General features: G+C 71.5%; 42 protein-coding genes (2 of these 42 only partly in view). 16 read left to right on the top strand and 26 right to left on the bottom strand.

Features of this window, described 5'->3' with window-relative positions; genetic code table 11:
* On the bottom strand, positions 1–2,119 hold the 5' portion of the coding sequence (locus tag ASD90_RS00725; RefSeq protein WP_056750280.1) for a transglycosylase domain-containing protein. The gene continues 113 nt to the left of window position 1, outside the view; 2,119 of the gene's 2,232 nt are visible here — the first part of the coding sequence; the start codon lies at positions 2,117–2,119; the stop codon falls past the left edge of the window.
* 261 nt (positions 2,120–2,380) lie between these two features.
* Here ASD90_RS00725 and ASD90_RS24100 point away from each other — a divergent pair, with 261 nt between their 5' ends.
* From ASD90_RS24100 to ASD90_RS00710, 3 genes are read left to right on the top strand one after another with little or no spacing between them, the layout of a single operon-like run.
* A complete protein-coding gene (locus ASD90_RS24100) occupies positions 2,381–2,728 on the top strand; it encodes a sigma factor (RefSeq protein ID WP_235506335.1) in 348 nt (115 codons plus the stop codon).
* A 57-nt stretch (positions 2,729–2,785) separates the two neighbouring features.
* A complete protein-coding gene (locus ASD90_RS00715) occupies positions 2,786–3,430 on the top strand; it encodes a PadR family transcriptional regulator (RefSeq protein WP_056754149.1) in 645 nt (214 codons plus the stop codon).
* A 3-nt stretch (positions 3,431–3,433) separates the two neighbouring features.
* Positions 3,434–4,525: an inositol-3-phosphate synthase gene (locus ASD90_RS00710; protein WP_056750268.1), complete on the top strand. Its 1,092-nt coding sequence runs from the start codon at positions 3,434–3,436 to the stop codon at positions 4,523–4,525.
* Between the two features lie 82 nt (positions 4,526–4,607).
* On the opposite strand, the gene ASD90_RS00705 is transcribed toward ASD90_RS00710, so the two are convergent.
* Positions 4,608–5,474, bottom strand: a complete 867-nt coding sequence (locus tag ASD90_RS00705) for a DUF4190 domain-containing protein (protein WP_157622908.1) — start codon at positions 5,472–5,474, stop codon at positions 4,608–4,610.
* 124 nt (positions 5,475–5,598) lie between these two features.
* Complete coding sequence (locus ASD90_RS00700) at positions 5,599–6,282, bottom strand: DedA family protein (protein WP_200958511.1); 684 nt, start codon at positions 6,280–6,282, stop codon at positions 5,599–5,601.
* A gap of 175 nt (positions 6,283–6,457) precedes the next feature.
* Here ASD90_RS00700 and ASD90_RS00695 point away from each other — a divergent pair, with 175 nt between their 5' ends.
* Positions 6,458–7,096 (top strand): peroxiredoxin, encoded by a 639-nt coding sequence (locus ASD90_RS00695; protein ID WP_056750262.1) that lies wholly within the window; start codon positions 6,458–6,460, stop codon positions 7,094–7,096.
* A gap of 75 nt (positions 7,097–7,171) precedes the next feature.
* Here ASD90_RS00695 and ASD90_RS00690 read toward each other — a convergent pair whose 3' ends face one another.
* A complete protein-coding gene (locus ASD90_RS00690) occupies positions 7,172–8,557 on the bottom strand; it encodes a S8/S53 family peptidase (protein ID WP_056750260.1) in 1,386 nt (461 codons plus the stop codon).
* Positions 8,558–8,766: 209 nt separating this feature from the next.
* Positions 8,767–10,020, bottom strand: coding sequence for a S8/S53 family peptidase (locus tag ASD90_RS00685; RefSeq protein WP_162260158.1), 1,254 nt, complete (start codon positions 10,018–10,020; stop codon positions 8,767–8,769).
* A 73-nt stretch (positions 10,021–10,093) separates the two neighbouring features.
* Between ASD90_RS00685 and ASD90_RS00680 the strand changes: the two genes are divergently transcribed.
* Complete coding sequence (locus ASD90_RS00680; protein ID WP_235506334.1) at positions 10,094–12,847, top strand: CHAT domain-containing protein; 2,754 nt, start codon at positions 10,094–10,096, stop codon at positions 12,845–12,847.
* Between the two features lie 9 nt (positions 12,848–12,856).
* Here the strand turns inward: ASD90_RS00680 and ASD90_RS00675 are convergent, their stop codons facing one another.
* From ASD90_RS00675 to ASD90_RS00605, 15 genes are all read right to left on the bottom strand, one after another.
* Positions 12,857–13,339: a hypothetical protein gene (locus tag ASD90_RS00675; RefSeq protein ID WP_056750255.1), complete on the bottom strand. Its 483-nt coding sequence runs from the start codon at positions 13,337–13,339 to the stop codon at positions 12,857–12,859.
* Positions 13,339–13,923: an RNA polymerase sigma factor gene (locus ASD90_RS00670; RefSeq protein WP_056750252.1), complete on the bottom strand. Its 585-nt coding sequence runs from the start codon at positions 13,921–13,923 to the stop codon at positions 13,339–13,341. The genes ASD90_RS00675 and ASD90_RS00670 overlap by 1 nt, the downstream gene beginning before the upstream one ends.
* A gap of 177 nt (positions 13,924–14,100) precedes the next feature.
* On the bottom strand, positions 14,101–14,376 hold the full coding sequence (locus ASD90_RS00665) for a WXG100 family type VII secretion target (RefSeq protein ID WP_157611030.1): 276 nt from the start codon (positions 14,374–14,376) through the stop codon (positions 14,101–14,103).
* 54 nt (positions 14,377–14,430) lie between these two features.
* Positions 14,431–14,706, bottom strand: a complete 276-nt coding sequence (locus tag ASD90_RS23720) for a WXG100 family type VII secretion target (RefSeq protein WP_081633740.1) — start codon at positions 14,704–14,706, stop codon at positions 14,431–14,433.
* A gap of 373 nt (positions 14,707–15,079) precedes the next feature.
* Positions 15,080–19,492 (bottom strand): FtsK/SpoIIIE domain-containing protein, encoded by a 4,413-nt coding sequence (locus ASD90_RS00655; protein ID WP_056750246.1) that lies wholly within the window; start codon positions 19,490–19,492, stop codon positions 15,080–15,082.
* Positions 19,489–22,212: a transglutaminase domain-containing protein gene (locus ASD90_RS00650; RefSeq protein WP_082588386.1), complete on the bottom strand. Its 2,724-nt coding sequence runs from the start codon at positions 22,210–22,212 to the stop codon at positions 19,489–19,491. Before ASD90_RS00650 ends, ASD90_RS00655 begins: the two co-directional genes overlap by 4 nt.
* Positions 22,209–23,669 carry a DUF58 domain-containing protein gene (locus ASD90_RS00645; protein ID WP_056750241.1) on the bottom strand — a complete coding sequence of 487 codons (1,461 nt, stop codon included), beginning with the start codon at positions 23,667–23,669 and terminating at the stop codon, positions 22,209–22,211. The genes ASD90_RS00650 and ASD90_RS00645 overlap by 4 nt, the downstream gene beginning before the upstream one ends.
* A gap of 31 nt (positions 23,670–23,700) precedes the next feature.
* Entirely contained in the window at positions 23,701–24,693 is a 993-nt protein-coding gene (locus ASD90_RS00640) for a MoxR family ATPase (RefSeq protein ID WP_056750238.1), read from the bottom strand.
* 93 nt (positions 24,694–24,786) lie between these two features.
* Positions 24,787–31,110, bottom strand: a complete 6,324-nt coding sequence (locus tag ASD90_RS00635; RefSeq protein ID WP_056750235.1) for an Ig-like domain-containing protein — start codon at positions 31,108–31,110, stop codon at positions 24,787–24,789.
* A complete protein-coding gene (locus tag ASD90_RS00630) occupies positions 31,107–31,892 on the bottom strand; it encodes a hypothetical protein (protein ID WP_056750232.1) in 786 nt (261 codons plus the stop codon). Before ASD90_RS00630 ends, ASD90_RS00635 begins: the two co-directional genes overlap by 4 nt.
* 178 nt (positions 31,893–32,070) lie before the next feature.
* Positions 32,071–33,765 carry a serine/threonine-protein kinase gene (locus tag ASD90_RS00625; protein ID WP_056750230.1) on the bottom strand — a complete coding sequence of 565 codons (1,695 nt, stop codon included), beginning with the start codon at positions 33,763–33,765 and terminating at the stop codon, positions 32,071–32,073.
* Between the two features lie 43 nt (positions 33,766–33,808).
* Positions 33,809–36,268 carry an FHA domain-containing protein gene (locus tag ASD90_RS00620; protein ID WP_157622906.1) on the bottom strand — a complete coding sequence of 820 codons (2,460 nt, stop codon included), beginning with the start codon at positions 36,266–36,268 and terminating at the stop codon, positions 33,809–33,811.
* Positions 36,269–36,270: 2 nt separating this feature from the next.
* Complete coding sequence (locus tag ASD90_RS00615; RefSeq protein ID WP_056750226.1) at positions 36,271–37,083, bottom strand: PP2C family serine/threonine-protein phosphatase; 813 nt, start codon at positions 37,081–37,083, stop codon at positions 36,271–36,273.
* A complete protein-coding gene (locus tag ASD90_RS00610) occupies positions 37,080–37,616 on the bottom strand; it encodes a hypothetical protein (protein WP_056750223.1) in 537 nt (178 codons plus the stop codon). The genes ASD90_RS00615 and ASD90_RS00610 overlap by 4 nt, the downstream gene beginning before the upstream one ends.
* 188 nt (positions 37,617–37,804) lie before the next feature.
* Positions 37,805–39,304, bottom strand: coding sequence for a CCA tRNA nucleotidyltransferase (locus ASD90_RS00605; RefSeq protein ID WP_056750221.1), 1,500 nt, complete (start codon positions 39,302–39,304; stop codon positions 37,805–37,807).
* Between the two features lie 189 nt (positions 39,305–39,493).
* Here ASD90_RS00605 and ASD90_RS00600 point away from each other — a divergent pair, with 189 nt between their 5' ends.
* From ASD90_RS00600 to ASD90_RS00565, 8 genes are all read left to right on the top strand, one after another.
* Positions 39,494–39,979, top strand: a complete 486-nt coding sequence (locus ASD90_RS00600; RefSeq protein ID WP_020141640.1) for an NUDIX hydrolase — start codon at positions 39,494–39,496, stop codon at positions 39,977–39,979.
* On the top strand, positions 39,976–42,402 hold the full coding sequence (locus ASD90_RS00595; RefSeq protein WP_235506333.1) for a DUF6049 family protein: 2,427 nt from the start codon (positions 39,976–39,978) through the stop codon (positions 42,400–42,402). Before ASD90_RS00600 ends, ASD90_RS00595 begins: the two co-directional genes overlap by 4 nt.
* A 64-nt stretch (positions 42,403–42,466) precedes the next feature.
* The gene (locus ASD90_RS00590; protein ID WP_162260157.1) at positions 42,467–44,407 is read left to right on the top strand and encodes a hypothetical protein; all 1,941 of its coding nucleotides are present in this window, start codon (positions 42,467–42,469) and stop codon (positions 44,405–44,407) included.
* Positions 44,408–44,409: 2 nt separating this feature from the next.
* Complete coding sequence (gene sigM / locus ASD90_RS00585) at positions 44,410–44,982, top strand: RNA polymerase sigma factor SigM (RefSeq protein WP_056750216.1); 573 nt, start codon at positions 44,410–44,412, stop codon at positions 44,980–44,982.
* A 206-nt stretch (positions 44,983–45,188) separates the two neighbouring features.
* Entirely contained in the window at positions 45,189–46,076 is an 888-nt protein-coding gene (locus ASD90_RS00580) for a hypothetical protein (RefSeq protein ID WP_056750213.1), read from the top strand.
* Positions 46,077–46,271: 195 nt separating this feature from the next.
* Positions 46,272–47,327, top strand: a complete 1,056-nt coding sequence (gene trxB / locus ASD90_RS00575) for a thioredoxin-disulfide reductase (RefSeq protein ID WP_056750210.1) — start codon at positions 46,272–46,274, stop codon at positions 47,325–47,327.
* Positions 47,328–47,387: 60 nt separating this feature from the next.
* Positions 47,388–47,717: a thioredoxin gene (trxA, locus tag ASD90_RS00570; protein ID WP_026865341.1), complete on the top strand. Its 330-nt coding sequence runs from the start codon at positions 47,388–47,390 to the stop codon at positions 47,715–47,717.
* A 141-nt stretch (positions 47,718–47,858) separates the two neighbouring features.
* Positions 47,859–49,076: an N-acetylmuramoyl-L-alanine amidase gene (locus tag ASD90_RS00565; protein ID WP_056750208.1), complete on the top strand. Its 1,218-nt coding sequence runs from the start codon at positions 47,859–47,861 to the stop codon at positions 49,074–49,076.
* A 53-nt stretch (positions 49,077–49,129) separates the two neighbouring features.
* On the opposite strand, the gene ASD90_RS00560 is transcribed toward ASD90_RS00565, so the two are convergent.
* The gene (locus tag ASD90_RS00560; RefSeq protein WP_056750205.1) at positions 49,130–49,786 is read right to left on the bottom strand and encodes a GNAT family N-acetyltransferase; all 657 of its coding nucleotides are present in this window, start codon (positions 49,784–49,786) and stop codon (positions 49,130–49,132) included.
* A 174-nt stretch (positions 49,787–49,960) separates the two neighbouring features.
* Between ASD90_RS00560 and ASD90_RS00555 the strand changes: the two genes are divergently transcribed.
* Positions 49,961–50,983 (top strand): glutathione S-transferase family protein, encoded by a 1,023-nt coding sequence (locus ASD90_RS00555; protein WP_056750202.1) that lies wholly within the window; start codon positions 49,961–49,963, stop codon positions 50,981–50,983.
* 64 nt (positions 50,984–51,047) lie between these two features.
* On the opposite strand, the gene ASD90_RS00550 is transcribed toward ASD90_RS00555, so the two are convergent.
* Together ASD90_RS00550 and ASD90_RS00545 are read right to left on the bottom strand one after the other, a co-directional pair.
* A complete protein-coding gene (locus ASD90_RS00550) occupies positions 51,048–51,851 on the bottom strand; it encodes an alpha/beta fold hydrolase (protein ID WP_056750199.1) in 804 nt (267 codons plus the stop codon).
* 101 nt (positions 51,852–51,952) lie between these two features.
* A complete protein-coding gene (locus ASD90_RS00545) occupies positions 51,953–52,846 on the bottom strand; it encodes a metallophosphoesterase (protein ID WP_056750196.1) in 894 nt (297 codons plus the stop codon).
* 131 nt (positions 52,847–52,977) lie between these two features.
* On the opposite strand from ASD90_RS00545, the gene ASD90_RS00540 reads away from it, so the two are divergent.
* Positions 52,978–53,379, top strand: coding sequence for a hypothetical protein (locus tag ASD90_RS00540; protein ID WP_056754136.1), 402 nt, complete (start codon positions 52,978–52,980; stop codon positions 53,377–53,379).
* 23 nt (positions 53,380–53,402) lie between these two features.
* On the opposite strand, the gene ASD90_RS00535 is transcribed toward ASD90_RS00540, so the two are convergent.
* Complete coding sequence (locus ASD90_RS00535) at positions 53,403–54,263, bottom strand: Fpg/Nei family DNA glycosylase (protein WP_056750193.1); 861 nt, start codon at positions 54,261–54,263, stop codon at positions 53,403–53,405.
* 177 nt (positions 54,264–54,440) lie between these two features.
* Here ASD90_RS00535 and ASD90_RS00530 point away from each other — a divergent pair, with 177 nt between their 5' ends.
* Positions 54,441–55,880, top strand: a complete 1,440-nt coding sequence (locus tag ASD90_RS00530; RefSeq protein WP_056750190.1) for a hypothetical protein — start codon at positions 54,441–54,443, stop codon at positions 55,878–55,880.
* A 28-nt stretch (positions 55,881–55,908) separates the two neighbouring features.
* On the opposite strand, the gene ASD90_RS00525 is transcribed toward ASD90_RS00530, so the two are convergent.
* Together ASD90_RS00525 and ASD90_RS00520 are read right to left on the bottom strand one after the other, a co-directional pair.
* The gene (locus ASD90_RS00525; RefSeq protein ID WP_056750187.1) at positions 55,909–57,012 is read right to left on the bottom strand and encodes a ParB/RepB/Spo0J family partition protein; all 1,104 of its coding nucleotides are present in this window, start codon (positions 57,010–57,012) and stop codon (positions 55,909–55,911) included.
* A gap of 450 nt (positions 57,013–57,462) precedes the next feature.
* A protein-coding gene (locus ASD90_RS00520; RefSeq protein ID WP_369793543.1) for a ParA family protein crosses the window boundary here: on the bottom strand, positions 57,463–57,671 show its 3' end. It continues 748 nt past the right edge of the window; only the last 209 of its 957 coding nucleotides appear in the window; its start codon lies off the right edge, out of view — the gene reads right to left on this strand; the stop codon is at positions 57,463–57,465.

Raw genomic sequence — 57,671 nt, 5'->3', positions numbered from 1 at the left:
TCGTCGGCTGCGTCGTCGTCGGGGCCGTGGTCGTCGGCTCCTGCGTCGTCGTCGGCGGCGCCTGCGTCGTCGTCTCCGGCGGCGGAGTGAACGTCGTCGTCGGGGTCGGGATCTTGTCGTCGCCGACACCCGCACGCTCCGGGAACTCCTGGACCTCCATGTTCTCCGTCACGACCTTCATGAAGTCGTAGAAGACGTCGGCCGGGATCGTGCCACCTGTGAGGTTGGTGTCCTCGGCGTCGGTGAGGGTCAGCGGGTTGCCGTTGTCGTCCGGCTTGTACATCCCGATCGACACAGCGAGCTGCGGCACGAACCCGGAGAACCAGATCGACTTCGCCTCCGAGGAGGTGCCGGTCTTGCCGGCCACAGGGCGGCCCAGCCGCTGGAGCTTCGTCGCGGTGCCGCCGTCCTTGACGGTGTAGGTCATGGCGTCCGTGACGTCGGCGGTCACGTCCTTGTCGAAGGCGCGCTTGGTCTGCGGCTTGGCCACGTAGCTGAAGTCACCCGTCGTCGAGGTGACCTTCTTGACGAAGTACGGCTTGGACCGCACGCCCTGCGACGCGATGGTCGAGTAGGCGGAGGCCATGTCGATGACGTGCGGCGAGGCGGTGCCGAGGACGTTCGTGAGGTCGGTGCCGAGGCCGCGGGTCTTCTCCGGCATGCCGGCGTCGATGGCGGCCTGGCGCGTCAGCTCCGGCGTGATCTCGTTGTTGAGGTTGACGAAGGCCGTGTTGATCGAGCGACCGATCATCCGGCGCATGTCGACCATGCCGTAGGACCGCTCGCCGAAGTTGGTGATCTTCGTGCCGTCGATCTCCTGGGGCTGGTCGCCGTCGAACTTCGTCTTCGTCGAGATGCCGTCGCGGACAGCCGCGAGCACGGCGAACGGCTTGAAGTTGGAGGCGCCCTGCATCGTCGCCTGGGTCGCGGAGTTGTACTGCGTCTTCGCGTAGTCGGCGCCGCCGTACATCGCCACGACCGCGCCGTCACCGGGCTTCATCGCGATGAGGCCGCCCTGGACCTTCTTCGGCAGGTTGTCCTTCATCGCCGCGATCGCAGCCGTCTGGGCCTTCTTGTCGATCGTCGTGACGATGCGCAGGCCGCCGTTGTCGATGTCCTGCTCCGAGAGGCCCGTCGAGACGAGCTCGCGCTTGACCTGGGCGGTGATGTAGCCGTTGGGGCCCGACGAGAACTTGTTGCCCTTGTAGGCCTGGATCTTCGGCAGCTCGGTGTACTTGGCCCGCTCGGCCGCGCTGAGCCAGCCCTCCTGCACCATGCCGTCGAGGACGTACGCGTAGCGCTTGGTGAGGTTGGCCTCGGCCGTGTCGCCGTTGGCGGGGTCGTAGAGCGACGGGGCGTTGATGACCGACGCGAGGACGGCGGCCTCGCCGACGTTGAGCTTGGAGACGTCCTTGTTGAAGTACGCCTTGGACGCGCTCTGGATGCCGTAGGCGCCGCGGCCGTAGTAGATGGTGTTGAGGTACTTCTCGAGGATCTCGGACTTGGAGAGCTGGCCGTCGATCTTGACGGCGATGAGGATCTCCTTGGCCTTGCGGGAGATCGTCCGGTCCTGCGTCAGGAAGTAGTTCTTGACGTACTGCTGGGTGATCGTGGAGCCACCGACCTGGGTCTCACCGGTGACGCTCGTCTTGACGGCGCGCAGGATGCCGCCGACCGAGATGCCGTTGTTCTGGTAGAAGGTGCGGTCCTCGGCGGCGATGTGCGCGTCCTGGACGAACTTCGGCACCTGCGCCAGCTTGACGGACTCGCGGTTGCCGTCCTGGACGGCGATGCGGTCGAGCTCGGTCTTGCCGTCGCTGTAGTAGACGATCGAGACCTGCTTGTTGGCGAGCTGGTTCGGCTGCGGGATGGCGGTCTGGTTGTAGGCGACGATGACCCCGACGACGCCGAGCACGAGCAGCACCGCTGCCGCGATCGAGCCCCACTTGAGCGTGCCGATGGCCCACTTCTTCCAGCCGGTGCGGCCCTCGCCCTCACCGTCGGAGAAGCCGGCGGTCCCTGCGGACCGGCCGTTGCCGTTGCCATTCCCTGCGCGCTGGGGCCGGCCCTTGTCGGCCGCCAGCTGGGCAGCGCGGATGTCGCGCCTGCTCTGCGTCACAACCTGCTCCATTCACTGATCAGGCCCGAGAAACCGTCCCGGGCCGCCACTCAGTATGACCTGACCGGCCCCGTGACGACGAAACGAAGGAGGCGGCTCACACGACTGACACAAGCGGCCCACAGACTCGGTTCACATACCCGGGGGTGCCGTGCAACCTTTCTCCGGGGTCAGCCGGTCCTGCAGGGTGTGACGACATCGACGGGCACCGACGCCGGGGCGAGATGCCTCTCGACCGGGCCGCTGACAGGGGGACGAGCCGTGGACCGGGGGTCCTTCGACGACTTCGTGGCGACGCGCTCCACCCGTCTGCTGCGAACGGCATACCTGCTGACCCACGACCGCGCGCTCGCCGAGGACCTCGTGCAGACGTCGCTCGCGAAGGCGTGGTTCGCGTGGGGTCGCATCGACGGCCAACCCGACGCGTACGTCCGTCGGGTCATGGTCAACACGTACTCCAGCTGGTGGCGGCGGCGCTGGGCGCTGGCCTCCGAGCGGGGTCCCGGGGTCGATCGGCCGGAACGAACCACCGAACGGACGCCAGGCGTCGAAACCGGGCTTCGCTCCGGCCGATCGGCCCAGCGGCGCGACAGCGGCGGCGGTCCGTGACGCGCTATGCGTCGGCGTGATGTATCGCAGCGATATATCTGGGTGTACCGTGGTCACGTGCCGAAGTCCGAACGCCCCCAGAGCCGCCGCGCCGCGCTGCTCGAGTTCGCGGTCCTCGGCCTGCTCCACGACGGACCGCTGCACGGCTACGAGCTGCGCAAGCGCCTCACCACCGCGCTCGGCATCTTCCGGGCGCTTTCGTACGGCTCGCTCTACCCGGCGCTGCGCCACCTCGTCGACTCCGGCTGGATCCACGAGACCACCGAGGCCGCCTCGGCCAGCAGCAAGCGCCCCCGCATCACCTACGAGCTGACCGCCGACGGCAAGGAGCACTTCCAGGACCTCGTCGCGGCCAGCGGCCCCGACGCCTGGGACGACGACGACTTCGACGTCCGCTTCGCCTTCTTCTCCCGCACCGAGGCGCAGGTGCGCCTGCGCATCCTCGAGGGCCGGCGCTCGCGCCTCGAGGAGCGTCTCGCCAACATCCGCGACGCCTCCCAGGCCCGCCGCGAGCGGATGGACGGCTACACCCTCGCCCTCCAGCAGCACGGCGAGGAGCGCGCCGAGCGCGAGGTCCGCTGGCTCGAGGAGCTCATCGTCGCCGAGCGCCGCGCGGCGCTCGACCCGGGCCCGGCGGCATACGACGAGCCCACCACAGACATCTCCACCCCCCAGAGCACGACCACCAACAACAAGGAGTGATCCATGGGATCCGTACGCGTCGCCATCGTCGGCGTCGGCAACTGCGCGAGCTCGCTCGTGCAGGGCGTCGAGTACTACAAGGACGCCGACCCCACCACCGGCGTCCCCGGCCTCATGCACGTCAAGTTCGGCGAGTACCACGTCTCTGACGTGGAGTTCGTCGCCGCGTTCGACGTCGACGACAAGAAGGTCGGCAAGGACCTGTCCGAGGCCATCAACGCCTCGGAGAACAACACCATCAAGATCGCCGACGTCCCCACCACGGGCGTCGAGGTCCAGCGCGGCCACACGCTCGACGGTCTCGGCAAGTACTACCGGCTGACGATCGACGAGTCGGGCGCCGAGCCGGTCGACGTCGTGCAGGTCCTCAAGGACCGCAAGGTCGACGTCCTCGTCTCCTACCTCCCGGTGGGCTCCGAGCAGGCCGACAAGTTCTACGCCCAGTGCGCCATCGACGCGAAGGTCGCCTTCGTCAACGCGCTCCCGGTCTTCATCGCCTCCGACCCCGAGTGGGCCGCGAAGTTCGAGGCCGCCGGCGTGCCGATCATCGGTGACGACATCAAGAGCCAGGTCGGCGCGACCATCACGCACCGCGTCATGGCCAAGCTCTTCGAGGACCGCGGCGTCGTGCTCGACCGCACGTACCAGCTCAACGTCGGCGGCAACATGGACTTCAAGAACATGCTCGAGCGCGAGCGCCTCGAGTCCAAGAAGGTCTCCAAGACGCAGGCCGTCACGAGCAACCTGACCGGTCCGCTCGCGGGTCTCGTCGACAGCAAGAACGTCCACATCGGCCCGTCCGACTACGTCGCGTGGCTCGACGACCGCAAGTGGGCCTACGTCCGCCTCGAGGGTCGCGCCTTCGGTGACGTGCCACTGAACCTCGAGTACAAGCTCGAGGTCTGGGACTCCCCCAACTCGGCCGGCATCATCATCGACGCCATCCGTGCGGCGAAGATCGCCAAGGACCGCGGCATCGGCGGCGCCCTGCTGTCCGCCTCGTCCTACCTCATGAAGTCCCCGCCGGAGCAGCGCCCCGACGACCTCGGTCGCGCCAAGCTCGAGGCCTTCATCGCGGGCACCGAGGAGCGCTGACCTCCCGGTCACCGTGAATGCCGTGAGGCCCCCTTCCGTCCGGAAGGGGGCCTCACGGCTACCCCGTGGTGACACGGCGTGACTACTTGAGGGCCGTGCCGGTCGTCGTGCCCTTCGGGGCGTCGACGACGCAGATGATCTCGCGGCTGCCCCGCCACGAGAACGCGTCCTGCGGGTAGATGAAGGACGGGCTGAGGTCGTCGTAGGCCCGCTGGGTGATGAGGGGGTCGGCCTTCTCGGTGCATCCCTTCTCGGCGGCCGCTACGACCTTGTCCTCGCCGGGCCACGGGCCTGCGGGCATCGCGAAGATCGTCACGACCTGGCTCTCGTGGGCCGACGTGCACGGGAGGATCGTGACGCTGTCGACCTCGTCGCGACCCGCGCCCGAGAAGCAGTCGCCGGCCTTGAGGTCTTCCACGTAGGCGTCGGACGTCTGGGTCACGGCTCCTGACGCGTTGCGTGCGGGCTCGTCGGTGACGACGGCGGCGACGACGAGCACGGTCCAGCCGAGCAGCCAGAGCACGCCGAGCACGATGCCCGCGACGGCCATGCCCCGGCCCCGTTGGATCCGATACTTCAGCTGGTTCAGGGCAACCACGCCGAGCACGATCGCGACGACGGCAGCGACGGGGAAGAGCCCGGCGATGCCGCAGCAGAGGGCGGCGATCGCCAGCCCGTTGCTGCCCGGCACCGGAGTCGGCTGGTACGTCGCATCGCCGGCCGGTGGCAGCGTCGGGTACGTCGGGCTCATCGTGTCCGTCGGGGCGGTCGAGGTCCCGAAGGGCGGCATCATCGGCGGCGGCGCCACCGGTACGGGGGGCGAGGTGGGCGCAGACGGCTCGGGCGCAGGCGCAACGGGCACGGAGTCGTCGGCAGGTGGCGCGGGCGGTGCATCGACGTCCGGGTTCGGCTGCGGGGGTCCGCTCGGTGGCGGCAGTTCGGCGGTCACGACCGGGAGCATGTCAGGTCGATGCCCCCCTCGGGACGAAACGGAACGCTTGCGACCCGATCGTGACGACCACACCCGGACGGCTGCGCGGACCCTCGGACGAGCGCGAGCGAACGTCGCCCGCTCAGCCCGCTGACGGCATACGCGAGGGGTGCTCCCCAGCCTCCACGACGGCGTCCTCGGCACCCTCGGCAGCCTCCGCACGGCGGCGGCGCACCTGCCACACGACGAGCGACACGACGACGGCCACCGCGACGAGGATCGCGGCACCGCGTCCGAGCCACGTCTCGACCCGCGCGTAGGAGCGGCCCGCGAGGTAGCCAGCGGTGACGACGACACTGCCCCAGGCGATCCCGCCCGCGGCGTTCCACACGAGGAAGGTCGGGTAGTGCATCTTCGACATCCCGGCGAGCGCCGGCATGACGGCGCGCAGGAACGCGGTCCAGCGGCCGAGGAAGACGGCGGCGCCACCGCGACGGCCGAGGAAGTCCTGCGCCTGGGCGATGCGTTCGCGGTGCCGGTCGAAGGCACGCAGCGCCACGACCCTGCCGCCCAGATGGCGGCCGACCTCGAAGCCGACGGTGTCCCCGACGATCGCCGCCACCACGACGACGACGAGGACGGCAGCGAGCGGCACGTGGCCGAGGGACGCGGCGACCCCGCCGAGGATCGCGACCGTCTCACCGGGCACGACGAAGCCGACGAAGAGCGCGTCCTCCACGAAGACGACCGCCCCCACGACGAGGAGCACCAGCCACACGGGTGCGTGGAGGACCTGGTTCGTGATGGTGTCGAGCAGGGCGCTCACGTCGGGCTCCTCGGGACGGCGACAGGTTTCCACGCGAAGTGTCGGTGAGCCGGCTGTGCGCCCGCTGGATGCGCGTCACAACATTTGGACACCCATAACGCGATGCATGGTCCTGTGGCGACAATGAGTCGCAGACCGGGGCGCGCCGTGCGCCCGACCGCGAGAGGACGAGCCAATGGCAACACCGCGACTGGGCGAGATCGCCCCCGACTTCGAGGCCACGACCACCGAGGGCCCGATCCGCTTCCACGACTGGAAGGACGCCAGCTGGGCCGTCCTCTTCAGCCACCCGGCCGACTTCACGCCGGTCTGCACCACCGAGCTCGGCCGCGTCGCCGCCCTCGACGACGAGTGGACCAAGCGCGGCGTCAAGGTGCTCGCCGTGTCGGTCGACCCGATCGAGCAGCACGAGGAGTGGAAGGGCGACATCGAGGAGGTCAGCGGCGCGACCGTCGGCTACCCGATCATCGCCGACGACTCCCGACAGGTCTCCGAGCTCTACGACATGATCCACCCGGGTGAGGGCGACACCTCGGGCGTGCGCTCGGTCTTCATCATCGACCCGAACCACAAGGTGCGCCTGTCGCTGACCTACCCCAAGAGCGTCGGCCGCAACTTCGACGAGATCCTCCGCGCCGTCGACGCGCTCCAGCTCACCGACAGCGGTCCCTTCTCGACGCCGGCCGACTGGCGCGAGGGCCAGAAGGTCATCGTCGCCCCGACGGTGTCGACGGCCGACGCCCGCGAGCGCTTCGGCGACGACGCCGTCGACGAGGTCAAGCCCTACCTGCGCTTCACCACGGCCCCCGCCTGAACCGCGGCGGCGCGGCGCCGGTGGTCACGTCCGTGCCGACCGGACCACCGGCGTCACCCGCGTTCTCGAAAGCCGTCAACCTCTCCACCCGCGCGGAGGATTCACGCCCCGGTCTGCGTCGCCAGGTCGCAACACTCTCATCCCCCTGCGCACTCTTGCGTTGGCGAGCAGCTGCTCCCACGCCTCGCGTGGCGGCTCGCCACTCCAGGACATCCGAGCCGCCACGAGTCCGGCGACGAGGGGGGTCGAGAAGGACGTTCCGCTCCACCGCGCCAAGCCGTGGGTGAAGTACGCGGTAGAACCGATGAGACCCTCGTCCTCGGTGTAGGTGTACGACCCGTCGGGGTACGCGTTGACCATGTCCGAGCCGCGCGCGTACACATCGACCCACGGACCCCTGTTGCTGTAGTCCGCGCGCCTACCTTGAGCATCCAGCGCGCCGACGGCCACAGCCCAACACGTGCTCGCGGGTGCGAACGGCCCTCTGTTGCCGTCGTTCCCGGCCGCGCAGACCAACAGCGTCGCAGAGCACTTGAGGTGCTCCTCGTAGAACGCCTCGAGGGATATGAGCGCGTCCGAGAGGTCGTCGACCTGCGCCGTGCTGTTGAGGTCCGCCAGCCCCTCAGGTGACAGGTCGATCCCAGCGGACATGCTGATGATGTCCGGGCTCGTCGCCAGCGCGTGGACGAGAAGTGGAGCCAGGTCGCTCTCGATCACGCCGCCGCTCGTGAAGAAGAAGGGGTGGACGTAGACCTCTGCGGACGGTGCCATGGTGCGCAGGACCCCGGCAACGAACTCTCCATGACCGACGTAGTGGCCGGCAATAGAGGCTGGTTCAAGCCCCCCATCCACACCCTCGAGCCAGTGCTCGGGTGCCAACGCCCTTGTCGAGGCGTGTAGACCTGTGTCGATGACGGCGACCTTGACACCGCGCCCGAGCTTCCGGTGCCGAGAGATGCCCGGCACCGGTACCCCGGAGGCGGGAATGGGTTCAGTGGCGGGGCACGCGCTGGAAGACGTGAGGTGCAGGACTCGATCCAGGGTGGCGACCCCACGACCCAGAACCGCGTTGACAGCTTGGACGGCGGATACGGCGGTCTCCCCCTTGGGAACCGTGAGCACGGTCAGTCCTCGGATCTGCGCGGGCAGGCGAGGGTCCGGACGGCGGCCAGGCCGCCGAGGGGCAGCGATGCCGAGGATTCGGCGCACCTCCGCCGCGGTGGAGTCCCTGGTGAGGATGGTGTCCTCGCGGTGGAGGAAACGGGTGTCGGCGAGGTCCTTGCTCTCCGGGTAGGGAATGACCCGGACCTTGCGCGAGCTGTTGAACGTCTCATTGTTCACGTCCCGGAGCATCTGCTCGATCTGGGCGCGGTAGCGCTCGCGATCCCAGTCCTTTCCGGCAGCCGGGCGCGGGCGCCGGCGTCTGCTGGTGGTGCGTTTCGACTCGTTGTCCGTGGCCATGTGAGCCTCCGTGAGGTCGAGGGGGTCGGGGTCACCGAGCCAGACGCGGCAGCGCGTGGGTCTGATACCCCTCCCCCGAGACCTGTCGAAGACCCTGTGTTGCCCTGTTCGACGTCCCGTCAGGTGGGCGTCAGCCCACCGTCGTCCATGGTCTCGCGCCGATACGGCACATGTCCGCGGTTTCGGACATGTGCCGCAGAGGCGCCGGGTCAAGGAATCGTCGGCAGCCCACCTGCACCAGCCTGCTGGTCCGCGGCGAGCTTGATCGCCGCCCACGCCACCGCTGCCGTCTCGTTGTGGACCGCCATGCGGTTGGCGATGGCACCGGCCACGATCGGGGTCGCGAAAGACGTCCCGGTCCACGAAGCGAGCCAGTTGTTCACGACGAGTGCGGGTCCGCCGGCGCGCGGCGGCTCCTCGTAGACGTAGGCCCCGTTCTTGAACGCGTTGACGACGTCGGTCCCCCGCGCATAGACGTCGACCCACGGGCCCCGGTTGCTGTACCCCGCCAGCGAGCCGTCGGCGTTCAGGGCGCCGACGGCCACGGGCCACCCGAGGCTGGCTGGTTCGAACGGGCCGGGACCTGCGTCGTTGCCCGCTGCGCAGACGAGCAGCGTTCCCTGCTGCGCCAGGTGCTGCCCCAGCGCGTCGAAGCCGAGCAGGGGATCCGTGTCGACGCCGATCGCGGGACCGTGCAACGACGTGCCGGCCGACATGCTGATGATGTCGGGCCTCGGGTTCTCCGACGCTGCCTTGGCGATGAGACCGACGAGGTCGCTCTCGAGCTGTCCCCCGTTCGTGAAGATGAACGGGTGCACCTTGATGGTTGCCGCTCGTGCGACCGCCGCCAGCACACCGGCCACGAAGAGACCGTGACCCTTGTAGTGGCCCGCGTGGCTGGAGTCTTCCGGGCCGCCGGTGACGTTCTGCATCCAGGGCCACTGGTCGAGCGACATCGTCCCGCCGCCGGCACGGGGCGGGAGGCCGGTGTCGATGATCGCCACGTGCACCGCCCGCAACGGCACGGGCTTGCCGTTGGAAGGTGGCACGGGCGACCGGCTGGCCGTTGCCTCCGGCTCGGTGGCGGGGCACGCGCTCGCGGACGCGATGTGCACGACGCGGTCGAAGACGGCCAGCCTCGTCCCGGCTGCCGTCTCGACCCGCTGAATCGCCTGCGGTGCAGTGGTTCCCGCATCGAGTCGGACGCGGGCCAGTCCCGCGACGGGTCGGTCGACACTCGCCGGGGTCAGGTTCAGGGCACCGAGCACCTGCGGAAGGTTCCCGTCGTCGCGAGCCAATACGTGCTGCGTGCTGTGCAGGAAGACGGCGTCCGCGAGGTCCGCGACCTGCGGGAAGGGAGCCACCCGGCCGTTGAAGCGGGTGATCATCTTGTCGATCTGCGCCCGGTACCGGTCTCGTTGGGGCGGGTTCGGAACTGCAGTGGTCCACCACGATGCGGCCATGTCGGCCTCCTTTGGGGTCGAGGATGTTGGCATGAGCCCAGATGCGGCACGGCGACGGTCTGATACTCCTCCCGTGGCCTCTCGGCGGGCGGGTTCCGCGTCGGAGCTGTCCGCTGCCACGCGGACGCTCGCCGAGAGTCTGCTGGCCCTGGCCATCTCGGACCCTCGTGCGGCCACGCAGAGCGCGACCGTCGTCATCGGGTCCTCGGCACAGTCCGGCGACCTCTCCGTCGCCCACCAGGCTCTGGCCATCGTCAACCGTGACAGCGGACACATGGACGACGCGGTCAGGCACGGCTTCCTGGCCCTCCGGCACGCTCGCCGGGTGACGCTGGATCGACAGGCGGACGTGCTCGCGACGCTGGGAGTCGTCCTGGCGTATGCCGGGCGGACCGACGAGGCGCTCCGTCGCCTGGAGGAGGCCGTCCCGATCACGCCGCCGCGCGAGCTTCCCCGGCTGTATCTGCGTCGGGCGCACGTGCTCACCATGCTGGCGCGCTACCGAGAGGCCGTCGACGACGCCAGCCGAGCCATCGGCGGCCTGCACTGGAACCACGACACGCTCTGGGAGGCCCGCGCCTACAACAACCGCTTCGACGCCCTCCTGGCACTCGGCGAGACCGAGGCCGCGGACGCCGATGCGCGCAGGGCCGAGGAGCTCTTCCGCACCATCGGGCAGGACTGGGAGGAGGCCCAGTCGATGCACAACCGCGCGCTCGCAGCGCATGACCGTGGCGACCTGCCCGAGGCGCTGACGCTGCTGGACCGGGCCGCGGACCGGTATGTTGAACTGGGCAACATCCGTCACGACCTCACCATCGACAAGGTCCACACGTTGCTCACGGCGGGCCTCACGGAGGAGGCGTTGGCCCTGTCCGCGCGGACGCTGGCCGAGCCGGACCTGGCCCCGGTTCGTCGGGCCGAGATGCTGCTCGTCGCAGCCCGCGCCGCGCTGGGGACGGGAGACGTCGTCGCCGCCGAGGGCATGGCCGACAAGGCGGCAAGGCTCTTCGCCTCCCAGCGGCGTCCGGCCTGGCAGGACCGGGCGCTGCTGCTGCGACTGCGTGCCCGTTACGTCGCCGACCACCCCGAGTCAGGACCGTGGATGATCGACGAGGCGCAGAGACCCCTGCGCAGCCCGACAGCGCGTGCGCGGCGCAAGGAGATGCTCCTGCGCGAGTCGTCGGCCCTGGTCGACTCGATGCGCTCGTCGGACGCCGGCGAGCTTCCCGTGGCACTGGTGCTGCACGGACGCATCTGCGGGGACGCAGGACGCGGCGACGAGGCGACCGCTGCTCTGGAGGAAGCGGCTGCCACACGTCGGGTCGGGGCGCCCCTGTCACGCGCGGCCGGCTGGCTCGCCGCCGCCCTGCTCGCCGTCCACCGCCGTGATCGGCGCGGCATCTACCTCGCCTGCCGCCGAGGACTGGACGCCGTGGACGAGCACCGCGACGGGCTGGGCGACATCGAGCTGCGGGCGCTCGCGAGCGGGCACGGGATCGAGTTCTCGCGGCTCGCGGTCGACGAAGCCGTGCGCTCGCACCGTCCGCGCGAGCTGCTGTGGTGGGCCGAGCGGTGGCGTGCTGCCGCTTTCGACGGCGCCACGCGGGCTGACGACCCGGGGCTCCGCCGTGACCTGGCGGCGCTGCGCGACGTCACCCGCCGACTCAGCTCGCTCGACGCCGGCGCCGTCACGGCCGCCGGCCTGGTGCGCGAACGTGCTCGGCTCGAGAACGGTCTACGACGTGCGTACCGCCACCAGAGAGCGTCGGGCAGCCACCGGGTCGTCGGCTCACCCGGCCGGCAGGCAGGTTCACGCGTGGACCTGGAGGAGGTCTTCGCCGCCCTCGAGGACGACGGTGTCCTCGTTGACATCGTCGACGAGCGAGGAACACTGCACGTCCTCACCGTGTCCCGAGGTCGGGTCCGGCACACCGTCGCCGGTCCCACGGCGGGCGCCGAGCGCGAGGCCGACTTCGCGCGCCTCACCCTGCGTCGGGCGGCACACGGGCGACCGGTCGACCTCGACACCGCGGCGCGGCTGCTTCGGGACGCCCTGCTCGGCCCGACACGAGTCCTCCCAGGACAGCCCTCGCGCGTCGTCGTCGTTCCCCCGGCCCACCTCCTGACCGCTCCGTGGGGGCTGCTTCCCGATTTTCGTGACGTCGTGCTCACCGTGAGCCCGTCGGTGAGCCAGTGGTTGCGGGCCCGTCGCCGGGCCGTTGGGCAAGGCGGCCAAGGCGGCCAAGGCGGCCAAGGCGGCGAAGGCGGCCAAGGTGGCGAGGTGGCGCTCGTGACGGGTCCGAACCTGACGAGCCGTGAGGCGGAGGTGACCGGCCTCAGCGCGATCCACCGGCAGGCACGGGTCCTGCACGCCGAAGAGGCCACCGTCGCCGCGGCCATCGAGGCCATCGACGGGTCATCCCTCGCACACATCGCGGCCCACGGGGTCTTCCGCGCCGACGCGCCCCTGTTCTCGTCGCTGCAGATGGCGGACGGGCCGCTCACCGTGCACGACCTGCGTGAGCTGCGCGAGCCTCCTCGCTCGTTCGTGCTTTCTGCCTGCGACTCGGGTGGCGCGGCCTCGATCGGCCCCTACGAGGCGCTCGGACTCGTCGCCAACCTGCTCGGCATGGGCACCTCCGTCGTACTGGCCAGTGTCGTGCCCGTCAACGACCAGGGCTGCTTGCGGATCATGGAGGACGTCCACCGCGTGGCCGAGCGCACGGGCTCGGTCGCGGAGGGCTGGCTCGAGGCCCGCACCGAGGCTGTCGGCGATCCGCTCCGCGCCGCGACGGCGGCGTCGTTCACGGCGTGGGGTGCCTGAGCGCGGTGCTCAGCCGACGTCGAACCACGGTGTGACCATGAGACGCTCGCCGGATCGCTCCAGCACGATACGGGCCAGCCTCAGCGGCACGCGCTCGACCGTGAAACGGCCCCCTTCGAGGTCCACAGTCATCGACGACGACGTCGTCTCGACGGAGACGTGGGCTCCCGACAGGTCGGCGCCCGACGAGTCGTCGACGATGCCGACAGCCCGGGCGAACTCGCCGCGAGCGGTCACCTCGACCTCGATCGAGACGCCGTCGTGCTCGAAGACGTGCAGGCGACTCGAGCCCTGGTCGCCGGCGGCGCGGAGGTCGGCACCGGAGAGCGCCTCGGCCGCCATGGTCATGAGGATGGCGTCGGTGTGCCGCAGCTCGAACGCGGCCCGGCCGAGCTCGACGACGTCTTCGGGGACGGGGTCGACCGTGTCGGCGATCCGCCGCAGGCGCGCGAGGAGCTCCGCGTCGTCGACGTGCAGGTCGTGGTCAGTCATCACGCCCCCCTTTCCGTGTCGAGGTCGGATCCGGACTTCCGGACGATCTCCCTGAGCTTGTCGAGGCAGCGCATCCGCGTCGGCCCGATCGAGCCGACCGCCATCCCGAGCGCCTCCGAGATGACCTTGTAGTTCGGGCGATCACTCGCCATGAGCGCCCGGAGGAGCACCTGACAGGGTTCCGACAGGTGGCCGAAGCACGTCCAGAGCTCGCCGTCGCGCTCGTCGTCGAGCAGCGCCGCGTCCAGGGCGAGCGCCTGTTCGTCGGGCACGTTCGTCGCGAGGTCGTCGTCGCGCACGAGGTGCTCGCGCTTGCCCTTGCGCAGGACCGCCAGGGCCTCGTGCTGGGCCGTCGTCGACAGCCATCCGGCCAACGCCTCGGGCTGCTTGATCGAGTCGAGGTGGTCGAGGAGCTTGAGCCACGTGTTCTGCACGACGTCGGCGGCGTCCTCCTGGCGGAGCCGGTAGCCGCGGGCGACGCCCCAGAGCAACGGCGCGAAGCGGTCGACGATGGCGTTCCACGCCGCGGCTTCTCCGTGGGAGGCGCGGGCGACCAGCTCGGTGAGTTCACCAGGTCCGCCCATGCGTCGCCCCTCCTCTGGGTGCTCAGTCTAGGTCTCACACCGGGCAGACGCGGCTGTCAAGCGAATTGATACGTCCTGTGGCCCGGATATGCGAAAGGGTGGCCGCTCCTCCCCTGTTCGGGAGCGACCACCCTTCGCGACGGGTGCTGCGGAGCCGTGCTCACGCGGCAGCCGGGCTCACTTCGACGACGTCTGCTTCTGCGACTCGGCGTTGGTCTTGCACTTCTTGCCCATGGCGTCGAGCTTGTCGCCGGCGGCCGAGACGACCTGGCGCTGGCCGTGCCAGTCGCTCTGGAAGCGGTCGGCGTCCGTGCCGCCCCAGTTGCTCTTGATCGTGGAGACGGCGCCGTTGACGGCCTCGACGATGCCGTCGAGCTCGCCCTTGTAGCCGACGAGCTTGTCACCGGACGCGGACACCGCGTCGGCGTTCATACCCTTCTTGTAAACAGCCATGTCAGTTCCCCTTCAGAAGTCTGCGTGTGTTGGTCGTGAGCGAGATGAGGTGGGTCAGTACTGCGACGAGGTGCTGCGCTGCTGCTGGACCTCGTGGTCGATCGTCGACTTCATCTCGGTGAGCAGCTTCTGGGCCTTCTGGAGCTCGGGGCGGTGCGTGCCGGTCCACTCCTGCTCGAACTGCTTGGAGTCGTCACCCTGCCAGTTCTGCTTCAGGGACTCGACCTCCTGGTCGACCTTGGTGATGAGCTTCTGGATGGCCTCCGCCTGCTGCTGCAGGACGTTGCCCTGGGCGTTGACCTCATCGTCGTTCATACCGAGCCAAGCCATGACATTCTCCTTCGCCTGTGTTCCCCCGACTGATTCGGGAAGTTCTCTTCCGGACCAACCGTGCAGGCCCGCGCTGTGCCAACTCCTCGACGTCCGTGCCCCGGGCGGTTCGTCCCGATGGGCGGCTTTCGTCGACATGCAGAAACCTATGTCAGCCCTCAGGGGGTGTCGATGGGGAGCACTCCCCATGATCCGAGGGCCTTGTGCGGCACCGATGGCGTATGCCGTGTGCCTCCCCGAATCCCTGGTGCCCCAACGCTTCTGGTCCCGTCACGACCCCACGCCCGACTCCGCAACACACCGAGTAGGTCGCAACTCACCGGCATCCGATCCCGGTGTGTGGTGACCTTCTGGGTGTGTTGCGAGGGGGGTGTCATGGGAGGGCCACCTGGACCAGCTCGAAACGGCCCTTCTCGATGATGAACCCGCGGCCCGGGGGGAGCTCTGCCCGGTTGAGGGCGGGGAGGTTGGCCTTGAAGACCGAGAGCCCCTCGTTGCCGTCGGGGTGAAGGGCGAGGCCCGAGCGCGACGTCTTGAGCAGGGCCTGGAGCCCGAAGTTGCTGCTGAAGAAGGCCGCCTCGCCCTCGGCGACGACGAGCTGGTCGTCGTCGACGCAGGCCTTGGTCAGGGTGGTCAGGGCGTTCTCGGCGCCCGACGGCGCGAGATCGTCGATGCGCTCGACGAAGACCGCGATGGGCCGCGTGACGCGTCCCTCCTCGATCTCGGCCGCGAGCCGGGCTGCGAGTGCAGCGGTGGCCTCTCCGCCGACGGCCGTCTCGGCCCAGATCCCGAGGTCGAGCAGCTCCGACGTTCGGCGCGGCGTCATGAGGTAGAGCGCCGAGCCGGAGCTGAACCGGAAGAGGCCGGCCGCGGTCGTCGCGACCGCCGTCGTGCGTCCCGAGCCGGAGGGACCGGTGACGATGAACGTGCCCTTCGGGTCGAAGCCGATCGGCTCGAGCGTCGAGGAGGCGACACCCACGACGGGACGACCGCCGAGCTCCGACGGGAGGTCGCCGACCGGGATGACCTCTGCGAGGCTCTCGATCGGCGGCGCCTGGCTGACGCCGGCCTTGCGCGTCGCGTCGGCGAAGGCCTGGATCGCGGCGGCCTGCACCGTGACGTCGGACGAGCCGCCGAGCACCGCGACCTGCACCTCGGAGCCGGACATGAGGCCACGGCCGGAGGGCGAGGCCATCGTCAGCACGTCACCGGGCACGCCGAAGACGGAGTAGTCGTCGACGTTGCTCATGCGCAGGATGATCCGGCCCTGCACGGCGGCCGCGAGGTTGGTCGGCAGGCCGGTGCGCTGGTCGGAGGCGATGATGAAGTGGACGCCGACGGGGCGCCCGTCGGCGGCGAGCCCGGCCAGCATGTCGAGCCACTGGAAGCGACCGCCGACCTCGTAGGCCTGACGAAAGGCGGTCATGTTGTCGATGAGGACGATGACGCGCGGCTCGTCGGGGCGGCCGGCGAGGCGCCGGTAGTCGGTGATCGTCGCGGCGCTGACGGCCGAGTAGCGCGAGGCCCGCTCGTCGATCGTCGCGCGCAGCGTCCGGAGGAGTCGGATGACGCGCTCGTGGTCACCGCCGGGGATGATCGAGCCGACGTGCGGCAGCGACTCGAGCATCGCGAGGCCACGGTTGCCGAAGTCGAGGCCGTAGACGTGGCAGGGCCCGCCGCGCACGGTGTAGCCGGCCGCGACCGCCATCGAGCGGAGGAAGACCGACTTGCCGGAGCCCGACGTGCCGTAGATCGCGATGTTGCCCTCCTTGTCCGGGCGGAACGCGATCTCGGGCTGGGCCTGGTTGTCGGGATCGTCGGCGACACCGAAGACGAGCTCGTCGTCGCGGCGCTGCGTCGGCAGGGTCGCGAGGTCGTAGACCGAGCGCATGTCAGGCAGCCACGGCTTGCGCGGCTTGGGCAGCTCGGCGACCCGGGCGGCGCGGCCGAGCGTGACGACGAGCCGCTGGATGTCGGTGGGCCCGAGGTCGGCGGCCTCGTCGGCGCCCTCGGCGCGCGGCGGCTCCCACTCGGTGCCGCGGCCGAAGGTCAGCGTCTCGACCTTCATGTCGGGCGGCGGCGGGACGTCGGAGGTCCACCCACCGGCATACCCCGTCTGGAAGGGGACGAGCCGGCCAGGGCCGGTCTTGGACACGGCACGGCCGGGCAGCGCGGGGTCGAAGAAGGCGGCCTCCTTGGACCCGAGCACGTCGTCGGAGTCGTTCTCGTCGGCCATGCGCAGCGCCATGCGGAGGTTGGTGTTGGCGCGCAGGTTGTCCTTGATGACGCCGGCGGGCCGCTGCGTCGCGAGGATGAGGTGCAGCCCGAGCGAGCGGCCGCGCTGGGCGACGTTGACGACGCCGTCGACGAACTCCGGCACCTCCTGGACGAGCGCCGCGAACTCGTCGACGACGATGATCAGCGACGGCGGGGCATCGACCTCGCCGCGGCGCTCGAGCTCGACGAGGTCCTTGGCCTTGTGCCGGGCGAGCAGGTGCTCGCGGTAGTGCAGCTCGGCCGCGAGCGACGCGAGCGCCCGGCGTACGAGGTGCGGCGACAGGTCGGTGACGAGGCCGACCGTGTGCGGCAGCTTGACGCAGTCGCGGAAGGCCGAGCCGCCCTTGTAGTCGACGAGCAGGAAGGTGACGCGCTGCGGGGAGTGCGCTGCGGCCATGCCGAGGATCCACGCCTGGAGCAGCTCGGACTTGCCGGCGCCGGTCGTGCCGCCGACGAGGGCGTGGGGGCCGTCGGAGCGGATGTCGACCGAGAAGGTGCCCTGGCTCGACTGGCCCACGATGGCGCGCAGGTTGGCGGGCCTGCGAGGCAGGACGGCGGGGGCGTACGGGCCGGTGAGAATCGAGCGCGACTCGCCCCACTTCTCGATGACGGCCTCCTCGGAGCTCGCGAGGTCGGTGCCGGCGAGGGTGAGGAGCGAGACGGCCCGCGGCAGGTCGCTCGCGTCGTCGACGGGCACGCCGGCGTCGACGACGGGCGCGAGCTGACGTGCGCAGGCCATCGCCTCGTCGTAGCCGATGCGGTCGACGGCGACGGGCTGCACCTCCTCGCCGGCGTGGACGTAGCCGGCAAGGGAGCTCTGGTCGTCGCTGACGACGAGGAAGGTGTGGCACGCGGCCGGGAGCAGCTGCTGGGTCTCGGCGACCCAGACGACGACGACACCCTGGCGGTGGCCGCGCTCGGCGATGGCGACGAGGCGGCTGCGGTCGATGGGGGCGTCGCTCTCGACGAGCACGAGGACGGTCGGGCGCTCGGCGCCGGCCTGCTCCTGCTCCTGGGCGGTGCCCTTAGCGGTGCCCTTGGCCTCGATGATGTCCTCGAGGGCGTCGGCGAGCGCCGAGCAGGCCGGGGCACTGGCCGCGAGGTGGTCGGTGCCGATGGGGCTGTGCGGCGAGGTCGTGTGCGGGAGCCACTTGAGGAAGTCCCAGTCGCGGGCCGAGCTGCCGGAGGCGAAGGAGCAGACGGCGAGCTCGGCAGGCGAGTGCAGCGCCGCGGTCTGGAGCACGACCGAACGGGCCGCACCGAGGGCGTTGGCGCGCTGGCCCGCCACTCCGATGGCTCCGTCGGTCAGCGGCGACGCGACGATCGGCACGTCGTGCACGACCTCGAGGCCGTGCAGCTGCTCCGACACCTCGAGCCATGCCTCGGCCTTGGAGCGGCCGACGGCGGGCATCTTGATGGCGGAGCGGGAGGGGCGGGTGCCGAGCCCGAGCCGCAGCTCGGCGTGGCCGTTGCCGTCGCGCCGGCGGGTCCAGAGCAGCGCGCTGCGGTCGCGCACGGCGGTCAGGCAGTCGACGCCGCTGGGGTGCTCCCCACGTCGGGTGTGGCCCTCGACCTCCAGGGACCCGCGGATGCGCTGCGAGAGCAGGGCGAGGTCCTCCGTGAAGTCCTCCATCGCCTGCGCGAAGTCCTTCTTCTGCTGACGGCGGGCCTCGTAGTAGGTGCCCGCCATCATCATCGGCATCATCAGCATGAAGATGATCGAGAAGGCGCTGCGGGTGATGAGGTACATGACGATGCCCATGAGCAGCGGCACGAGCATCGCGACGAGCGGCATCGGGTTGGGCTTGCCCCGCTCGGGCAGGTCGGGCACCTGGAACTCCTGCCCGGCGAAGAGCGGGGCCACGCGCGGCGAGCGCGAGAACGCCACGGTGCCGGCGTCGCCCGAGAGCACACCGCTGCCGGGACGGCTCACGACGCCGTCGCCCTGCAGGTGCACCTCGAGCTCGGTGTCGCCGACCCGCACGACGTCGCCGCTCTTGAGGTGGGCGCGGGTGACCTGCTGCCCGCCGGCGGTGATGCCGTTGGCCGAGCCGAGGTCGACGACCTCGACGACCTCCTGGATGACGAGCTTGGCGTGCTTGCGCGAGACCGACTCGTCGGAGAGCTGCACCTCGCAGCCGCGGCCACGACCGATGTATGCCGTCCCGCGGGCGAGCGGGAACTCGCGCCCTGCGTCGGGGCCCGAGCGGATGTAGGCGACGGCGGCGGGTCGGCCACGGTCGACGAAGCCCTCGCCGGCGCGGGTCGTCGAGACCCGCATGCCGGACTGGAGGCCGCTCTCGGCGACGGTCGCGCGCGGGTCGAGGCCACGCATGTCCTGGTCGACGAGGGCCAGTGTCATCGACGTGTCGACCCCGAGCACGCTCGACCGGTGCGGGTCCGCGGCGGCGAGGTAGGCCGCGAGGTCCCCGACCGTGGTGGCGGAGTCCGTCGTCGCGACGAGGTCGGTCTCACGGTCTCCCGACCGGAGGACGAACTTCAGCTTCACGCGTCACCCTTCTTGCCGGCACCGCTGCCGGTGCTCGTGCGTCCGCCAGCGCCGCCGCGGCGGCTCGATCGGGTCTCGGTGGGAGCGGTCGTGCCGATCCCGGCCTTGGTGGCGGCCTTGCCGCGTCGGCTCGGCTGCTGGGGCCCGCCCTGGCGGCGCGAGGTCCGTGCGAGGGCCGGACCGAGGCCGGCCCCAGTGGGCAGGTGGTCGCGGAAGGTCCGCAGCGACAGGTCACCGCGCAGCCTCTGCCAGAAGCCCTGCTCGCTGCGGATCCGCTGGCGCGCCGTCTCGACGTCGGCCCAGAAGGCGTCGACCTCCTCGGGCGTCGGCTCGGCGACGTCGAAGACGTGCCCGTTGGCCGCGGCCGCGAGCGGCACGAGCGCCAACCCTTGTCGGCCGGGCGCGTCGCCCGCCGCGGTGGGCAGCGGCTCCGTGTCGACGGCCGGGGCGACGTGACCCCCCGACGGGGCAGGGGCGCCGATGAGCGCACCGTCGACGACGGGGCTGGGCTTCTCGGGTGGAGGTCCGAAGACGTGCTCCTCGAGGGCATGGGCCTGCTCGAGACGGGTTCCCTTGACCGGCAAGGGCATCTGCATGTCGCGGGCCGTGTCGACGACCTCGCGCCAGCCGCCGCTGACGCGGGTCGCGGTCGCTCCGGTCGTGCGCCGACGGCGACGCCGCAGCCACTTGGCGACCCGGATCGCGGTGTAGACGAGGAGCAGCACGATCAACGGGACCACGACGAAGAAGATGAGCCAGCGCAGCCAGTCCGGCCAGTTGTCGGGGTCGAGCGGGTTCTTGTCGTCCTTCGGCGGCGTCTTGAGCTGGGTCGCGTTCTGCGCCTGGTCGGGCCCCTGGAGGACGCTCGGCGGGTTGTTGGCCGCGGGCGGCGGCACCTGCGCGCCGGTCTTCTTCTCCTCGGACTTCTGGATCAGCTGCTGCGGCTTCTTGTTGCGGTCGGGGATGAACTGCTTCCAGTAGATCGGCTGCCACGAGCCGTCCGACCTCGCGACCTCGACCCAGGCGTGGACGTCCTTGCCCTTGACGGCGCCGGTGGCGTCGGGCTCGGCACCGAGCACGACGCGGGCCGGCAGGCCGAGGCGGTTCGCCGCGAGCGCCAGCGCGGAGGCGTACTGCTCGTCGTTGCCGGCCAGCTGCGTGGCCTTCATGAACTGCGTCATGCGCCGGAGGCTGTGGCCGGGGAGGAAGACGTTCTGGTAGTCGCCAGGGGCGCCGCCGTCGGTGTAGGCACCGTCCTGCATCGCCTTGGCCACGGCGACGACCTTCTGCCACTGGCCGTCGACGCGTTCGGTCCACGGCGAGATCTTGTCGTCGATGAAGGTGAGGTTCTGGCTGTCGACGACGGTGCCGTCGGCGACGTCGACGTCCTTGGGCAGCTCGGCGTCGACCTTCTGGGCCAAGGCGCTGACGGTGTAGGTGTCGCCGGCCTGGAGCTTCTCGGGCAGGACGCCGGTGTTGGTGTCGACGTTGAAGCGCAGGTCATCGGACTGCTGGTCGCCGCGCGACCCGCCGAACTCGAGGCCGGTGACGGTGCCGAAGGTCGGCAGCCAGACGTCGCTGTAGCCCCCGGCCGGCACGCCCACGGTCGCGGTGACCGGGGTGCCGGCGCCCTCGGTGGCGATGTGGCTGCCGACCTTGCGGAAGCTCGTGCCCTCGGGATCGTCACCCGAGCCGAGGTTCGCAACGTTGCCGGCGCCCCACACGAAGTCGTCGTAGGAGTCGAGCGCCGCGATGCGCACGGGCACCCCCTGCGGGAGGCCCTTGACCGTGAGCAGCGTCTTGTCGAAGAGCTCGGAGCCGTTGGGCTCGGTGTACTGCCGGAAGCCGGCGAGCGGCGAGGCGTACTGCGTCACGTCGAAGGGCGGCACGAGCGAGGCCCGGAAGACGGTGCGGCCCGCGTCGTCCGCGCCGGGCAGCATCGGGCCGACGAAGAAGCCGCCCACCGTGGCGACGGCGAGCAGGGCGGCGGTCGTGACCGCCCGCGTCGTGCGTCCGGCGCCGTTCTGCAGCGCGGGGCGGTTGCGGTTGCTGCGCAGGGCCGTCCACCCGATGGCGACGAGGGCGAACACGGCACCCTGGAGCAGCACGGCCGCGGGCGTCAGCGTGCCGAGCACGATCGACGCGACGAGCAGGAGCACCGGGGCGACGAGAGCCGTGACGGCGCCCGTCCAGCGGCGGGCGACGCCGTAAGTGAGCGCCGCCCCCACGAGCGTGAAGAGGAACGGCAGGGCCAGGTAGGGGCCCTCAGAGTCGACCGGCGGGAGCGCGGTGAGCAGCTCCTTCCAGCCGGGCACCGCCATGTGCACGAGCGTCGCGAACGTCTGACCGGACGGGATGAACCCCGCGATGAGATCCTCGCGGATCGCGACGGGTCCGCCGAGGAGGAGGTATGCCGTCGCGACCGCGAGCAGCGTGACGATCCCGGGTGCCCGGAAGGTCGCCGTCACGTGGGCGACGAGGAGGCCGATGACGAGGCCGGCGAGGCCGACCCAGAGCCAGCCGAGGCCGAAGAAGGTCGTGCGGAAGCCGACGAGGGCGAGCCCGACGAGCACGACCGTGAAGCCGGCGTCGACGAGGTGGGCGGTGGTGGGGCGCAGTCGGGCCAGCTGGGCGCGGACGCGCTCGCCCGCGGTCGGCGGCGTCACCAGTGCGGAGGGCGGCGGGGCCGGGATCGATTCCCGGGACGTCGGAGAGCTCATCGGGCCACCCCTGAGACGAGAAGCGTGCGGAGGTCCTCGAGCGTGGCGAGGGTGAGGATGACGAGGCCGCCGCCACGACGGATGCCGTGGTCGGCCTCCGGGTCGATGACGACGATGACGCGGCTGACCTCGGGCGGGAACTGCCCGGCCGCGCGCTGCAGCTCGATGAACGGCCGGTGCGGACCGGTCACGATGAAGCACGTGCTCGTGTCGGGCGCCAGCTCGGCGGCGTCGAGAGAGGTCGTGAAGAGGTCGACGGGACCGGGCTCGACCCGGGACATCGCGTCGAGGCCGACCTGCGGGACCGACTTCGTCACCTTCTGCGGACCGCAGACGATGGTGCAGTCCTGTTCGTCGAGCATGACGCGGACCATGATCGAGCTGCCGACCGAGATGGCCGTCTCGACGTCGGCCTGGATCGCCGTGGGGGCGTTCGCGGCCATGACGTCGCGCTCGACGTCGCGGTCGGCCTGCCCGGTCTTGCCGTGACCCGAGCGGTACTGCTCCGGGTCGGGGTCGACGATCACCGTCACGTGCGACCGGCGGGTGTCGAGGAACTGGCGCACGAGGAGCTTGCCGGCCTTGGCCGAGCTGCGCCAGTGGATGTAGCGGCGGTCGTCGCCCGGCTGGTACTCGCGCAGCGCGTGGAAGGCGAGGTCGCTCATCGAGACGTCCTCGGTCGTGCTGCCCTCGAGGTCGCGCAGCAGGCCGGCGCCGAGCGACTCGAGCGCGACGGTGCGCGGGTGGACGAAGAGCTCGGTGCGCTCGGTCCACGTCAGCGTGCGGCGCATCAGGCCGAGCGGGTCGCCCTGGACCGTCGTCGCGGGTCCGACCTGGATGACGCCGCGCCGCGAGGTCGGCACGACGAAGAGCTCCTCGTGGGCGTTGCCCGGGGTCAGGGCCGGCAGCACGAAGCGCGCGGCCGACAGGCCCACGGGCAGCTCGACGAGGATCGGCAGCATCGGGGTGCGGGCCTCGTTGGTGACGAGGATGCGGCCCGTCGCGGGGTCACCGACGACGACCCGACGCGGGTCGACCTCGGCGAGGATGCGGACCTTCGTGCGACCGAGGGCGAGCACGAAGCAGATCGCGAAGAGCAGCAGGGCTGCCGCGGCGACCATGAGCAGCTCGGTCCAGCCCCAGCGGGCCCCGACGAACCAGCACACGAGACCGAGCGCGAGGATCGTCCACCCGAGCGGCGAGATCCAGCGAAGGATCCCGGCGACGGGGCGCCACACGCCCTCGGTCTGACCGGCGACCTGCTCGATCGACCGCGTGATCGGCGCGGTGACCTGGCGGATGCCGCGGCTCGTCGAGCCGACGGCTCGCGCCCGACCACCGGTCGACGCGGACGCCGCCACGGGCGCGCCGGCACCGGCCGGCGCTCCCGTGCGTGACGGCATACGGAAGCGGCCGCCGCGACGCGACGACGTGGCCCCCTGGTCCTGCTGGGTCATACGGTCCCCTTGCTTGCTTCTGCGGTCGCGGTCAGGCCGAGGCGCGCTCGGCCGGCGGCGCGATGTCGCCGAGGATCTGGTCGACGCACTGCTCGACGGTCGTTCCGGCGAACTGCGCCTCGGCGCCCAGCAGCAGGCGGTGGCTGAGGATCGGCTCGGCGAGCAGCTTGATGTCGTCGGGCACGACGTAGGTGCGGCCCTGGCTCGCGGCCCACGTCTTGGCGCAGCGGACGTAGGCGAGGCAGCCACGGACCGACAGGCCGAGCTTGAGCGACGGGTGACGGCGCGACTCCTCGGCGATGCGGCTGACGTAGCCGAGGATCGCCGGGTCGACGTGCACCTCGTCGGCGAGCTTGGACATCTCGACGATGACGTTGCTCGCGATCAGCGGGCTCAGCGTCTTGGCGCGGTCGCGCGTCTTGGCGTCGGCGAGCACGGCGATCGTCGCCTCGTGGTCGGGGTAGCCGACGCTCGCCTTCATGAGGAAGCGGTCGAGCTGCGCCTCGGGGAGACGGTAGGTGCCGGCCTGCTCGATGGGGTTCTGGGTCGCGATGACCATGAAGGGCTCCCCGACGGAGTGTGGCTTGCCGTCGATGGTGACCCGGCCCTCCTCCATGACCTCGAGCAGCGCCGACTGCGTCTTGGGCGAGGCGCGGTTGATCTCGTCGGCGAGCACGATGGTCGCGAAGATCGGGCCCGGGTGGAACTCGAAGCTCTGCTTCGTCGGCTCGTAGATCGTGACGCCGGTGACGTCGCTCGGGAGCAGGTCGGGCGTGAACTGGATGCGGCTGTGGGTGCCCTGCACGGTCGCCGAGAGGGCGCGGGCGAGCTGGGTCTTGCCGGTGCCGGGGAAGTCCTCGAGGAGCATGTGGCCCTCGGACAGCAGGCAGGTCAGTGCGAGCCGCGTGACGTGCTGCTTGCCGAGCACGGCCTTCTCGATGTTGCCGACCAGCTGGTCGAACGTGTGCGCGAACCAGGTGACCTGCTCCTGCGTGATGCGACCTGTGGTGGGGGTGGCCGTCATGGGTGTCGTTCTCCTGTCAGGTGTTCCGTCGATCGTGGGGTATGCCGTGTGGCTGGGGCGGGGCGCGCCCTGCTCCTTCGCGGGAGCGGGCCGTCACCCCCAGGGATTGCGTTCCGCGGAGTCGGACCCGTTCGACGACGAGCAGGTCACGCGGACCCAGCCGTTGGGGAACCCGAAGAACTTGTTGGAGTCGTTGCCGCCGTTGCTCGGGCGGTGCGACCCGCCGGAGCCGTTGTCGGGGTTGGACCAGCCGCCGTCGGAGCTGTCGACGGTGCAGCTGATGGCGCCGTTGTAGTTCGACAGGTTGTAGCCGACGTGGTTGCAGTTGGAGCCGCACTGGGTGCCGTCGGGCTTGGTGCACCCGCTCGTGGCGCCGCACTGGCTCCCCTTGTAGACCGAGTTCACCTTCGGCTTGGGGGCGGCGTTCGTCGTGCCGGTGATCGAGGTGTACGGACCCCAGCCCGAGTCGGTCGCGTAGGCCCGGACCCGGATGGTCCGGGTGTCGCTGTAGCCGAGGCCACCGATCGTCGTCGACTCGCGGCTCGCCCCGAACGTCTCGTTCTTGTCGCCGGTCACCTGGTACTGCGTGATCGGGCGGCCGTTGCTGGTCGGGGCGTTCCACGTGAAGGTGATGCTGTTGTTGTCGTGGCTCTCGCCCGGGTTGCGGATCGCCCGCGTCGGACCGAACGGGTGGTAGGTGACGCTGTTGGACCACGGTGAGCACCGACCGGCGACGTTGCAGGCCTGGACCTCCATGGACTGCTGGTTGTTGCCGAGGTTGGACGCGGTGCCGCCCGAGCAGCCGCTGCCACAGCTCCACGAGCCGGTGCGGCCCTCGTTGGTGCGCCAGTTGACCTTGTCGTAGCCGCGCGAGCGCGAGTCACCGAGGCTGAACGCCGCGTTCGCCGAGTAGTTCTCGCTCGGCGTCGACACCGACGAGAGGTTGGGCGTCTCGGGGATGCCGTCGGCGGTGTAGCCGCTGTAGTTGGCCTTGTCGGAGGTCGCCGGTCCGCCGTTCGTCGCGGTCACGACGTACTGCACCGTCTGGCCCTGGTAGGGGATCGTGTCGCTCGCGACACGGGAGTCGCCGCCGGAGCGGGTCGCGATGAGGTTCCATGCGCCCCCACCGGTGCGACGGAACACGTCGTACTTCGTGATGGGCGGTCCGTTCGGGTCGGTCGCCGCCCACGCGATGGACACCTGGGCGTTCGCCTCGCCCGGCACGGGCTCGCGCGGGCTCAGCGTCGGGGCCGGCACAGCGGCCGGCTTGCCGAACGACTGGGCCTTGACCTGGGGACCGAAAGGACCCCAGCCCGCCTCGTTGTTGGCCTGGACGCGGACGTTGTAGGCGTCGTTGTTGATGAGGCCGCTGATGACCTTGGTCAGACCCGGGGCCGCGACCTCCGCCTGTCCCGTGGCGCCGGCGCTGCCGCCGATGTTGACCCACTGGACGCGGTACTTGAGCACCTTGCTGCCCTCGTTCGGCGGCTCGCTCCACCGCACCGCCAGCTTGCGGTCTCCCGGCGTGATGTCGGTGATCGCCGTCGCCTTCGGCTTGGTGTCGGGGCGCACCGTGTTGCTGGGCGGGCTCTGGTCGGACCAGCCGACCGGGTTGCGGCTGCGGACCGTGAACGAGTAGTCCTGACCGTTGGTCAGCCCCGTGATCGTGCACGGGGAGGACGAGCAGGGCTTGGTGCCACCGCCGGGTCCGATCGCCGTGACCTCGTAGCCCTGGATCGGCAGGCCGCCGTCGTAGGCCGGCGGCCGGAAGTCGACCCGCGCGCTGCTGCCGAGGATGCGGTCCGCGACCGCGGTCGGGGCGGCCATGGGGTCGGGCTTGCTGCGGACGCTGACGGAGACCTGGCCGAGCGCGGCGGGGCGCCCGGGTGCGTCGACGGCCTGCACCGTGATGCGGGCGTCGCCGCGGCCCTTGTCGGACGCCGACACCGAGACCTGGCAGCCGCTCTGGGTGACGCTGACTCCCGTGCCGGACACGACCTTGGCCGACTGCACCTGGCATCTGGGGGCGGTCAGCGGGCTGTCGAGGTACTGCGACAGGTTGACCGTGCGGCTCGTGCCGGCGATGAGGCCCTCGACCCGCACCGGACGCAGGGTCGCGGCCGGTGGGGCGCTGACGACCCGCACCGTGATCTTGTAGGACTCGGCGCCGCCCTTGGCCTTGACGGTGACCGCGCCCGTGGAGCCCTCCTGGGCGGCCGGCTGGGCCTTGAGGACGACCTGGCGCCCGCCCGCACCGGCCTGGTTCAGGTCGACGCGGTCGATGGCGGGGTCCCACGTGGCTTCGTACTGCGCGTTGTTCGCGTCCATCCCGGTGGGCAGCCACGCGTGACAGAGCCGCGGGATGTCGAAGCTGCGGGCAGGGCCGTCGGCGACGAGCCGGACCTCGTGGTCAGGGCAGCGCAGCACCGGGACGTCGGGCCCGATCTGCACCGGGATCGTGACGTAGACCTTCTGGGCCGCCTTGTCGGCCGGACCCGTCGAGTTGGTCACCTCGAGCATCAGGGCGGCCGGGCCGACGTAGCCGTTGGTCGACGTCAGCTTGAGGTCGGTGCCGGAAGAGATGGCGGACTGGAGGTTCTCCTCCGGGGACGTCGACACGGTGTCGGGCGAGGTGAGGGACACCTTGCCGCCCCGAGGGTCGCTGACGTAGTCGCCGAGGTTGACGTCGACCGTCGAGTCGGCGCCCATCTTGATGGTCTTGCCGTCGACGACGTAGGGCGCACCGTTGCTGCCGGCCGGCACGTAGATGAGGGCCATGGCCGAGGCGCCGTCGGCATCCTCGATGACGTAGGGGACGACACGGGCCTGGGGCCGCAGCTGGATGCGCAGCTTGCGGCCCTCGCGGACGACGCCGTCCCCGATGAACGTCGTGATCTTGAGGCTCGCCTGGTCACCGTCGAGGTCGCGGTCGTTGGCCAGCGCGTCGACGAGGATCGAGGTCTCGCCCTGCTTGGCCAGGCCCGTGTCGTCGACGGCGATCGGCGGGTTGTTGAAGTCCTTCTGGCCGCGCACGGTCAGCGTCGACTTCGAGGCGTCGAAGAGCCCGTCGGTGATGCCGTAGGTCAGCACCTTGGCCGGGCCGTCCTCGGGGGCGACGACCTTGAAGGTGTCGTCCTTCTGCTTCTGGAAGTCCTTGAGCACGTCGGCGTCGTTGAGCGTCGACAGGTCGACGAACGACACCGAGTCCCCGGCGGCGATGAGGTCGTTGGACAGGACGTCGGCGTGGACCGTGCGACCGGGAGCGGCGACGACGTCGTCCTCGACGGCCACCGGCGGCTGCGGGTCGCCCGGCTGGACGACACCGACGCGGACGAAGCCCTCGCTCGTCAGGCCGAAGCGGTCGCGCAGCTGGTAGCGGATGACCTCGGTGCCGGCGCTGCGCGGGTAGGCCTCGTAGCGGATCGTCGCCGCGCCGAAGCCGAGGACTCGACCCAGCTTGAGGTCGACGGCCTTGCCGTCCTCGCCGACGATGCCGCTGACGAAGGTGAGGTCACCGTCCGGGTCGACGCCGCTCGTCGGCACCGTGATGGCCAACGTGTCACCGGCGGTCACGCTCGCCGAGAAGCTGCGCGCCGAGGGCGGCTGGTTCGGGTACTTCACCGCGTCGGGCAGCGGGTTGATCGTCACGCCGATGCGACCGGTGACCGCCCGGGCCCGGAGGCCCTCGGGGTAGGTGGCGTACTCGAGGATGGCCGCCTTCGGCCCCTTGAGGGTCTCCTGGTCGGGGACGTAGCGCACGACCGTGCCGGACGCGAAGGCCTGGCCACCGCCGGAGAGCACCTTGATGCTGGCCGGGTCGAGCTTGAGCGGGATGCCCTCGCTCATCGAGTCGTTGTCCAGGGCCGGGATCGTCACCGCGTCGCCGACGCGGACCGTGGCGACGTCGTCGACGACCGTCGGCAGCACCTTGTCCTTGGGCTCCGGCTTCTGCACGACCGACAGCTGGCCGACGGCGGTCTTCGTGCCGTCGCTGATCGTGTAGCTGACGGTGCCGCGTCGCGGGGTTTCGCCGTCGAGCGGGGCCGTGGCCTCGGCCCGGATCCACCGGCCCTGGACGACCGAGACGCGCAGCCACGCGTCGCCGGTGACGACGCGCTGGACCACGAGGACGTCGCTGCGCGGGCTGTAGTCGTTGGAGAGCACGTCGGCGATGACCGGGGTCTGCCCCCGGAGCACGGCGGCGTCCGGGGTCGCGACGGGCGGCAGGTCGACCGACGGGTTCGGCATGATGTCGACGCGGATGCGGCCGACGCTGACACCGGAGCCCACCTGGGCGGCATACGTCACCGTCGAGGTGCCGGGGGTCTGCCCCGTCACCGTGAGGACGTTGGTGTCGAGGTTGGTGTCGAGCCTCAGCTGGCCCGGACCCTTGACGGACTGCGCGAGGCGCATCCGGGCCTGCGGGTCGGTCGGGTCGGCGCCGGCGATGTCGTTGCCGAGCGGCTGGAGCTGCACCGGCTTGCCGACGACGGCGCGCAGCACGTCGGGCTGGGTCTTGGGCGGGATGGCCTTGCTGTCCTGCTCGCTCAGCACGTCGAGCGTGACCGACGCCTTCTGCGTGCCGCCACGGCCGTCGTCGACCTGGTAGTCGACGACCTGGTCGCCCTTGTCGCCCTGCGCCTTGACGGTCAGCGCCCCTGAGCCGTCCACGCCGGTCGTCGTCGGGTCGAGCGCCGAGACCTGGATCGGGTCGTTCTCGGCGTCGCGCCAGTCGGCGATGACACCGACGCGCACCGAGCCGCTCGCGACGACGGGGTACGTGGCCTGGGCCAGCTTCGCCTGACCCGTCCGCAGCTTGGGAGCGGTGTTGACGTCGGCCCCGACGATGCGGACCGTGACCTTGGCGGTCGCGCGGCCGTTCGTGGCCGTCGTGCCGTTGTTGACGGTGTAGTCGAAGGAGAACGTGCCGCTGGCCTCCTCGGGCACGGTGACCTGGACGGTCTGGCCGTCGGCCGAGGCGCTCGTCGAGACGCCGGTGACCCCCGGCTGGCTGACGTCACCGGGCGAGATCGCGAGGATCGAGCCCTGCGAGTCGGAGTCGTTGTCGAGGACGTGCAAGGTCGAGGTGCGCCCCGGGCGGACCTGCAGGTTGTCCGGCTGCGCCTTGGGCGGCGTGCGGCTCACCTCGTCATCGACGAGGTTCTCGTCCTTCTTCTTGTTCTTGTCGTCGGTCTGCGGCGGCGGGATGACGGAGTTCCAGTTGTCGATCTTGACGCGGTTGCGGTCGATGTCCCAGACGTCACCGGAGTCGAGGTCGTTGAGGACGATGAGGCCGCGGTTGACGCGCAGCTTGACGCCGTCGGTGCGCACGCCCTTCTTCATCGCGCCGAGGTCGACGGTGTCGGCGTCGGTGGGGGCGCCGCAGTTGCGGCCGTAGTAGACGTTGGACGCGCCGGCCCACGCCGCGTGGACGCAGCTCGCCAGACGCACGGGTGCCGAGAGGAAGAGCCGCTGACCGGGTGCGCCCTGGCTCAGCTTCACCCCACCGGTCGTGGGGCTGGCGCCGGTCAGCGACACCTGGGTCAGCTGCGCCTCGTCCTGGATGAGGACGGACGCCGCGTCGGGCCCGGGCTGCTGGAGCGCCGCGAAGGCAGGGTTGCCGGGCTCGGCGTTGCCGACCGACAGCTGCTGGGGCTCGGTGAGCGCGTCGGAGTAGAGCGTGCCCGTCGCGGAGTCCCAGACGACCCAGTGGCCGCCGACCGCGGTCACCTGGGCCGACTTCGACGTGAAGCCGAGCTTCGTCGTGACCGGCTTGGCGAACGCGTTGCCCTCGGGCCTCAGCACGGTGACCGTGCCCAGCTCGGCGGACACGGCATACACCGTGCCGTCGACGCCCACGGCGACGGCGGAGTTGCCACCCACCTTGGCGAGCGGCTTGGCCTGGGTCTGCAGGGCGTCGAGACCGGTGATCCCGCTGCGGTCGTCGACCCGCTGCGCACGCAGCTCGCCCTTCGCCGGGTCGATCATCGCGATGCTCCCGCCGCGTACGTCGACGAGGGGGGCGGTGAAGACGCGGTTGCCGGTGGCCGTGCTCGGCTTCGGCACGACGATCGCCTGCTCCGGCGCGAGGGTGCCCTCGGCCGGGTTGATCGGGACGATCTGGTTGCTCGCCTTGGAGTAGCCGACGATGGCCGCGCCGTCCTGGAAGACGTCAAGGCCCGAGCCGGTGGAGCCGTCGGACAGGACACCGGCGTCGAGCTGCCCGGCGGGCTTGTTGATGCGGCCGTAGCGCGCCTGCTCGGAGTTCGTGACCCAGACACCGCCGTCGTTGAGGTCGGCCTTGCGCACGATCTCGCCCTCGCTGCGGGTGGCGAGCCACACGAGCAGGCTGGCGACGAGGGCGACGACGACGGTGGAGATGACTCCGACCCGTCGCTTGGTGGCGGCGGTGCTCATGCGTTCCCCTGTTCGGCGACGGCCATGCGGCCGTCTGCCCGGTTCTCTTCATCTGGCGTGGTGTCGGTGGAGACCGGCTCGTCGATGAGGGCGAGATCGTCCTCGGTGACGAGCTTGGTCGAGAGCGCGTGCTCGACGAGGCGTGCCTTGCGGTTGGTCGCGAGCTTGCCGACGCCGCCGTGCAGGCCGCGCGTGCCGGCGTCCGCGAGCTTCTGGCAGACGTTGTCGAGCTTGCGGTTGAAACGGGTGAGGGTCCAGCCGAGCCGGTCGGCGGCGGCAGCCGAGGAGGGTATCTGGCTCGTACCCGCCTCCCGGCGGCGCAGGAACGGCTCGCAGAGCGCGACGACGAGCAGCTTCTGGTCGGGGGTGAACGACACCCGGCCGACCGTCGCCGCGCCGACCTCGTCGTCGTCGGACTCGGACGGAGGGTCGGCCGTCACCGACGTGAAGGCGGGGCTCGCCACGTGGATCTCGAAGTCGTAGGTCGTCGGGCCGGCCGTGAACCAGACGATGAGCTGCTTCATCGCGAGCGGGATCTTCGCGCCCGGGTTGAGCCACGCCTGGAAGAGACCCTGCTCGTCGGCGACCGTCGCCGTCAGCGTCGACCCGGTGTTGCTCAGCCACCAGAAGCCGTTCTCGAACGACACGACGAGGAAGGTGCGGTGCAGGTAGGGGTTGTCATCCACCTCGACGTCACCGGTGCGACCGATGGTCAGACCGGTGTCGGGCGACACGGAGTACTCCTCGCCGCAGAACACGACGGTCACCTTGCTGTGGATCACGATCAGGTCCCCTGATTCCTGTCGACGCGCTGTCGCGCTGGCGCTCGCGGCTAACGATGTGCGGCTGCACCGCGTTACGGACGTCTGTGGTGGTTTGCGGGTGTCTGGGTCGAGGTTGCCGTTCCGACCCTTTCGTGTCCACCCGCCGGCGTACTCAGGCAGCGGGTCGCCGCCGCCTTCACTGGGCGGTCTCGCACTGCACGTCGGCCCCCGGGGAGGCCTGGCCGGAGCGGGCCACGACGACCGTGGCGCACACCTTCGTGCCCTGGGGCGCCTTGACCGTGTAGGTCCTGGCCGTGACCGAGACGAGCGTGGCGCGCTCCGGGTTCCCGGCGTCGGACGGCGTCGGACCGTAGGACACGCGGAAGGTGTCCTTCGTGGACGGCTGCGGGTAGCTCCACGTGAAGCTGACGCGGCCCTGACCCGATCGCGCCGAGATGGTCGGCTTGTCGAAGACACCGTCGCCGATGGCGCTGTCGTCCCCCGGCATCGAGACGGTGGCGCTTGGCGTGGGAGTCGCCGGGGTGTCGTCGTCCGAGCCGGGTCGGGCGACGAGGAAGACGACGAGACCGACGAGGACGACCACGCCGGCCACGAGGCCCCAGAGGACCGCGGGCTTCGCGAGCGGAGACGTCGCCGCCGGCGCCGGAACGCCCTGCGTCGCAGACGCGCTCGTGGCGCGTCGGACCGTGGCCTCCTCGGCGGCGTCCGACCCGAGCGGCGCAGTCCGGCTCCCCACCGGGTCGGTGACGGCGGCCGGGCGGACCGGCGCGGCCGACGCCCCGTGGCTGGGGCTCGGCATCGGGGCCGGCGACCAGCGTTGCGCACCGGCCCCCGATCGGCGACGCGTCTCGTCGTCGAGCATCGTCGGCGAGGGACCGACGGGCTGCGCGACGACGGTCTGCGGTGCCTTGACCCGGGTACGGTCCTCGTCGTCCCCGGCGCGGCCGGTCGGTGACCCCTGGGTCTGGCTGACGAGGGTGGTGTGACCCTGCTCGTCGAGCACGACGATGGGGGTGCGGCCCAGGCGTTGCTGCTGCTCGACGGCCTGGAGCGCACGGGCGAGCTCGAGCGCCGACGCCGGTCGGTGCGCGGGGTCCTTGGCCATGGCCTGTGCCAGCAGTCGCTCGAGGCCGGCCGGCACGTCCTGACGGCCCGTCGCGGGCGGTGCGGTGCTGCGGATCCGGGGCATCAACGCGTACGCCGAGTTGTCGCCGCCCGGGACCTCGAAGGGCGAGCGCCCGACGAGCAGCTGCCAGAGGGTGGCGGCGAGCGAGTAGACGTCGGATCGCTCGTCGCCGTTGCTCTGGCCGTAGAGCACCTCCGGGGGTGCCCACGGCACCGAGACGCCGACGTCGTCGGTGGTCTCGGCCTCGACGTCACCCTCGCGGGCGCCGCGACCGGCGATGCCGAAGTCGGTCAGGCCGGGAGCGCCGTACGCGCTGATGAGGACGTTGGCCGGCTTGATGTCGCGGTGCGTGATGTGGGCGCGGTGCGCCGTCTCGACGGCACTCGCGAGCTGGATGCCGGTGCGCAGCACGTCCTCGACGGAGAAGCGCTCGGCCCGGGCCCGCATCGCCAGGTTGGGCGGCGGGTAGTACTTCATGACGAGGTAGGGACGACCGTCGTCGGAGGCACCGGAACGGAAGACCTGCACGATGTACGGGTGGTCGCCGAGGGCGGCCATCGTGTCGGCCTCCTCGACGAACTGCTGGCGCAGGGCGTCGGTCAGGCCCTCGGACTTGAGCACCTTGACCGCGACCGGCATGCGGGGGCTCTGCTGCTCGTAGAGGAACACGTCGGCGTAGCCGCCCGACCCGAGCGGCTGGACGAAGACGAGCCCCGGGATCTTCGGGGGCGCACCCTTCTTCACGAGGCACCTCCGTCAGCAGCCGGCAGGTGGTCGGGCGTGCGGGTCACGACGCCGCCTCGAACGTGAAGGAGACCTCGTCGGCCATCGACACGAGCGACCCCGGCTCGAGGACCTGCTGGTCGTTGGCGCGCAGGCGGATCGGGCTCTCGCCCGGCAGCGTCACGGTCGTGCCGTTCGTCGTGCCGAGGTCGCGGATGAGCACGTGCCAGCCCTCGAGGATGACCTCGACGTGGTTGCGCGAGACGTCGCGCTCCGGGCTCGGCACCTTGACCACGTGCGGCCGGTCGTGGACGGCGAGACCGTCGCCGAGCTTGGGCGCGCGGCCGAGCAGCACGCTGCGGTCGAGGGTCACGACGTCACCCGTCGACAGCCGCAGCACGCCCAGTGGCGGTCGCGGCATGGCGAAGGGCTCCTGCGGCGGGATGCTCGAGCCGCAGACGCGACAACGGTCGCCGTGCGGCGGGGTCGGGTGGCCGGCGGAGCACAGGACGGCCAGGACGCTCGGGCCGGAGAAGGACTGGTTCTGCGCGGCGTGGCGCGCCTCGAGCAGGGCGCTCCGGTCCACGGTCAGCTCGGTCTCGTCGTCGTCCGTGTCTGCGTCGAGGGTGGGAGCGGGCGGGACCGGTTCCGGCGTCGTGCGAGCGACGGGGGCGACCGGGGCGACGGGGGCGACCGGCGGCACGGCGGAGGGCACCGCGATGGGCACGTCGAAGGTGGGCTCCGCCGGTGGCTGGGCCCCTTCGACGTATGCCGTCGCCGCAGGAGGCGTCGGGGGTGCCGTCGGCGTCGAGGCCGGGGTGGGTACCGGGTCGACAGTCACGGGCGGCGGCCCGGTCGAGATGAGCGGCGTCGCCTCGGGTGCGCGGACGCCTGGCGGCGGGGTGTTCATCGGGGGCAGCAGGCTCGGGGCAGGCGGTGGCGTGTGCCGACCCGAGAAGGTCGGGACCTCGGGCTCCACCTCGGGCTCAGGCACCTCCGTCTCCGGAGCGGAGCGAGCCCACGGCACCGAGGAGATGAGACCGCCTTCGGGCACGACCGGCGCGGACGGGATGGGTCGCGCCGGCACCACGGGCGCCGGCGCGGCGTTGGTGACCGGTGCGTCGGACGCGTCGGCGGCGGCCGGGAGGGTGGGGCCCGGCAGCGGGTCGTCCTCGTCGGGCCCCGCCTCGTCGTCGGGCTGGGTCAACGAGGCGAGCACCCTGCGGTGCTCGTCGGCGGCCGTCGTGTGCCCGAAGAGGTAGTCGTAGCTCGGCGGGGCCGCCGGCACGTCGTCGTCGGGTTCGTCGAGCCCGGACGCGACGGGCGAGGCGGGGTCCGGGCCGGCCGACGGATCCGACGGAGCGGACGGAGCCGACGGCGTCGACGGCCCGGGGTCGAGCACGGGGCGGGCCGACCAGGTCGAGTGCACGTCACGCGGCGCGGCCACGGGCAGGTCTCCGGCCACCGGAGCCGAGGACACCGACGACGCGCCCGAGGCAGCGTGCTCGGCGCCGCCGTCGTTCGTCGTCGGAGTGGCGCGAACAGGAACGGCAGGGGCCACGGACGTCCACGATCGCAGCGCGGGCGCGGGACTCGCGGGCTCGTCTGGTGCGACAGGCTCGACCCGATGGTCACCCCGCACCTCGTCGGATACAGCATCCGAGTCCTGTTGCGCCACAGCGTGACTGGCATCGCTGTCCTCGGATTCGCCTGCGGCCGAAAGGGATTCGGCCCTCTCGGCTGGGGCGTGGGACGAGGAAGGTGACGTGCCGCCCTCGGCCCAGCTGCGGTTCCAGGGCGAACGGCTCGACGTGGCGGACGTGTCCGCGCGTTCCACCGCCTCGACGTCCCGGCTCACCGGTGCCGCCGAGCCGAACGTCGGGATACCGCCGGACGGCGTCCCGGCCTCCTGCTGACGCGCGGGCCCGGGCCCGGGCTCGACCTCGAGGACGGCAGAGACGCCGCCGGTGGCGACCGCCACCGGCCCGCGGGTCCCACCGTCGGTCGTGGAGGGCGTGGCCGAGGCGTCGACCGGCGCGTCAGGCGCCACGGGCGTCGCCGCGTCGCCGCTGTCCACGGAGGCGGATCCGCCACTCGGAGGTGGTGGTCCGGCCACGAGGCCCTGCGAGGGCACCGGATGCGAGCGCTCCGACTCCTCGAGCACGCGCAGCACGACCCGCTCGGGATGGGCGGGCAGCTCGAGGTCGGTCCAGACCTTGCTGCTCGTCGCGCGCACGTCGTGCTCGGTGCCGTCGGCAAGCGTCACGACCGCCGACACCGGGCCGAACGCCACGATGCGCGTGCGCGGCTGCCAGTGCACGCCGACGAAGTGGTGCGCCTTGCGCATGCCCCCGGCGGTCAGCACCTCGACGACGTCGTCGAGATCGCCACCGTCGGCGGCATCGCTCGCCGCGATGGTGCGCTCGTCGTCCTCGTCGAGACCGATGAGCAGGTGCATGCCGGGGCCCCCGATGTGCGTCCAGCCTTCGGGGGCCCGGTCGACCACAACGGACGGGCCACTCACGTCTACGACCTGCTCTCCCCTGATGAGCCGTTCACGTTCTCGCGCGGGGTCGTGTCCTCGTCGACGTCGGAGTCGGCGTCCTGGCCCTGCACCGCGACGACGATAGCAGTGACGTTGTCGCGACCACCGGCCTCGACACCGCGTCGCACCAGCTCGGTCGCGGCCTCGTCGGCGTCGGGGTGGTCGGCGAGGACGGCCTCGATCTCCTCGCGGGTGAGCTCGTTGGACAGGCCGTCGGAGCAGATGACGAACACCTCGCCCGGGTAGGGCGGGAAGACCCACGTGTCGACGACACCCATAGGGTCGCGTCCCAGCGACCGCGTGACGACGTTGCGCCCCGGGTGCCGCTGCGCCTGCTCGGGGGTGATGAGGCCACGCTCCACGAGTTCCCAGACCTCCGAGTGGTCGACGGTCACCTGCGCGAGCCGGCCGTCGAGGCACCGGTAGACCCGGGAGTCACCGATGTTGAAGACGGCCCAGTGGCGCGAACCACCGACGGAGACGAGGGCGAGGCCGGCGACGGTGGTGCCCATGCCGGTCTGCTCGGGGTGGCGCGCGGCCGAGGCGAGGATGCGGCGGTTGGCCTCGCCGACCTGCGCGACGACGTCGCGCACCTGCAGCACGGGACGCTCGGCGAGCTCGGCGACGGTCTCGGCGGCGATCCGGCTCGCGACCTCCCCGGCGGCGTGACCTCCCATGCCGTCGGCGACCACGTAGACCGTGCCTCGGGTGCACGCGGAGTCCTCGTTGTGCTGGCGCACGCGACCCACGTCGGTCGCGAGGCCGGAGGCGATGACCGGGAGCGTCGTGCTCATGCGTCCGCGTCCGCGTCGTCGGCAGCGCCCTCGTCGGCGGCGGGCCCCGCGTCCCCCCAGGGCGTGACGCGCGCCGTGGTCAGGACCTCGCGGACGAGCTCGTAGTCCGCCACGGCGTCCGCACCACCGACCGCACCGGTCAGCTGCACGAGGTGCGCGCCCGCGCCGGGCCCCCCGGCCGTCACGAGGTGGAAGAGGTTGGCCTGCAGGACGGTGTCGACGTCAGCGTCGGGCCAGGTCGCGTCGCACCCGACGAACTGTGCGCCGCCGAGGTCGGCGGCATACGGCTCGGAGACGGCGCCGCCGCGCGACGTGGCCATCGAGGCGATCTGCTCGAGGGAGTCCTCGATCCGGTAGGCCGGTCCGCACTGCTCGATGGTGACGACGACGTTGGGTGCGAAGGACCCCTCACGCGGGAGCCGCGCCGCCATCGTCGTGCCCGGTGCATGCGCCGGCTCCCAGCCGTCCGGCACCTCGAGGGCCACCGACGGCTGGCCCGGGAAGGCGGCGCTCGGGTAGGCGAGGGTGCTCATGGCTCGTTCCTTTCGGTCGTTCCCGCGGGGGTCGGGGACGGCGCGGTCAGTCAATCATTCACGAGGTGACGTGTCAGATCGGCCGGGGCACCTCCCGGGCGGGCGCTGGCGGCGCAGGAACGAGGTCCTCCGAGCGTACGACCGCGTCCCCGGACGTCGCGATGGGGAGAACTCCCCGGCGACACCTCTCAGGCGGAGGACTCGCGCGCGGCCCACCAGGCGAGCAGCTTCTCGCGGGCGGCGTCCTTGCCGATGGGTCCGTCGTCGAGCCGGACCGACAGGAGGAAGTCGTAGGCCTCCCCAAGCACGGGCCCGGGCCGGATCGCCAGTGCCTCGGCGATCTCGTTCCCGTTGAGCTCGGGTCGGACGCTGGCCAGCTCCTCCTCGGCCGCCAGGCGCTCGATGCGCTTCTCGAGGTCGTCGTAGGCGCGGGAGAGGCGCTGCGCCTTGCGGGCGTTGCGCGTCGTGCAGTCCGACCGCGTCAGCCGGTGCAGGCGCGTGAGCAGCGGTCCGGCGTCGTTGACGTAGCGCCGGACGGCGGAGTCGGTCCACTGTCCGTCGCCGTAGCCGTGGAAGCGCAGGTGCAGCTCGACGAGCCGGGCGACCTGCTTCGTCGTGTCCTTGTCGAAGCGCATCGCCTTCATCCGCCGGCTGGCGAGCTTGGCGCCGACGAGCTCGTGGTGGTGGAAGGAGACCCCGCCGCCGTCCTCGAAGCGACGGGTGGCTGGCTTGCCGATGTCGTGGAGCAGGGCCGCGAGGCGCAGCACGAGGTCGGGCCCGGGCACCGACTCGGGCGCCCCACCAGCGGGACCCTCGAGGTCCATGGCCTGCTCGAGGACGATGAGGGAGTGGTCGTAGACGTCCTTGTGCCGGTGGTGCTCGTCGAGCTCGAGACGCAGTGCGGGCAGCTCGGGCAGGAAGACGTCGGCGAGCCCCGTGTCGACGAGGAGCGTCAGGCCCAGTCGCGGCCTCGGTGACAGGAGCAGCTTGACGAACTCGTCGCGGACCCGTTCTGCCGAGATGATCGAGAGGGTGTCGGCACGCTCGGTCATGGCGGCCCGCACCTCCGGCGCGACCTCGAAGCCGAGCTGGGAGGCGAAGCGCGCCGCCCGCATCATCCGCAGCGGGTCGTCGGCGAAGGACTCCTCGGGTGCGGCGGGCGTCATGAGCCGCTGCCGGACGAGGTCGGACAGCCCACCGTGGACGTCGACGAACTCGAGGCTCGGCAGCCGGATCGCCATGGCGTTGACCGTGAAGTCGCGCCGGACGAGGTCGCCCTCGAGGCTCTCGCCGAACATGACCTCGGGCTTGCGCGACGTGCGGTCGTAGGTGTCGGCGCGGTAGGTCGTGATCTCGATGACGTGCGGCCCCTTGCGCAGTCCGATGGTGCCGAACTCGCGGCCGATGTCCCAGTGGGCGTCGGCCCAGCCGGTGACGAGCGCGAGGATCGCGTGCGGCCGGGCGTCGGAGGTGAGGTCGAGGTCGGGCGAGACGCGTCCGAGGAAGGCGTCGCGCACCGGACCCCCGACGAGGGCCAGCTCGTGCCCGGCGGCGGCGAACCGCTCCCCGAGCTCGGTCAGCATCGGCAGGACCGGGGCGAGCCGGGCGACGGCCGCCCGCAGGAGCGGGAGTCCGGCGTCGGCCGGCTCGTGGCTGTCGGCGGAGGGCGTGTCGGGTCGGTCAGGCACGCGCCCAGCCTAGTGAGCGTTCGCTGGGCCCCCGACCGCGCGCGTACGCGGTGGGGTGAGCTGCGGATGGACCGGGACCGGCCGGGCGTCCGCCCGGGACAGGCACCGGGCACACCCGTCGACACCCGTCGCGTGCGGCGTCGCGCCGACGACGAGAGCCGTCCGGGTCCCGCCCGTTATGGTGGCGATGTGAGCGCGCAGCCCGTCCCCAGCCCCGTGCCGGGGAGGCGTCTGCCCGCCGTCGAGGAGCGCTCTGCCGGTGGCATCGTCGTCGATGTCCAGGAGGGTCTGGCCCTCATCGCGATCATCGCCCGCCGCAACCGCGCCGGCCGCGTCGAGTGGTGCCTCCCCAAGGGCCACGTCGAGCCCGGTGAGACCCTCGTCGAGACGGCCGCCCGCGAGGTCGCCGAGGAGACCGGGATCGTGGGGCGCGTGCTCGTCGAGCTCGGCACCATCGACTACTGGTTCGCGACGTCCAACAAGCGCGTCCACAAGTTCGTGCACCACTACCTCCTCGAGGCCACGGGCGGTGAGCTCTCCATCGAGAACGACCCCGACCACGAGGCCATCGACGTCGCGTGGATGCGACTGGACGAGGTGCACCGCAGGCTCACCTTCCCCAACGAGCGCCGCATCGCGCAGGCGGCGTGGAACCGGCTGGCGGGGACGGCGTGATCCTCCGAGGGTCGCGGCGTCCGGACACGAGCGGGCGCCGCGCAACCCGCCTCGTGCGCCGCCTGACCGCCACGGCGACGACGATCGTGGCGCTGGGGATGACGGCCGGTGGCGCCCTGGCGAGCGCCGCGCCGTCCGCCGGCCCGAGCACGTATGCCGCCGGGCCCGCCTCCTCGGCCGCGCACCGTCCCGCCGTGGTGCCCGCCAAGGACGTCGCCGTCATCGTGCTCGACACCCTGTCGCCGGCCGTGGTCGGACCGGGCAAGGACGTCACGATCACCGGCACCGTCACGGCCCCCCTCACCGGTCCGCTGTCGGGCCCGGAGGTGCGGGTCGTGCGCGGTGACGTCACGGTCAACCAGCGCAGCGCGCTCGACGACTGGGCCTCCGGCCGCACCGACACCTCCGGTCGCACCGTCGACACGACGTCCATCGCCACGGTGGCCGCCGGGCAGACGCGGGCCTTCACGGCCACGGTCCCGTGGGAGCGGCTGCGCTCCGACGAGGCCTTCGCGGCGCTGCCGATCTCGGTGGAGGTGGTCCAGGAGGGGGCGAGCGAACCCACCGGGATGACCCGGACCTTCATCGCCTGGAACGGCCGCAAGGAGTACGTGCCGCTCAAGGTCGCCACGGTGGTCCCCGTCACGCTCGATCCCGTGGTCGACCTCTTCTCCCGCGACGACCTGGTCCGGCAGGCTGCCTGGCAGCAGGCCATCGGTCCCGACTCGAGGGTCGCCCGCATCCTCGAGGGCACCAACGGCACCCGGGTGAACCTCGCCGTCGACCCGTCGGTGCTCGGCCCCGACGCGGCCACCGACTCCGGAGCGGTCGGTCCCACGCCGAGCGGCACGTCCACGTCCGGCGGCACCGGCACGGCCACGCCGTCACCATCGGGCACCGGCACCTCGGGGACCTCCCAGCCGTCGGGGACCACGGGCACCACGGGCACGCCGACTCCGGGATCCGCGACGAGCACCCCCGCGCCCGGGGGCACGTCCCCGACCCCGTCGACGACGACGGCTCCCGGCGGCACGCCGTCGGAGGCCAGGCTCGCGATCGCGCGGCTCGGCGACGCCGTCGTCACGCAGCTGACCGGCCGCAGCGTCTGGGCGCTGCCCTACGCGGACGCGGACATCGCCGCCACCGTCGGCGTCGATCCCGCGAACTCTCTCGTGCGCGACCTCGTCAGCCGGGCGTCGACCCTCGCGGCCCGCCTCGGTCAGCCGGCCCGGACCGACATCGTCTGGCCCGTCGACGGGCTGATGCCGGCCGGGCGCGAGAAGGGCATCAAGACGCTGCTGTCCGGCACGACCGTCAAGAAGGCCGCCGGCATCGTCGTCAGCGCCCCCGCCGTGACCAGGGGGTCGGCCTACACCCCGACCGCACGGCGGGTCACGGCGAGCGGGACCCGGCTGCTCGCGTACGACACCCGCCTGTCCGCCCTGCTGCCGAAGCGCAGCGACCCCAGTCCCGTCCTGTCGGTCCAGCGCTACCTCGCCGAGACGCTCGTGCTGCTCGGCGAGCGCGCCGGCACCCCGCGCTCGGTGCTCGTGACCGCACCGCGCACCTACGACCCCGATGCCGCCGGGCTCGCGACCTTCCTCGAGGCCACCTCGAGCGCGCCGTGGCTCGAGACGGTCGACGCCGCGTCGCTGCTGACCGACAGCGGCAACGACAAGGCCGTGCCGCAGACGAAGCCGACGACGGCGGTCGCCTCCGCCGCCCCCAGGCCCGTGCTCAACGCACGCCGCCTGGCACGAATGGCCGACCAGCGCGACACCCTCCTCAGCGTCTCCTCGGTCCTGCGCGACGGCGAGGAGTTCGAAAAGACCTACCGCGAGGTGCTCGACGAGCTCGCGAGCGCCCGATGGCGCTGGAACCCGGCCGGGTGGGTCACCCTGGCCAACTCCGTCGACGCCGACATCAAGGCGGCGACGAGCGCCATCCGCGTCGTGCCTCGCACGAGCACGATCAACCTGCTCGCCGAGAACGGGACCCTGCGCGTCACCGTCGAGAACGGCCTCGACTACGCCGTCGAGGACATCCGCCTGCGACTCGTGCCCGACAACCCGCGCATCCGCATCGTGGAGCAGCCCGGTCCGGTGACCATCGGGCCCTCCTCGCGCACCAACGTGCCGGTCGAGGTCGCTGCGGTGGCCGCGGGCCGTGCCGAGATCCGCGCCTTTCTGACGACGGCCGACGGCACCCGGATCGGCTCACCGGCCACCATTCCCGTGTCGGCCAACCCGCTGGACGCCGCCATCTACTGGGTCGGCGGCATCCTCGTGGGACTCGTCCTGCTGGCCGGTGTGATCCGTGCGGTCGTCAAGGGCACCTCGCGCGTCGACGAGATCGCCGACATCGAGGCCGTGACCGCGGCACACGAGGCGCTCGGCGATTCGGACGACGGGGATCGCGTCTGAGTCCGCCTAGGATGGGTGTCGAGCCACGCATCCGCGCACGACATGACGAGGGAGGGTGACGCACGTGCAGGGAGTCGGACCCGGATCCGTCCTGGGCGGCCGCTACGCGGTCACGCTGCGCACCTCCGAGGGCACCCACCACGAGCGCTGGCGCGCCAACGACCACACCCTCGAGCGCGAGGTCGTGCTCGTCTGCTTCCCGGCCGCCTCGTCGGTCGCGGCCGCCGCGCTCGACGCCGCCCGCCGGGCCGCGGGCATCGAGGACTCCCGCCTCGTGCGGGTCCTCGACGTGGGCACCGACCAGGGCGTCGGCTTCATCGTCGAGGAGCCCCTGACCGGCGCCGCACCCCTCTCGCACCTGTTGCAGAGCGGCGGCCTCTCGCCCGACGAGGTGCGCCGGCTGACCGGCGAGGCCGCCACGGCCCTCGACAAGGCGACCCATCGCGGTCTGCACCACCTCGCCCTGACCCCGAGCTCGCTGCTGCGGATGTCCGACGGTGCCGTCAAGGTGCGCGGCCTCGCCACCGAGGCAGCCCTCACCGACGCCGACCGCCTCTCCGACGAGCGGGCGTCCCGCGCCGACGCCGTCGGGCTCGTCAAGATCGCGTATGCCGGACTCACCGGTCGCTGGCCCATGGTGTCCGTCGACGACGGGCTGATCCCCGCGGGCGCGCCCGTCGGCCTCGAGGCGGCCCCGACCATCGTCGGTGGTGTCGCCGCCCCCTCCGAGATCGCCGTGGGCGTGCCCAACGACCTCGACCTCATCTGCCGCATGACCCTGGGCAACGGCCGACGCGGGCCCGTGTCGCCCGGCGACCTCGCCCTCCAGATCGCGCCGTGGCCGAGCGAGCAGGCGTCGTCCGACGGTGCCACCGGCATCGGCCTGCGCAGCCGCGACCGCGAGTCCCTCGAGCCGACGCGTGTCATGCCGTCCGTGGGCGCCGGGGCAGCAGCTGTGGGTGCGGCCGGTGTCGCGGGTGCTGCCGGGGCCGCCTCGAGGACCGGCGCCGGGGGCGACCTGGGCCAGCCGAGCACGATCTTCTTCGACAGCGTGTCCGAGGGACAGCCCGGCGCCACGACGACCGGCGCGCCCACCACCGAGCGACCCCATGGCGGCATCGCCGCGGCCGGGGCTGCCGCGGCCGGCGTCGCCGGTGCCATCGGCGACAAGGTCGGCTCGTTCGCCCGCGCCGCCGCCGACAAGGCCGCTGCCCGGGCCGCCGAGCGCCGGTCGTCCCACGACGACGACTTCGAGGGCGAGGACATCGGCCTCGTCGACGCGCTCGACGAGGCGCCCACGACCCGCCTGGAGCCGCCGCTGCCGGTCTTCGGTCGCGACGTCCCCGAGGCTCCGAGCGGCGCGCAGTCGCGCATCGCCCTCGCGATCGTCGGGGTGCTCGTGCTCATCGCGCTCGTCATCGGCATCAGCAACGTCATGAAGATCGGCCAGCACGACGGCCCCGCCACGGCCGTCACCGTCACCAAGACGCGCACACCGTCCGCGAGCCAGCCGCAGGGCACGACCACCCAGGCGCCACCGGCCACGACCCAGGCGCCGCCCGCGGCACCCGTCAGCGTCATCGGCGGCACGGGCTTCGACCCCGAGGACGGCACCGAGGCCGACCAGAACGTCAAGCTCACCTTCGACGGCGACCCGGGCACCGAATGGCGCTCGCGCTGGTACGGCACCGCCTCCTTCAACGGCAAGAAGGACGGCGTCGGGGTCCTGCTCGACCTCAGCGCGCCCACGGTCGTCAAGGAGGTCGAGCTCGTCCTCGGCGCCGAGCAGAACGTCACCGTGTACGCCACCGACTCGGGCTCCAAGGACTCGCTCGACGGCGCCCAGAAGATCGGGTCCATGAAGAGGGCCAGCGGCACCGTCGTCATCAAGGCCGACGGCCCGCTCCAGCCGGCCAGCAAGATCCTCGTCCTCGTCACCAAGGCGGCGCCCGCCGAGGCCGCGAACCACTACCGCGCGCAGATCAGCGAAGTGACGGTGCGCTGACCGTGAGCCCGGGGGTTGCCGCCCCGGTCGCAGATCTGAGCGACCGGGAGCTGCTGGCACTGCACGTCGACGGTGACGACCATGCCTTTGCCGAGCTCTTCCGACGGCACAAGGACCGGATGTGGGCCGTCGCGCTGCGCACCGTGCGTGACCCCGAGCTCGCCGCCGACTGCGTGCAGGACGGCTTCATCGCCGCCTTCCGCCGGGCCGAGTCGTATCGCGGCGAGGCCGCCGTCACCACGTGGCTGCACCGCATCATCGTCAACGCCTGCCTGGACCGGCTGCGTCGCCGCAAGCCGACCGCCGAGCTGCCCGAGTACGAGCTCGCCGACCGCCACGACCACCACGCCTCCACCGAGGTGCGCCTCGACATCCAGGAGGCGCTGGCCAAGCTCCCCGAGGGGCAGCGCGCGGCGCTCGTGCTCGTCGACATGCACGCGGTGCCGGTGGCCGAGGCGGCCGTCATCCTCGGCGTCGCCGAGGGGACCATCAAGTCGCGGTGCGCACGCGGGCGCGCGGCCCTGGCCCAGCACCTGGGTCTGACGCCGGGTGTCCGGCCCGTCGAGCACGACTGACGCGGTCCGCGCACGCCGTCACGGGGTACGGGTGGGACGGGCCCGGGTCACCTCGGGTCCCGCGGCCACCGTCCCGGCCCCCCCGCCGAAGAATGGTTGAATCCGGTGGAACCCGACGGCCACAGGGGGCCGTCGAAGCCATGGCGACCGGCATACCCCTGCCTGCCCGTCCGACCACCGCACGCCCTGCCTGAAGGACCACATCCGTGGACGAGTCCGCGCACACCCCCGAGCACCATCCTCGCGTCCGTGACCCCGACGACCGGGACGTGACCGAGCCGGCCGGCGACCGGGCCGTCGACCACGAGATCGAGGATGACGCCCCCCCGCCCCACCTCGACGCGGACGTCGAGCAGCAGGTGCGGACCCTGCTCGCCGGAGCGGCAGACCCTGGCCCGATGCCTGACGGCGTCTCCGAGCGCATCTCCGCCGCCTTGCTCGAGGCGGCCCGGCTGCGCGTCGACCCGGGCCCCCTGGCCGCCTCCCGCGCCGGTTCGGACCCGGCGGATCCGGCCAACCCGGCCGACATGTCTCACGGCTCGGTGCTCGCGCTGCCCACGCGCGCGAACCGACCCAAGCCGATCTACCTCGTGGCCGCCGTCGCCGCGGCCGCTGCCGTCGTCGCCGTGGGCGCGTCGGCCCTGCACGTGACTAAGCGGCCCAACGGGGCGGCGGTCATCGGCGACACCTTCGGCGCCGGGGCCTCCACGACGCCGTCGAGCCCGCCGTCCACGCCGTCCGGCCTCCACATCCAGCTCAGCACGACGGCATACACCGCCGCGAACCTCGCCGGGCGGGCGCGCGAACTGCTCGACCGCCCGGGAGAGCCGATCCGCGACCTCGCAGCGGAGTCGCCCGCGATCGGTCCCATCGCCACCCCCATCGGCCTCGAGGCGTGCCTCGAGGAGATCGGGGCGCTCAGCGCGGCGGACCCCGCGCCCGACGGCGTCTCCGCCGACCTCGCGACGTTCGACGGACGCCCTGCAGTCGTCGTCGTCGTCACCCGCGCCGGCGCCAGCACCGCATGGGCCGTGGAGCGCAGCTGCACGACCGGCGCCCCCGGCCTGCTCCGGGACGCCACGCCCGTCCCGTGAGCCCCACGAGACTGCTGGCACCACGCGCGATGCGGACGCGCGCCCAGCGCCTCGCAGGCTGACGAGCGCGGGAACAACAACCGCCTAGGATCGGTTGAGGCCTATGCGGCTCGCGGCCTCCCGCGGCACCGGCACCTACCGGTCGCCACGCGGGGACGAGCGGCCACGACACGAGTTTCACGAGGAGCAGCCCACATGTCCGACGTCCGCAACGTCATCATCATCGGCTCGGGCCCTGCGGGGTACACCGCGGCCGTCTACGCCGCGCGCGCGAACCTCGCGCCCCTCGTCTTCGAGGGCGCCGTCACCGCCGGTGGTGCGCTGATGAACACGACCGAGGTCGAGAACTTCCCCGGTTTCAAGGACGGCATCATGGGCCCCGACCTCATGGACGGCATGCGCGCCCAGGCCGAGCGCTTCGGCGCCGAGATCGTCACCGACGACGTCACCGCCGTCGACCTGACCGGCGAGGTCAAGACGGTCACCGACGGCGAGGGCACCGTCCACCGCGCCCGCTCGGTCATCCTCGCGATGGGCTCGGCCTACCGCGAGCTCGGCCTGCCCCGCGAGAAGGAGCTCTCCGGCCACGGCGTCTCGTGGTGCGCGACGTGCGACGGCTTCTTCTTCCGCGACCAGGACATCGCCGTCGTCGGCGGCGGCGACTCCGCCATCGAGGAGGCGACCTTCCTGACGAAGTTCGCCCGCACGGTCACGATCATCCACCGCCGCGAGGAGCTGCGCGCCAGCAAGATCATGGCCGACCGCGCCTTCGCCAACGACAAGATCCGTTTCGCCTGGAACTCCGAGGTCGCGCAGATCCACGGCGAGGGCAGGCTCTCCGGCATCACGCTGCGCGACACGGTCACCGGAGACACCCGCGAGCTGGCCGTCACGGGCCTCTTCGTCGCGATCGGCCACGACCCCCGCAACGAGCTCCTCGCGCCCACCGACGGCGCCGAGGGCGAGGCCGTCGCCCTCGACGACGCCGGCTACGTCCTCGTCGACGGCCGCTCCACCCGCACCAACATCCCCGGCGTCTTCGCCTGTGGCGACCTCGTCGACCACACGTACCGCCAGGCCATCACCGCCGCCGGCTCCGGCTGCGCCGCCGCCCTCGACGCCGAGCACTACCTCGCCGCCCTCGAGGACACCGCGACGCCCGCCGAGGCCGCCGCGGAGGCCGCCCTCATCGACGAGACGGACTCCGGCGCGATCCCCGACCAGCGCGCCACCGTCGGCGCCGACGCCTAGCCTCGAAACCTGCGGCCCCACCATCCAGCCCACCCCAGCCCCGCCGTACACCGAGAAGGAATCCCCATGGCACTGAAGAACACGACCGACGCCACCTTCGCCGACGACGTCCTCATGAGCGACAAGCCCGTGCTCGTCGACTTCTGGGCGACGTGGTGCGGCCCGTGCCGCAAGGTCGCTCCGATCCTCGAGGAGATCAACGAGCAGTACGGCGACAAGATCGAGGTCGTCAAGCTCGACACCGACGCGAACGTCGACACCGCCGCCCGTTACGGCGTCGTCTCGATCCCCACGCTCAACGTCTACGTCAAGGGCGAGGTCGTCAAGACGATCGTCGGCGCGCACCCGAAGCCGAAGCTGCTCCGCGAGCTGGAGGAGTTCATCGCCTGACCGGCAGACGTCGAAGGGGTGGTCCACCGTCACGGTGCCACCCCTTTCGCGTACTACGCTGCTGACGGCGCCCGACCGCTCCGGACTGACGCACAGCCAACCGCGACCCCCTCCGGAGCCCCTCCAAGGAAAGGAGCCGAGATGACCCCACAGCAGTCAGTCGTGCTCCGGCGCGGCGACTCCGGCCCGGCCGTGGCCGCTGTGTGCGAGCGGCTCGTCCTGTCGGGCGACCTCCCGGGCGGTTCCGGCCACAGCGACCGCTTCGGCGACCCCGTCTACGACGAGCGGGTCGAGCAGGCCGTCAAGTCCTTCCAGCAGCGGCGCGGACTCATCGTCGACGGCATCGTCGGCCGCTCCACGTATGCCGTCCTCGACGGCGCGCGCTGGGCGCTCGGCGACCGCGTGCTCCGCTACGTCCCCGAGCACTTCATCGAGGGCGACGACGTCGTGGCCCTGCAGGCCCGCCTCGTCGAGCTCGGTTTCACGCCCGGCAAGGTCGACGGTCTCCACGGCCCGAGCACCGACACGGCACTGCGCGCCTTCCAGGCCGCCGTCGGCCTCGTCCCCGACGGCACCGTCGGACCCGAGACGATGCGCTCCTTCGCCGGCCTGCGCCGCTCCGTCAGCGGCGGGTCGGCCAACGCCCTGCGCGAGCGCGAGCAGATCCGTCGCAGCGGTTACAGCCTCAGCGGCCGCACCATCGTGCTCGACCCCGGCCACGGTGGCGGCGACGCCGGCGCCCGGGGGCACCGCAGTCTCGTCGAGGCCCGCCTCGCGCTCGACCTCGCGCGACGCATCGAGGGGCGCCTGTCCGCCCACGGTGTGAGCGTCGTCTTCACCCGCACCGAGGCCACCGACGGCGGCACCGACGAGGAGCGCGCGGCCTTCGCCAACTCCTGCGAGGCCGACCTCGTGCTCTCGCTGCACACCGACCACTCGGTCACGGGCTCGGCCCACGGGGCCGCGACGTACTTCTACGGTCACCCCGACAACGCCGCCCATGCCGACTGGTCGGTCATCGGCGAGAGCTTCGCCGACCTGCTCCTGCGCGAGGTCGTGGCCCGCACGGGTCTGACCGACTGCCGCGCGCACGCCCGCACGTGGCCGCTGCTGCGCCGCACCCGCATGCCGGCGGTGCGGCTCGACTTCGGCTACCTCAGCCACGAGGGCGATGCCACAGCCCTCGCCAGCGGCCAGACCCTCGACCACGTCGCAGAGGCCGTCGTCGTCGCACTCCAGCGCGTCTACCTCGGCGAGGCCGACACCTCGCGCACCGGCGTCCTGCGGCTCGACGACCTGCGCCGCCACCTCGAGACCATGCGCGCGCAGCAGGTGGGGGCCGAGCGCACCGTCGGCTGAGACCGACCGAGTGGGCACGTCGTGCTCGGGACGGGTGCCCTCGGCGGAGTGGGTCAGTCGCGGTCGCTGACGTGCGCGTGGCTCGAGCCGCTGGGGTGGCTCTCGGGCACCGGGCGCACCCCCGGCACACGGTCCAGGGCACGGGCGATCGCTGCCGCTGCCTCGTCGCGCAGCGTGACGACCGTGCGCAGGTCGATCCGGAGGCGGGGGTATGCCGGGTGGTCGCGTTCGACCCGGAAGCCGACCTTCTCGAGGAAGCCGACGTCGAGGACGCACGCGTGCCGCGAGACCGCGAGCGGACGTGCCGCGACCGCCTCCAGCGATCGCACGCGGTGGCGCAGGGCGTCCTTCGCGGCCGACTGGACCAGGGCCTTGCGCAGTCCCCGTCCGGCGTACTCCGGGGTCGTGACCGCCGTGACGAGCATGAGCGTCGACGGGTCGGACGGTGAGGTCGGGAAGGCGGCCAGCCGCGCGACGTGCCGCGCGGGAGCGACGACGACGTGTCCGGCGGGCTGTCCGTCGAGGTAGGCGATGCGCCCCGGCGGACCCCAGTCGGCAGTGACCGACTCGACCCACTCAGCCAAGAGGACGAGCGGCTCGCTCGGGTCGGAGTGCCCGTTGCGGGGCACCGTCTGCCAGAACGTGCACGGCGCACACGAGCCGACGAGGTCGCCGACCCGGTCGGGCGTGAGGGGCCGGAGCTCACGCATCGTGCCTCCTCGCAGCCCTCATGCTCCCCATTCTGGCCCGCCGTCCGCCCGCGAGCACCATGAGTGCGGGAACCACCGCGTCGGAGCCAGGTCGCGACGGTCTGCTGGGGAGGGCACCTCGGGTGCCGCGGGCGCTCCCCCGGGCCACCCGGCATACCGAATTAGGGTGGGCGCATGAGCGAGCCGGGCACCTATGTCGAGAAGAGCTTCAAGCGCGACACGCGCTACATCACGACCCGCATCACCGCCGACGGGCGCGACGGCTTCCCCGTCGAGGCGGGCCGCTACCGTCTCGTCGTCGCGCGGGCGTGCCCCTGGGCCAACCGCGCGATCATCGTGCGCCGGCTGCTCGGGCTCGAGGACGCGCTGTCGATGGGGATCTGCGGGCCGACGCACGACCGGCGCAGCTGGACCTTCGACCTCGACCCCGGCGGCCTCGACCCGGTGCTGCAGATCCCTCGCATCCAGGACGCCTACCTCACGCGCGACCCCGAATACCCCCGTGGCATCACGGTGCCCGCGATCGTCGACGTGCCGACAGGTGCCGTCGTGACGAACGACTTCAAGCAGATCACCGTCGACCTCGAGACCGAGTGGCGGGAGTTCCACCGGGAGGGTGCGCCGGACCTCTACCCGGACGCCCTCGCCGACGAGATCGAGGCGGTGAGCGAGCCGATCTACCGCTACGTCAACAACGGTGTCTACCGGTGCGGCTTCGCCGGCACCCAGGACGCCTACGACAAGGCCTACCGCCGGCTGTGGGACAACCTCGACCTGCTCGAGGAGCGCCTGTCGACCCGGCGCTACCTCGTCGGCGACCACATCACCGAGGCCGACGTGCGCCTCTTCACGACGCTCGTGCGCTTCGACCCCGTCTACCACGGCCACTTCAAGTGCAACCGGAGCAAGCTCATCGAGATGCCGGCGCTGTGGGGCTACGCGCGTGACCTCTTCCAGACGCCCGGCTTCGGCGACACGGTCGACTTCACCCACATCAAGCGGCACTACTACGTCGTGCACACCGACGTGAACCCGACGGGTGTCGTCCCCCTCGGCCCGGCGCTCGACAACTGGGCCACGCCCCACGGGCGCGAGGAGCTGGGCGGCTCGCCGTTTGGCGACGGGACTCCCCCCGGTCCGCCGCGTGAGGTCGTGCCACCCGAGCACAACCCCGTGCTCGCCCTGCTTGCCGGCTGACACTCCGCGCGTATGCCGTTGGGTTCCCTTGTTGTTCAAGGGAACCCAACGGGTCGTCAGCGGTTCAGGCGCGGTAGAACTCGGCGAGGACCGGAGCCAGCACCGGGGCCGGCACCTGGTGGAAGTCACCCGGGAGCTCGACGGCTCGGGCGTTCGGCAGCGCGCCGGCGAGCACGCGCGCCGAGTCGTGCAGCACCGGCATCTGCGTGCCGCTGCTGCAGACCGAGAGGAAGGGCACCGTCACCCGGCGCAGCGTCTCGGTGGGCAGGCTCTGGTCGTCGCCGCCCAGGCAGGCCCCGTCGTACTTGACGGTGTAGGTCAGCGCCAGCAGCGGCTCCCACATCGGTGTGCCCCGCATGCCCTCGACCATCTCCTCGGGCATCCCGACGACGATGTTGTTGAAGTAGCGCAGGATGCCCTCTCGGTCGCCGGCCGCCTCGAAGCGCTCGAGCTGGCCGATGTAGTCGTCGGGTGCCGGCCAGGCCTCGCTGCGGTAGGGCACCTCGAGCGCTGAGCCCTTGGTGACCGGAGCGCCTGCGGCGATGGCCTCGATGACGAGTGCCCCTCCGGACGAGACGCCGAAAGCGTAGGCAGGAGCGTCGGATTCACCGGCCGCATCGATGACGGCGGTGAGGTCGTCGATCTCACGGGCGACGGCGTAGGGATGAGTGTCACCGCTGTCGCCGCGGCCCCGTCGGTCGTAGGTCACTCCGGTCAGCCCCAGCCCGCCCAGTTCCTCGGCGAGGTCGCGGAAGGACCCTAGGTCGCAGAACGCGCCGCCGACCACGACCGCCACCGGCCCCGAGCCGTAGGACTCGTAGGCGATGGTGGTGCCATCCGCCGATGTGGCCTCCTCGATCTGGCTCATGTCTGACTCCTCGGTGTGCGGCCCGCGGGTCGGACCTTCACCATCATGTCGATCAGGGAACGACGTTCTCGACACTTCGAATATCGAAGTGTGCGGCCGCCTCACGTGCGCTTGCGGGAGAAGACCTCGCGCCGATCATCCTCGGGCACCGTCTCCATGTACTCCATGACGGCCTCCGAGAGGGCCGGCCACGTCGGGTGCTGCTCGATCGGCACGACGGTGGCCACGACCTGGTCGGCGTGCACCTCGACGAGGTTCCACGACTGGGGTCCGTCGACGCCCATGAGCAGCTCACGTGGCGCCCCGACGTCGTCGACGTAGCTGACGCCGCCGGCGACGAGGACCGGGACCGTCCCGAGCGTGCCGAAGCTCGTCACGTGGAGATGGCCGCTGAGGACGGCCCGCACGTCGCTGCCCTCGACGACGACGCGCAACCGGTCGACGTCGTCGAAGTCGAGCAGCTGCATGACCGGTGAGCGGTAGGTGATGGGCGCGTGGTGGATCACGAGGATCGTTCCGTGCTCGGCTGGAGTGGCGAGTTCCTTTGCGAGCCAGTCGTACTGGTCATCCGAGAACCCGCCGTGATGGTAGCCCGGCACCGCGGAGTCGATCGCGATGACGCGCAGGCCGTTCACGTCGGTGACCGTGTCCTGAGGCGCATCCGTGTCCACGCCGTAGAGCATCCGCGCCATCGGCAGGCGCTCGTCGTGGTTGCCGCCGGTCAGGACGAGCGCGCACCCGAGCCGCGCGACGACGGGCTCGACGACCTCCCGCAGCAGGGCATAGGCCGCGGGGTCCCCGCTGTCGGCGAGGTCGCCCGAGATGACGAGGGCGTCGAACCGCTCCCCCGACGACTCCAACCGTGCCAGGGCCCGGCGCAGCTGCGCCTCCGTGTCGATGTGACCGGCGAGCAGGCCGCCTCCCGCGATGAGGTGCGTGTCGGAGAGGTGGGCGAGCACGTGGGTCGGCGCCGGCCGTGATCCGCTGAGGGCCATGGCGCCAGCCTAGGCGGGCACTGGTGTCGCCAGGGTCGTCCTCGGGTGCGTTCGGGAGCGAGCCGGGCGTTCTGGGTGCTCCGGGGTGCCGGTGGACGGCTCGGGTGCGAGGCTGGGTGCCGGAGGTCCCGATGCCGATTCCCCGTGCCGTCACCCAGCTGAACAAGAAGTACCTGAACCGAGCCCTGGTGCACCTCGCGGGGCATGGCTGGTTCGTCGAGCTCGAGCACGTCGGACGTCGCTCCGGACGCACCTTCCGGGTACCGATCATGGCGTTCGACCGAGGCGATGCCGTGACCGTCGCCCTGACCTACGGTCGGGGTGTCGACTGGCTGGCCAACCTCCGTGCCGCCGGTGTCGGGCGGATGCACCTGCGTGACGAGCTGTTGACCCTCGGCGCGCCCGTCGACCTCCCGGAGGACGAGGGTCACTCCCGGATGCCACAGCCGCCCCGACTGGTGCTGCCCCTCCTCGGGTGCCACGACTACGTCGAGATTCCCGTGCGGACCCGCGCGCCGTTCACCGGGTGGTGACGGTCTGCTGCTCGACCCGACCCTCAGTGCCGCAGCTGGCAGGCCGGGCACCAGTAGAGCCGCCGTCCAGCAATCTCCTTCTCCTGCAAGGGATTTGAGCATCTCGGACATGGCTCACCCGTGCGTTTGTAGACGAGGAACCGTCGCTCGAACGTGTCGCCGAGCCGCTCACCGGTCAGGCGTCGGCTGATCGCTCGCGCCCGCCCGGAGCGCTTCACACGGGCAGCGTCCTCGACCTGGTCGGGCATGGTGATGATCTGGGAGAAGCTGCGCCCGAGGGGCATGAGGAGCACGAGGTCGTCCCAGATCTCGCGCCAGACCTGGTCTGACAGGTCGACGCCACGAGTGAGCGGGTCGACAGCCAGGCGATGCAGCACCTCGCAGCGGTAGACGTTGCCGACGCCGGCGACGACCGACTGGTCCATGAGCAGCTCCGCCACCGTGCGTCGGCTCCCCTGCACCCGCGCCCACCCGGGTTCGGGACGTGCACCCCGGCGCAGCGGGTCGGGGCCCAACGTCGCGACGATCTCGCGCTGGCGGGCCCGGTCCACGAGCGTGCAGATCATCGGCCCGCGCAGGTCGGCCCAGTGGTCGGGACCCACGAGTCGCAGCCGGACGGCGCCCACGGGAGCGGGTGGATGGTCGCCGTCGAGATGTTTCACGGGAAACATCCCGATCAGACCGAGGTGGACGTGCAGCGTGGCGTCACCGATGTCGGCGAAGAGGTGCTTGCCCCACGCCTGGGCCCGCTCGAACACGCGTCCGTCGAGACGCTCCGCGTCGGCCGCAAAGCGTCCCTGCGGGCTCGTGGCCGTGATCTCACGGCCGCGGAAGGCGCGGTCGAGGCGATCTGCGAGCGCGTGGATGGTATGGCCCTCAGGCATCCTCGTCCTCCCTCTGCCAGCTGTGCCTCGATCCTGCAGGACGTACCCGACGCGCGACGCACCGGGTCCTGTCAGCGACGTGCCCGGTTCCGTGGAGGTCCGGGGGCTACCGTGGTCGCAGAGCAGAGTCGCGGACCGCCAAGGTTGGCAGACCCCAACCGGACCCAGGGGAGCCGCATGAGCAACACCGCCCACGCCACGGCGGAGCCGACGGTGAGCCAGCGGCCGCCGTGGAGTGCTCGCCGCGCGTGGCCCGAGTGGCTCGTGGTACCCGGCGCACTGGTCCTCACGCTCGTCGTGACGGGTGCCGTGCTGCAGGTGGCCCATCCCTTCATCCGACACGACGACTGGGCATTCACCCTGGGCCGCCACGAGCCGGGGTCCGCGGCACAGTTCAGCCGCAACCTCTACGAGGGGCGTTGGCTCAACACGGTCTACTGGTACGTCATCGGCCAGCGCACGTCCATCGTCGTGGCATCCACCATCTTCGTCGCGGCGTACTCCGCCTTCGTGTGGGGCTTCGTCCGCGCCCTCGCTCCCCCGAACCGTCTCTCGACGTTCGTGCTGACGTTCGCCCTGTTCGTCTCGGCGATCTGGGTCCGCCTCGTCTACTGGCCCGGCACCCTCTCGGCGTCGATGATCGTCGCCGCCACCGCGGTCTGGACGCTTCCCCTGGCGCGCCTTCGGCGACGCTTCCTGGCGGCCTGGCTGCTGCTCTTCGTCGTCCTGTCGATCCTGTCCTACCCGCCCGTGGCCGCCCTCGTCTTCCTCGCCTTCGTCGTCACCGAGCTCGGCCAGTCGACACGACGCCTCCTGGTCGGCGCGGCCGGCTTCGTCGGCGCCTATGGCATCGGTGTCCTCACCGTCTACGCGTTCAACTGGCTCGCGTTCGGCACCTTCGGCCTGACCATCTCGACCTGGCGTCGCCCCAACCCGCTCGAGAGCCTCGACGACCTCACGACGAACCTCGCGCGCTACGGCACGCAGTTCGCGTCGCTGCTGGGGCTGCTCGGCTGGGCCGCGGTGGTCGCTGTCGTCACTCTCGTCTGGGCGCTCGTCGACTCGTCGACGCGAAGGTCCGCCGTCATCGTGCTGGGCGCCGTCGTCGTCGTGGTGTCGCTGGAGGCCGCCCTGACGGTCTACTCCGGAGTCGTGACCGGCACCCGCGCCTCCCTCTGGGCCTGGCCTGCGGTGTGTCTACCGGCTGCCTTGCTGCTCAACGGGATTCGTCCATCACGCATCGCCGGTGTCGTGGGTCTGGCTGTCATCGCAATGGTCGGCGTGATGTCATGGCGCTCCGATCTGGGCCAGCACCGGGCGACGCGCGAGCAGTACGACGCCATCGTCAGCGACACGGCATCCGTCGTGGGCCAGCATCCTGACGATGTCGTCGTCATGTGGATGGAGCCGCGCTGGAAGGCGACCGCCCAAGGATCCATGACGGCGGTCACGGTGCGCTCGATGCTCTACGACCAGCAGGGCCTCTATCCGCGGTGGTGCGCTCCTGCCGAGTGCGCGGACATCGCCCGGGCGGTGCGGGACGATCCCCACGCCGACGTCCTGCGCGTCGACGGGCTCACCGTGGTGCGGATCCCCCGGCCTCCAGCCTGGCTCTGAGAACGGGCGACGGCGAGACGACGTGCCGTCAGTCCTGCGACGGGGACGACATCCCCATCAGACCCAGGATCCGGCGCAGGTCCTCCATCGAGGCGAACTCGACGGTGATCTTGCCCTTGCGCTGGCCCAGGGCGATGGCGACTCGGGTCTCGAGGTGGTCCGAGAGCCCGGCCGTGAAGCTGTCGAGCTGCGGGTGTCTGCTACCGGCCCGCGGCCGCCGGGCCTTGGGGGCGTCATTGCCCTCGCCCAGAGCGACGAGCTCCTCGACGTTGCGCACGGACAGCCCCTCGGCGACGATGCGCTGAGCCATGCGCTCCATGGCGGCGCCGTCGGCCATGCCGAGCAGGGCGCGGGCGTGTCCGGCACTCAGCACGCCGGCGGCCACGCGTCGCTGCACGAGCGGGGGCAGCTTCAGCAGACGCAGCGTGTTGGAGATCTGGGGTCGCGACCGGCCGATGCGCGTGGCCAGCTGCTCGTGGGAGCAGCCGAAGTCGTCGAGCAGCTGCTGGTAGGCCGCCGCCTCCTCGAGCGGGTTGAGCTGGCTGCGGTGCAGGTTCTCGAGCAGGGCATCACGCAGCAGGTCGTCGTCGCTGGTGTCCTTGATGATCGCGGGGATGACGCCGAGATCCGCGGCCTGGGAGGCGCGCCATCGACGTTCGCCCATGATGAGCTCGAAGATCTTCCCCTCCGCCTCGGCGAGCTGGTCGGCAGGGATCCGCCGCACGACGATGGGTTGCAGCACGCCGATCTCCCGGATCGAGTGCACGAGCTCGCCCATGTGGTCCTCGTCGAAGACCGTGCGCGGCTGCTTCGGGTTCGGCCGGATCGAGTCGATGTCGAGCTCGGCGAACTCAGCGCCGGGGACCATCGCCAGCCCGCTGCTCGTGGTGAGCGACGGGTCAGCGCCGTCGGATGCGGTCGTGGGAGGGGTCGAGCCGTCGGAGGCCGGGGCCGAGGACGTCGGCGATGCTGGTTCGTCGCGGACCGCGGAGTCGGCGGAATCCGCCGCCACGGGCTCGGCCTGCTTCTGCTCGGTGAAGAAGACGTCGACGGGCCGCCCTGCGCCTCCGCTCGGTGCGCTCGGTATGAGCGCCCCGAGGCCTCGACCCAGTGCTCGACGCTTCTCCGCCATTCGCCAACCCCTCACATCGCCGACGCGGCCATCGCGTCCGTCGGCCAGTCTAGGTGGTCGGGGCCGGTCCGCCCCTGCACCTCGGGCCATGTCGGGCTTCGGACCGAAGCGCCCTCTCGCCCCGTTTCACGTGAAACGCAGGCGTGTTCACGCCTGCTCGACGCCGTTTCACGTGGAACACGGCGCTCGCCTGGTCCACGGAGCGCTCGAGCCCCGGTGGCTGCCCAGCTGAGGCGTCGCTGCTGCCCGGGCAGAAGCCCTGTCCCGCGGTGCCGTGCGCGTGCGCAGCACCGATCCCCGGACGATCCGTTTCACGTGAAACGCCGGGCGGAGCGACCGGTCCACCAGGCGTGGCCACGTCACCCGTGTCGAGCCGTGTCGGCACGCGTTTCACGTGAAACGGGACCGTCACCGTGGCGACGGTCCCGTTGACCAGGTTCGGCCGGTCGGTCAGGTGCGGCCCGCCGCCCCCCGGTCGGCGATCTCGCCGGCGGCCTCGAGGTAGGCCAGGGCCCCACTGCTCGCCGGGTCGTAGGTCATGACCGTCTCACCGAAGCTCGGCGCCTCCGACACCCTGACCGAGCGAGGGACCGTCGTGCGGAGGACCTCCTTCGGGAAGTGCTCGCGGACCTCGTCGGCCACCTGTGCCGAGAGCCGGG

This window comes from Terrabacter sp. Root181, assembly GCF_001428505.1.
Lineage (GTDB): Bacteria > Actinomycetota > Actinomycetes > Actinomycetales > Dermatophilaceae > Terrabacter.
The sequence above is the reverse complement of the archived record's forward strand: the minus strand, read 5'-3'. Positions and strand labels throughout refer to the sequence as shown.

What these genes read in the sequence shown, in the direction of transcription:
- ASD90_RS00710 (WP_056750268.1), top strand. Translation starts at nt 3,434, where the DNA reads ATGGGATCCGTACGCGTCGCCATCGTCGGCGTCGGCAACTGCGCGAGC.
- ASD90_RS00695 (WP_056750262.1), top strand. Translation starts at nt 6,458, where the DNA reads ATGGCAACACCGCGACTGGGCGAGATCGCCCCCGACTTCGAGGCCACG.
- ASD90_RS00690 (WP_056750260.1), bottom strand. Translation starts at nt 8,557, where the DNA reads ATGGCCACGGACAACGAGTCGAAACGCACCACCAGCAGACGCCGGCGC.
- ASD90_RS00685 (WP_162260158.1), bottom strand. Translation starts at nt 10,020, where the DNA reads ATGGCCGCATCGTGGTGGACCACTGCAGTTCCGAACCCGCCCCAACGA.
- ASD90_RS00675 (WP_056750255.1), bottom strand. Translation starts at nt 13,339, where the DNA reads ATGACTGACCACGACCTGCACGTCGACGACGCGGAGCTCCTCGCGCGC.
- ASD90_RS00670 (WP_056750252.1), bottom strand. Translation starts at nt 13,923, where the DNA reads ATGGGCGGACCTGGTGAACTCACCGAGCTGGTCGCCCGCGCCTCCCAC.
- ASD90_RS00665 (WP_157611030.1), bottom strand. Translation starts at nt 14,376, where the DNA reads ATGGCTGTTTACAAGAAGGGTATGAACGCCGACGCGGTGTCCGCGTCC.
- ASD90_RS23720 (WP_081633740.1), bottom strand. Translation starts at nt 14,706, where the DNA reads ATGGCTTGGCTCGGTATGAACGACGATGAGGTCAACGCCCAGGGCAAC.
- ASD90_RS00650 (WP_082588386.1), bottom strand. Translation starts at nt 22,212, where the DNA reads ATGAGCTCTCCGACGTCCCGGGAATCGATCCCGGCCCCGCCGCCCTCC.
- ASD90_RS00645 (WP_056750241.1), bottom strand. Translation starts at nt 23,669, where the DNA reads ATGACCCAGCAGGACCAGGGGGCCACGTCGTCGCGTCGCGGCGGCCGC.
- ASD90_RS00640 (WP_056750238.1), bottom strand. Translation starts at nt 24,693, where the DNA reads ATGACGGCCACCCCCACCACAGGTCGCATCACGCAGGAGCAGGTCACC.
- ASD90_RS00635 (WP_056750235.1), bottom strand. Translation starts at nt 31,110, where the DNA reads ATGAGCACCGCCGCCACCAAGCGACGGGTCGGAGTCATCTCCACCGTC.
- ASD90_RS00615 (WP_056750226.1), bottom strand. Translation starts at nt 37,083, where the DNA reads ATGAGCACGACGCTCCCGGTCATCGCCTCCGGCCTCGCGACCGACGTG.
- ASD90_RS00610 (WP_056750223.1), bottom strand. Translation starts at nt 37,616, where the DNA reads ATGAGCACCCTCGCCTACCCGAGCGCCGCCTTCCCGGGCCAGCCGTCG.
- trxB (WP_056750210.1), top strand. Translation starts at nt 46,272, where the DNA reads ATGTCCGACGTCCGCAACGTCATCATCATCGGCTCGGGCCCTGCGGGG.
- ASD90_RS00565 (WP_056750208.1), top strand. Translation starts at nt 47,859, where the DNA reads ATGACCCCACAGCAGTCAGTCGTGCTCCGGCGCGGCGACTCCGGCCCG.
- ASD90_RS00560 (WP_056750205.1), bottom strand. Translation starts at nt 49,786, where the DNA reads ATGCGTGAGCTCCGGCCCCTCACGCCCGACCGGGTCGGCGACCTCGTC.
- ASD90_RS00555 (WP_056750202.1), top strand. Translation starts at nt 49,961, where the DNA reads ATGAGCGAGCCGGGCACCTATGTCGAGAAGAGCTTCAAGCGCGACACG.
- ASD90_RS00550 (WP_056750199.1), bottom strand. Translation starts at nt 51,851, where the DNA reads ATGAGCCAGATCGAGGAGGCCACATCGGCGGATGGCACCACCATCGCC.
- ASD90_RS00545 (WP_056750196.1), bottom strand. Translation starts at nt 52,846, where the DNA reads ATGGCCCTCAGCGGATCACGGCCGGCGCCGACCCACGTGCTCGCCCAC.
- ASD90_RS00540 (WP_056754136.1), top strand. Translation starts at nt 52,978, where the DNA reads ATGCCGATTCCCCGTGCCGTCACCCAGCTGAACAAGAAGTACCTGAAC.
- ASD90_RS00535 (WP_056750193.1), bottom strand. Translation starts at nt 54,263, where the DNA reads ATGCCTGAGGGCCATACCATCCACGCGCTCGCAGATCGCCTCGACCGC.
- ASD90_RS00530 (WP_056750190.1), top strand. Translation starts at nt 54,441, where the DNA reads ATGAGCAACACCGCCCACGCCACGGCGGAGCCGACGGTGAGCCAGCGG.
- ASD90_RS00525 (WP_056750187.1), bottom strand. Translation starts at nt 57,012, where the DNA reads ATGGCGGAGAAGCGTCGAGCACTGGGTCGAGGCCTCGGGGCGCTCATA.